The sequence below is a fragment of the Fusicatenibacter faecihominis genome, assembly GCF_020686945.1.
Lineage (GTDB): Bacteria > Bacillota > Clostridia > Lachnospirales > Lachnospiraceae > Limivivens > Limivivens faecihominis.
In genome coordinates this window covers 1-57671 of record NZ_JAJEPR010000012.1, presented here as the reverse complement: position 1 = coordinate 57671, position 57671 = coordinate 1, and the positions used below count along the sequence as shown (strand labels likewise).

Sequence of the window (57671 nt, the reverse complement as noted above, 5' to 3'; positions counted from 1 at the left end):
TTTCCGCCGTCCTGATGTTTCTCTACGATCTTGTTCTTATATTTGCGAAGCTGACGCTCAATGACTTCCTCCACCAGGTCGATGGATACATACATATCGTTGCTGACCTGTTCGGAACGGATGATGTTGCCTTTCACCGGGATCGTCACCTCGATCTTCTGCCTTTCCTTCTCTACACTCATGGTTACAATGATCTCAGTCTCAGGAGTGAAGTATCTTTCCAATTTTCCAAGCTTGTCTGTCACGGCACTGCGAAGGCCGTCTGTTACCTCGATGTTCTTACCACTGATTGTAAAACGCATAAGCTCAACTCCTTTGTCAATAAATTCACATCCGGGAATTCTGAAAGAATTATTTTCTGCTTCCCGGTTGTATAAGTCCATTATACCATACAGAGGTGCACATTACAAGAAACTATACAAAAATTTTCTATTTTTTATAAAGTTTTTGCATCTTTGTAACAACAATTCACTTGCAGTAAGCCAGCACTTCCTCAAACTTCATCTGGCCCCCGAAGAGATCCAGGGCACTGCCGATAGTCACATCCAGATGGTTTTGGCCAAGCTTTTTCAAGTCTCTGAGGTCGTCAAAGCTTCCCACACCGCCGGCGTAAGTGACGGGGATTTTCCCCCAGCTGCCCAGTATTTCTGCCAGCTCTTTTTCAATGCCGGAGGCTTTTCCCTCTACATCCACGGCATGGATCAGAAACTCCGCGCAGCTTCCGGAGAGTTCGTCCAGAATCGCCGGGGTCAGACGCACGTCCGTAAATTTCTGCCAGCGGTCAGTGACGATATAGTAGGCGTCGTCTTTTTTCCGGCAGCTTAAGTCCAGCACCAGCTGTTCTTTTCCCACGGCATGAACCAGCCGGTTCAGGTTCTCCTCTTTGAACTGACCGTCCTTGAAGACAAAGCTCGTGACAATGACTTGGGAAGCCCCTGCTCTTAAAAACTCTTCCGCGTTTTCATCGTGGATACCGCCGCCGATCTGAAAACCGCCGGGCCAGGCAGCAAGGGCTTTCATGGCCTGGGCCTTGGTTGTCTCGTAATAAGGAGAGGAGGCCGGATTTAAAAGAATCACATGGCCGCCGGAGAGTTTCTTTTCCTTATAAAGAGACGCATACCAGGCCGCATCCTGCTCCGCCACAAAATTCTCCGCCGCCTGGTCTCCCTGATCCTTCAGGGAGCCGCCCACGATCTGTTTTACTTTTCCGTTATGTATGTCAATGCATGGCCGAAATCTCATTTGTGTTCACTCCTGTGCTTTTTTCGACAGTATAGCGCGATTTTCTGAGATTGAAAAGAGCTTTCGTCTCTTTCCCGAAAGCTCTTTTCCCGCGCTGATCAGTCTCCTGCCATTCCGGTACCCGTCGTTCCCGCGCCGTTTCCTGCGGTTCTGCCGCCAGTTCCGGCTCCGTTGCCCGGCTCCATAAGATCATTTCCCAGATCCTCGGCTCCGTCTATGATACCATCTCCGACATCTTCCGCTCCGTTCAGGATGTCATCTCCCAGCTCATCCACAACGCCGGTCTCCGTGGTGGTGCCAGTTTTGCCTTTTTCGGTGGTTCTGGTGTCTTCCGTGTCACTCATGGCCTTCGTGGTCTTTTCGGTGGCGGCGGTCTCTTTCTCTGTGGTCTTCTTCGTCTCAGTCTCGGTGGTGCGGGTGGTGCTTTTCTCGGTGGCTGTGGTGTTGTTATTGCCGCAGCCCACAAGGGCGGCCGCCGATACCACCAGAAGTGCCGTCAGAATTCTTTTTTTCAGTTGTTTCATATACTGTCTCCTTCTTTCTCTTATTTTTTCGTCCACTGAAAGTATTGGCCGGGGAACTCATTTTTATGCGCTCAGTCGTAAAAGTGTGTGAGCCTCTTTCGGAAAAACCGCCTGGTGAACTGTTTCCCATTGAAGGGAAGCAGCGGCGCAAGGTAGCTCCCGCCGGAAATCGTCCGGTTTGTCGCAAGGAAAACGCAGACCAGAACGAAGCCTAAGAGCAGGCCCCACTGATTCAGGATGGCCGTCAGTACGAGAAGGAGCAGTCGCATAAATTTCAGGGCATAGCCCAGTTCATAGTCCGCCTGCATATAGTTTGCCATCGCCACAAAAGCCATATAGAGCATCGTTTCCGAGTTGAACCAGCCGGATTTCACGGCAAATTCTCCCACCACGATGGCGGCGATAACACTCAAAGGTGTCGTGAGATTCGAGGGCGTGTTGATGGCCGCCAGCTTGAGGCCATCGATGGCCAGTTCCAGAATCAGCAGTTGGAAAAAGATCGGAATGTTGATCTCCTCAGACACACGGATAAACTGAAAGTCTTTTGGAATCCACTCCGGATTTTGCATGAGAAGCAGCCAGACCGGCGTCAGGAAAATCGTCATCAGCCCGATGAAAAACCGCGTGAGCCTTAAGTAAGTTCCCGTCACCGGCGGAAAATAGAAATCATCCGCCTCCTCCATAATGTCAAAAACCGAGGCCGGAAGGATCATAGCCGAAGGGGAATTATCCACAAGAATCACGAGTTTTCCTTCCAGAATCCCCGCTGCCGCCGCGTCAGGCCGCTCCGTATACTTAAATTTCGGAAAAGGATTGAACCAGCGCCCCCGGAAAAGGCACTCCGCCAGGCTCTCCTGATTCATCGTGAGGGCCTCCACCTTCAGCTGCTGAATCCGGTTTTTCACCAGGCTTAAGAGCTCCCGGTCCACCCGGTCGTCGAGGTAACAGAGGACAATGTCGGTCTTCGAGAGCTTTCCGGTAGTCAGAATCTCCATTGAGAGCTTCGGCGTACGGATTCTCCGGCGGATCAGGGCCGTATTAAAGACCAGCGTCTCCACAAAACCATCCCTGGACCCCCGGAGAACCTTGTCTTTTTCCGGCTCCTCCACGCTCCGCATGGGATAGGTCCGGCAGTCCACCGCCACGCAGCACGGAATCCCGTCGATGAGAAGACAGGCCACGCCGGAGAGCAGCTGAGTCGTCAGCTCCTCAAAGGAGTTTAAAATGTCCACCTCCACATAGGGGACAAAAATCCCGCTGAAAGCCTTGCCATTTTCCAGCAGAAGTTCCGGCTTTAAGCTCTGAAAAAACTCCATGAGCTTTTCCAGCACCTCATCCTTCACAAAGCCGTCCACAAAATAGAGGCAGGCATCCCGGTCTCCCACCTTCAGTTTCCGCTCCACCAGGTCAAAATTTTTCGTCAGCTGGAGCCGTTCTTCCATCTCATGCCTGTTTTTCTCCAGGCTTTCTGCAATTTCCCGTCTCATGGTCTCCTCTTTTCTCTTCCCTTTTCCCGGGAAGTCTGTTCTGAGAGGCAGTATTTCCTTTTTTGAAAAAATTTATGCTGGTCTAAAAGCGTGTCTGGAAAAATACAATGCACTGAGGAAAAAATTTCTTTCAAATAAGGAGGTTTCACCTTGCAGTCCAAGCCGAAAATCCTGGTACTGAAAATGCGGGAACTGGTCTATACGGGAATTTTTCTGTTTCTGGCGGTGGTCCTGATCGTCCTTCTGGTGCTGATGTTCCGCACAGAAAAGGCGCCGGAGAAGCGGACGTCCATCTCCACCGAGCGCTACACGGCCGGCGTCTACTCCTCTCCTGTGACCCTCGGTGACACGGTGGTGGATGTGACCGTGACCGTCGATCCGGACCGGATCAAAGCCATCGATCTTAACAATCTCAGCGAAACCACCTCCACCATGTACCCGCTGATCCGCCCGGCTGTGGAAGAGCTGGAAGCCCAGATTCTGGAAAAACAGTCCACGAAGGATATCACCTGGGAGGCCACGGGAAAATACACCGCCGGCATCCTCTTAAACGCCATCGAAAAGGCCCTGGACCAGGCGGAAGGCAGCGTGTTTTCCGAATAGTTTTCCGCCGGAAAGAGAAAAAGCGTCCCGGTTTTTCACCGAAACGCTTTTTTCTTTTTCTTATTCTTCGTCGTCTTTGGGATTCTCACGGTAGAGCTTGTAGAGCTTTTCCACAGCTGCATCCAGGTGCGTATCTTTCTGCCCGGAGAATTTTCCGCCGTCTGCCAGGGAAGCAAGAGACGGGTCGATGGGCATTTTTCCGAGAACCTCGGTCTCAAGGGAAGCGGCAATCTCGTCGATATGGCTCTCGCCGAAGACAGAGATCTTCTTGCCGCAATCCGGACAGACAAGGTAGCTGTAGTTCTCCACGATGCCGAGTACCGGAATTTTCATGGCTTTTGCCATGTTGAAGGCCTTGGTCACGATCATGCGTACCAGATCCTGGGGTGAAGAAACGATAACGATGCCTTCCACCGGAAGGGACTGGAAGACCGTCAGTGGTACATCACCGGTTCCTGGCGGCATATCCACGAACAGGAAGTCCAGTTCGCCCCAGATCACATCGCTCCAGAACTGTTTTACCATGTTGGCGATGACCGGTCCTCTCCAGATCACCGGATCCTCCTCGTTGGGAACGAGAAGATTTAAGGACATGACCTTGATGCCGTTCTCGGTGACAACGGGAATGATGCCGTTATCGTCAGCCACGGCCGGTCCGTGAAGGCCGTACATTTTCGGGATGGACGGGCCTGTGATATCCGCATCCAGGATACCTACCCGGAAGCCTTTCTCTGTCATGCGGTTTGCCAGGGTGGCGGTCACCATGGATTTACCGACGCCGCCTTTTCCGCTGACCACGCCGATGACGTGTCTTACATTGGAATAAATATTCTGGTCTACCAGAAAGCTGGTCTTCTTGGAGGGGCATCCCTCGCAGCTCTCCTTTGTGCAGCCCTGATTGCTGCAGCTTTTTTCTGCCATTTTTATATCCTCCTGTGGCAATTTAATAATCTAATCTTCTGCATAAGCATCTGCTTCTATGGATCTGTGGAAAAATCCCAGCACTTTATGCTCGTATTCCTCCCTGTGGAGATAGTAACTCTCCGCGTGGCCTGCGCCTTTGGCGATCCAGATCTCCTTCTCACCGGCTGCGGCCTGATAAATCTTTTTGCCCATGCCCGTGGGCACGAAATCATCCTTCTCCCCGTGAATCACCAGCACCGGAAGCCGGCTCTCGGCGATACAGTCGTTGGAAGAAAAGTCGGAAAAACCATAGCCTGCCAAAGCCTTGCAGAAGAGGTTCGTCAGCCAGATCAGCGGCCTGCTTAAATAGCCTTTTCCGCTCTGCTTCAGCACATGCTGAAACTCCTCCTCGGGAGAAGTGAAGCCACAGTCCTCCACGATGCCCCGTACGGACATGGGAAGGCAGAGGTTGGATGCCATGAGCACTGTAGCTGCTCCCATGGAGATTCCATGGAGGAAAATGTTCTGTTTTCCGTCGAAACGGTCATCCAGAAAGCGCACCCATCGGTAGCAGTCTTCCCGGTCCAGGATGCCGAAGCCGATGTAACGGCCGTCGCTTTCCCCGTGGGCCCGGTTGTCCACCAGAAGCACGTTGTAACCGGCTTCCAGATAGAAACGCGCAATGGCTGCATATTCTCTCCGGCGGTTGCAGCGGTAGCCGTGGACCAGAAGCACCGTGGAATCCGGCTCGCCCTCGCCTTCGAAAAACTCACCTCTCAGGATCAGGCCATCAAAGGACTGAATCGAAACTTTCTCGCTTCCCCGCTCATTTAACCAGCAGTTGCTCTCCGTCCAGAGCTGTTTTCTCTCCGCTCCGTTCACCGCATCCGGGGCCACAATGATATCCGTCGGCTCCTGCTTTTTCCGCACGATGATGTTGTGGAAAACGGCTCCCGCACCGGTGAAAGCTGCCGCCGTCCCCGCTACCAGAACGCCCAGTATGATGTTCTTTTTCTTCATATTCTATCACCTCATATCTCGGTAAAAGTATAACGCTGATGAATCCCGCTGACCATCAGGTCGAAGATCACCGAACCATCCTTTGCCACGGTTTTGTCATAGGTAATTTCCTGTCCGGCGAATTTTTTCTTCACAAACTCGTCCAGATCGTCGGTCTTGATCTCCTCAAAAAAGGTATCTCTGTCCCTGTTGAGCGGACACTGGTTGATGATCTCCAGGATTGCTTCGTATTCTTTCATGCTCTCACCCCCGAAGTTTTAAGATCTCGTCCAGAATCTTTCCAGCGGCTTCTTCCTTGGACATGAGGTCCAGAGAAATCTCCTCCTCCGGCGTGATCATTGTGATCACATTGGTGTCCGTACCGAAACCAGCACCGGCCTGTTTGAGGTTGTTGGCCACGATCATGTCAAGATTTTTCTTTTTGAGCTTCGCCCTGGAATTCTCCAGCATATGTTCGGTCTCCATGGAAAAGCCACAGAGGAACTGACCCTCTTTTTTGTGCTCGCCTAAGTATTTCAGGATATCGTCGGTCTTTTCCAGCTCCAGCGTCATGTGGTCGCCGCTTTTTTTCACCTTCTCGACGCTGACGGTCTGGGGACGGTAATCGGCCACGGCAGCTGCCTTGATGATAATATCCTGCTCAGGCGCGCGGCCCGTCACTTCCTCGAACATCTCTCTCGCACTCTCAATCGGCACGATGTTGACAAAGCGGGGCTTCTCAATGCTGGTCTGTCCGGTCACAAGCGTCACGTCCGCACCGCGGAGCATACAGTTTCTGGCTATGGCGTAGCCCATTTTTCCAGTGGAATGATTCGTGATGTAGCGAACCGGGTCCATGGCCTCCATCGTCGGCCCGGCCGTCACCAGAACCCTGAGGCCTTTCATGTCTTTTTCACAGGCGATCTCTTTTAAAATGTACTCCAGAAGCTCTTCCTCTTTCGGAAGCTTTCCGGCTCCCTCGTCGCGGCAGGCCAGGAAGCCCACGGCGGGCTGGATCACCTGATAATCGTTGAGGGTGAGTTTTTTCAGGTTGTCCTGAACGATGGAATTTTCAAACATCCGGGTGTTCATGGCCGGAGCAATGAGCTTGGGGCAGGTGCAGGCGAGAGCCGTCGTAGTCAGCATGTCGTCGGCGATGCCGCCGGCCAGCTTTCCGATGACGTTGGCTGTCGCCGGAGCGATCATCATGACGTCGGCCTTTTTCGCCAGAGCTACATGCTCCACGCTGTACTGAAAATTCCGGTCAAAGGTATCCACCAGACATTTATGGTTGGTCAGGGTCTCGAAAGTGATGGGATGAATGAAATTCGTGGCGTTTTTCGTCATGATCACATGAACGTCGGCGTGAAGCTTCACCAGCATACTGGCCAGGTTTGCCGCCTTATAGGCCGCGATGCTTCCCGTCACTCCCAGGACAACGGTTTTTCCTTTCAGCATATTTTTCTGTTCTCCTTCTATAATAAAAAAGTCGCTTTGCTTTTAGTATAACATAATACGGGAAATATGACATGTTTTTTTGAAAGTGCGTTCTAATTTCCTTCTTGCGAAGGCAGTTTTCCTGTGCTATACTTTCCCGGTAATTGTATTGTATCCCTTAAGGGAATAATAACAAGGAGAAAATTGAATATGAAAACACAGACAAAAACAACGCAACTGACAATCCTCGGTCTTATGACTGCAGTGCTGCTTCTGATGGCGTACACGCCTCTGGGATATCTGAACATCGGTCCCCTGGCGATCACCTTCAATGTCATCCCGGTAGCGATCTGTGCCATCACGCTCGGTCCTGCAGGCGGAGCTGCGGCGGGCGCCGTTTTCGGCCTCACCAGTTTTCTGCAATGTATCGGTGTGGGCGGAACCAGTGCCATGGGGGCGGTCCTTTTTGAGATCAATCCGTTTTTCGCCTTCATCCAGCGCTTCGTTCCCCGTTTTCTGGACGGTCTGCTTCTGGGATACATTTTCCGTGCAGTGAGAAAAAGTGGCAATGTCTATGCAGCCTGCCTCGTCACCGGTTTTTGTTCCGCGTTTCTGAACACCGTATTCTTTATGACTGCTCTGGTTGTACTTTTTGGCAACACAGATTATGTTCAGGGACTGATGGGCGGAAAAAATGTGATTGTCTTCATCTGCACCTTTGTTGGAATCAATGCCGTATGTGAAATGATCTCCTCCACGATCCTCACCGGAGCCATCGGAGCCGCTCTTTCCAAGGCAAGACTGATTCCCGCGCCGCAGAACAAAAAAGCGTTAGAATAAAGATAGAGGAGCCCTATGATTTTAGCGATTGATATCGGAAACACAAACATCGTCATCGGCTGTATCAAGGATGACAAGATTCTTTTTACCGAGAGAATGTCCACGGATTCCAACGAAACCGTTCTGGAATACGCCATCGGCTTCAAGACTGTTCTGGAGCTTTATCACATCCACACCAAAGATCTGACAGGCTCCATTATTTCTTCCGTTGTGCCTCCTGTAACCAACACCATCAAGGAAGCACTGTTCAAGATCACGCACCATCAGGCCATGGTGGTGGGCCCGGGCATCCGCACCGGCTTAAACATCCTGACGGACAATCCGGCAGTTACCGGTTCCGACCTCATCGTCGGCGCTGTAGCAGCCATCCATGAATATCCTGTTCCGCTGATCATCTTCGATTTCGGCACCGCCACGACGGCATCCGTTGTGGATCGTAAGAAAAATTACATCGGCGGTATGATCATCCCCGGTATCCGTGTTTCTCTGGACGGCCTGGCAAGCCATGCCTCCCAGTTAAGCCGCATCAGTCTGGATGCACCGAAGAAGATCATCGGTACAAACACGGCCGACTGCATGAAGAGCGGTCTCCTTTACGGAAACGCCGCCATGCTCGACGGTATCGTGGACCGCATGGAAGAAGAACTTGGTGAACCGGCCACAGTCCTCGCCACCGGCGGTCTCGCGAGCCTCATCGTTCCCCTCTGCAAGAAGACCATCATCCTTGATGATAATCTCCTGCTCCGGGGACTGAATCTGATTTATAAGAAGAATCAGGAAAATAATCATTGAATGAAATAGAAAGCGGGGCTGTCGGTTAATACCACATTTCGGCATCTCCAGTAGTAATTGAAAGGATTCCTGTAAGAACGAGGTTTATTAGCCTTTTGCCTTGCGAGGAATCCTTTTTTATGAAAAATAAAATTTATTTTTGTAGCCATACTTTTGAGCAGGCTGTTTTTTCCGTTGTTTTGCGCTTTTCATGAGCCTGCAGCTTTATATCGCCCTCTATCCTTTTTTTCACAAAAAGTATGGGCAGAAGCTATCAATCATCCTTTTCGCCTTCTTCTTTTACTTGTTTTATATACCAAAAACACAATATTACATATTTATTGCAGTTTTTTATTTTACATTATACCATTTTCTCTCGTCAGGAGCACTTTTTCATCTCTGCCTCCAACATAAAAAACGCCGCAGAATGGATTTTCGTGTCCGTTCTGCGGCGCTTTTGGTATTGGAAAATGAAACTGGTGGGGTGACATTCCCGCATCTCCTAACAATGGGCGACGGCTGCCCGTTCCGTCCTCAGATTTCATTTTTCAAAATTAGCGATATTTATTTACAATCTCTTTCATCTTCGGCAGTTTCTCTTCCATATCCTTCACCAGCTTGAACTGGGTGCGGGCACGTTCGAGGTTGTGGTTTTCGCGGGCGGTCTTGAAGTAGTGGTCGCCTTCCAGATAGTCAGTGAGGAAACGCATGCCGCACTCGAAGGTCATCATCATGGCTCCGGTGGGCAGGTTGTCCAGCTCGATATCGGTAAGTGCTCCGCCACAGCCCTCGATAAAGCCTTTTACATACAGCTCGTAGAGCTCCAGGTCACACCAGATCCTGGAGAGGTCCGGCTCGTCCTCGGCTCCTGTGCTGGCGCCGAAACGGATGGAATCACCGAAATCGTTCACAGCCAGGCCCGGCATAACGGTATCCAGGTCGATGACGCAGATGCCTTTTCCGGTGGCGTTGTCGATGAGAATATTGTTGAGCTTGGTGTCATTGTGGGTGACTCTGGTCGGAATCTTTCCTGCTGCTTCCAGATCACAGAGGGTGTGGGCGAAAGCCTCATGATCCAGAACAAACTGGATCTCCTCTTTTACAGAAGCGGCTCTTCCACAGACGTCGGCTGCCACAGCCTTCTGAAAGGTCTCAAAACGCTTTGCAGTATTGTGGAAATCCGGAATCGTCTCATGAAGCGATTTTGCCGGGAAATCTGCCAGCTGGCGCTGGAAGTGACCGAAGGAAACGGCACTCTCATAGAAGTCGGAGGGCTTCTCCACCTTATCGTAGCTTGTGGTTCCCTCTACGAAAAGGTACACTCTCCAGTACTGGCCCTCGCCGTCCACATGGTAGGGCTTTCCGTCCTTTGCAGATACGACAGTCAGAGTCTCTCTCTCCGGATCGCCGCCGTTCTCGATTGCTTTCTTTTTGATCCACTCGGTTACATGGACGATATTTTCCATAAGCTCTACCGGTTTCTCAAAAATACTCTTGTTCATTCTCTGAAGAATATAACGGCGCTGTCCCTTCTCTGTCTCGTAGGTCACACGGAAGGTGTCATTGATATGACCGCTTCCGTACGGAGCCAGTTCCTTCAGTCCTGCTTCCGGCAGCTGAAAGGCTGTCAGAACTTCTGCTGTGATCTGTTCCTTCTTCACTTTATTACTCCTCCCAAAGTTTCTGAGGATATCTTCCCTCGTCTTTTAATTTCTGAATGGCTGCTACAACCACCGGTTTGTCCTCTTTATAGGTAACGCCGTACCATTTATCCTCAGATTTCAGCACCTCTACGGTAGCCTTATCCTCTGCCAGAAGCTCTCCTACCACGCTCGGAAGAAAGAACTCACATTTCATCGGATTCTTCGGAAGGTTCTCCTCCAGGAATTTCGGGAAACGACTGCCGATCTCTTTCAGAATGCTGCTGGTGAAACCCCACATATTCATGGAAACAATACTGCCTGCCGGGATTGTGGTCCAGGTAGCGCCGTCGTCCTCGGTATATGCGGTCACATCGCCTCTCTTCTCGATATGGGTGCGCTCGCAGATGCCTACCAGCTGATGATTCTCATCGGTCGTGCAGACGCCTCTTGCCACATGGCCATTCTCAGTCAGGGTGTTCTCCAGGATATAACCTACCATCGTGTAACGGTATTTATCGTCGTCCTCATGGGTGGAGAGATAATTATAAATCTCCTTGAAGGCATGAGGTCCGTAATAATCGTCGGCGTTGATCACGGCGAAGGGTCCGTCGATCTTGTCTCTGCAGCTTAAGATTGCATGAGCAGTTCCGAAGGGTTTCACACGGCCTTCGGGAACAGAAAAGCCCTCGGGCAGATCAGTGAGCTCCTGGAACGCATAGTCCACGTCCATGATCTTTGCCATACGGTCGCCGATAGACTCTTTGAAATCTTTCTCGTTTGCTTTTTTGATGATAAAGATTACTTTCTCAAATCCGGCCTGTTTTGCGTCATAAATGGAAAAGTCCATGATGATATGACCTTCTTTGTCTACCGGATCGATCTGTTTAAGGCCGCCGTAACGGCTTCCCATTCCAGCTGCCATGATTACCAGTACAGGTTTCTTACTCATCTTTATACTCTTCTTTCTGTCTTTTTTTTCGACTCCGAGCGGGCCATGATGGAGGCCGTATACTCAGAGGGTGTCATTCCCGTGATCTTCTTGAACTGACGGGAAAAATAATGGATGGAGGAATAACCGAGATACTCTGAGATCTGGGTGAAGTTCTGATTTTTCTCCCGAATCAGCTCCTTGGCATATTCCACTTTCATCTTGGTAAAAAAGTCGATTACTCCGCAGTTATGCTGCTCCCGGAAGATCTTCTGCAGCTGGGAACGGCCGATGAGGTTTTCCCGGCAGATATCCTCGATGGTCACATAACCGCAGATATGTGCTTTCAGATAGTCCATGATCTGAATATAAGCAGCGGAGCCGCCTCCGCCCGGAGCCCAGATCTCCTCCGCCGGTTTCACCGGGTTGGGAAGATTTCTCCGGATCATACTGAGAAGCAGAAGTTCCAGATCAAGCCGGATCAGCTGCTCTGAGCCAAAGGGTGCATCCTTCTTTTTCTCCATTTTCTTGAGATAGGGATCATCCAGCGGGGACTCGATGCAGCGTCTCGCCTCGGAGATCATCTGTCCTAAGAGGCCTCGCTCGTACTCGCTGACTTCCAGAATACGGCCCTCGAAAAACTTCATGGCCGGGGAAGTGCAGGCAAAGGAAACCACCACCACGTTGGGGGCGCTGACTCCCGTTGCCGCCAGATTGTGGAACTCATTGGGCTTGTGGAAAATCACCTGGCCCGCCTTCAGGATATGGTCCAGAACCTTGATTTCGCCCTTGTCCACGCACTGGAGCTCCCAGAAATCATGGGTTTCTCCCGAAAACTCAAAGTTTTTCATGTATTCAAAATAGTGGATCGTATAAATTTTTCTGACTGTGATCTCGTCTTTCAGTATGATGCTTTCGTATTCCATGTATTTGCGCCTGCCTTTATCTTTTCAATCGGTTAACTACTGTCTTCTCCACTTATCATACCTGTTTCTTTTTCTACCTGTCAAGTGGGGATTCAAGCCATAAAGTCAGGCGATTTTTTTATCAAACGGTACCGGTACCCATGTTTCCAGCGGTAACGATGTTGCACCAGTTGTTCATATTGAAGGGCTGCTGCAGTCCTTCCGGTGCGCTGGGCTTGTAGGGAAGGCGCTCTTCCAGAAGCTCGGGGATCTCTGTGATCTCATCGGCAAGATATGCCAGAATCCGCTTCTGAGCGCTTACCAGTCTCGCATGGAGGCCGCCCAGACGGATGTCGATGGTCTCATAACCATTGGGTTTGCACTCATGGAACCAGATCTTCTCACGGAAATCGTGGTACTGTTCCAGATCCTCCAGGCATACAGGAATCTGCTCCTCAGCGATGCTGGTGAGCCAGTCTCTGTCTCCCTCGAGATAAGCTCTGCGGATGTCCAGACCGATACCAGCCTTCACTGCCAGAAACTCTGCCAGAGAACGGTAGCAGGCAAAGAGGTTTTTGGAAACGGTCACGCGCTCTTCCACAGCCCGGAGCTCTTTTGCCAGTTTGCCGTAATGGCCATAGAGGTCATATCCCTGATACTGACGGTCGAAGAGACCCAGCAGCGGATCCTGATAGAACAGGTGCTTGGACGGGTTAACTGCCGCAATATTCAGCGGATCGCAGCCCGGCAGGCAGTCCAGTTTGGTGAGGAGCATCCACTCTTCCATGGAAGCTTCTTGGAACAGGTGAAGTTTCTCGTCGATAGCAGCGTCCTCCGGCTCCTCGGTGAAACCTTCCTCAGCGAAAAGGATCAGCGGAAGCAGACCTGCTGCGAAAGGAGTCTCGGTACCGTCATCCATCCAGAGAGTCATAAACGCATTGCGGACCTTCTGCTGTTTCATGACGCGCATACCTATCCTGGTGCTGTCGAAAGCTTTTCCGTAATCGGGAACCAGGCCGTTCCAGGTCCAGCCGCCGCCTGCGAAATATACTTTATTGGAGAGCTTTTTATGAAGGCTCAGCATTCTCTCATAGGTCTTCGGATCATGGTTGTAGTAATCCCAGTAAACCATGGTCAGGTTATCGCCGGGTTTATCCTTTTCTTCCCATTCGTAATCTTCCGGAACGCTGTAGTAGGAGCCGTCCTTGGATGCCAGGTTGAAGAACATATCGCTCCACATCATGGGCTCCAGACCGTATTTTCTGCAAAGCTCCTCTACTTTTTCCAGGTGACGTTTCATGATGGAAAGACGGTTGGTAAAGCCGTGTTTTTTCAGATACTCGCCGAGACCCAGGCCGTGAGCCTCGTCCATGCCAAGATGTACTTTCTTTGTGCGGACACACTCGGAGAAGTTTTTCAGCATGCTCTCGATGAGGGCATAGGTCTTCGCTTCCTCGGGAAGCAGGTTGTCTCTGTTGTCCTGCAGACCGTTGCTGGTCGGCCAGCGAAGGAAGGTGCTCAGATGTGCCAGAGTCTGGATGCAGGGAACCAGGCAAATGCCGAAGAGCTCGCCGTAAGCATCGCACTCTTTCAGCTCCTCTTTGGAAAATTTTCCGCGGAAAGCGCCGAAATACGGATATTCCGGAAGCTCGTAGGTATCCTCGGTGTAAAGGAAGATCTCGTTCATACCCAGGAGAGCCATGGTGCGGATCATGCGTTTCAGCATATCCGGTGTCGGAACACCGTTTCTGGAGCAGTCCGGCATAGCGCCCAGGCAGTCCACATAAACGGTCTCCTCTTTCACGAAATCGGCATCCTCAAGATGACTGAAGAGATGGCCGATGCCGCGGAAGAAATGAGCCTTCTCTTTGCAGGAGATGGTCACATCCTGTCCTTTTTTCTCAACTTTTAATTTATTCTCGTCTGTAAATACCGGTGTGATGGAAATTTCGCCCTCACCGTATGCATGTCCGTGCTCTTCCAGCAGGATCGTAAGACCTTTTTCCAGTGTCTCCTGCTCTTTTGTCAGTACAAAGTTCATAAATTTCCTCCTTACATCAATTCTGTATTTTGTAACTTTAGTATAAACGTATTCTTTTAGAAAAGCTATAGGACAATCAGCTCTTCTTTTTGCTTTTTTTGCACAAATTCAATGCTTTACGGCGCAATGTTTTCCATATATAATAGTTCGAGAACTACCAGAAAAAGGAGAACTTATGAGTATTTTAAATGTGGAACATCTGACCCATGGCTTCGGCGACCGGGCCATTTTTAATGACGTATCCTTCCGCCTCCTGAAAGGCGAGCACATCGGCCTTGTGGGCGCTAACGGCGAAGGAAAGTCTACCTTTATGAACATTGTCACCGGCAAGCTCATGCCCGACGAGGGAAAAGTCGAGTGGGCAAAAAACGTCCGCGCCGGCTATCTCGACCAGCATGCGGTCCTGGAAAAAGGCATGACCATTCAGGATGTCCTCAAATCCGCCTTCGATCCCCTTTTAAAAAAGGAAGAGCGGATGAATGAGATCTGCGACCACCTGGGCGAGGCCGACGAGAACGAGATGGAAGTCCTTATGGAAGAACTGGGAACGATCCAGGATGAGCTGACGCTCCACGATTTCTACACCATCGACGCGAAAGTGGAGGAAGTGGCCCGGGCCTTAGGCCTTCTGGATCTTGGTCTTGACCGGGATGTGACCGATTTAAGCGGCGGCCAGCGTACCAAAGTCCTGCTCGCCAAGCTTCTGCTGGAAAAACCGGATATACTCCTGCTCGATGAGCCCACCAACTACCTCGACGAGGAGCACATCGCCTGGCTGAAACGCTATCTTCTGGACTACGAAAACGCTTTTATCCTGATTTCCCACGATATTCCTTTCTTAAATGAAGTGGTCAACATCATCTATCACATGGAAAATCAGGAGCTGAACCGCTATGTCGGCGATTACGACCACTTCCAGGAGGTCTACGCCGTAAAAAAATCCCAGCTGGAGGCTGCCTACCGCCGTCAGCAACAGGAAATCAGCGAGCTCAAGGATTTCGTGGCCCGCAATAAGGCCCGGGTCTCCACCCGAAACATGGCCATGTCCCGCCAGAAAAAGCTTGACAAAATGGACGTCATCGAGCTGGCCGCTGAGAAGCCAAAGCCCGAGTTTCATTTCCGCTACGGCCGTACGCCAGGCAGGATGCTTTTCGAAACCCACGATCTTGTCACCGGTTATGACGAGCCTCTCTCCAAACCGTTAAACCTTTCCATGGAGCGCGGCCAGAAGATCGCCATCACCGGAACCAACGGTATCGGAAAAACCACTCTCTTAAAGAGTATTCTGGGCCTGATTCCTTCCCTCTCCGGCAGCTGCGAACTGGGCGAAAATCTCCAGATCGGCTATTTCGAGCAGGAGGTCAGGGGCGACAACCGCACGACCTGTATTGAAGAACTCTGGCAGGATTTCCCCTCCTACACCCAGTATGAGATCCGCTCCGCCCTGGCAAAATGCGGTCTCACCACGAAACATATCGAAAGCCAGGTTCGCGTCTTAAGCGGAGGCGAGCAGGCCAAAGTCCGTCTCTGCAAACTCATCAACCGGGACACCAACGTACTGCTCCTGGACGAGCCCACCAACCACCTCGACGTGGATGCCAAGGATGCCCTCAAGAGCGCCCTCAAGGAATACAAGGGCAGCATCCTGCTGATCTGCCACGAGCCGGAATTTTATCAGGACGTGGTAAACGAAGTCTGGGATATGAGCCGCTGGACCACGAAGATTTTCTAAAAAGGAGGTCACCTTTATGAAAAAAACATGGAAAAAACTGATTTTCACCGCCCTTTTCTCCGCTCTCCTTCTAGAAAACCCGGCCCTTCCTTTGAAAGAAGCGGTGAGCCTTACCGCAGAAGCCGCCACCCCGGCCCTCTCCCGTTCCGCTTTCCGCCTGACCAGAGGCAAAACGCGGATCCTGCGGCTAAAGAACGCCTCCGGCACCGTCAGGTGGACCTCCTCCAATAAGGCGGTGGCCACCGTCACCTCCAAAGGCGTAGTAAAAGGCATCAAAGCAGGAAGCGCCTTCATCAAGGCCTGTTACAAGGGAAAAACCTATAAATGTGCGGTCGTTGTGGAAGCCCCGAAACTATCCGCCTCCACGCTGACTCTGGAGACCGGAACCTACAGCCAGCTGACACTGAAAAACACCAAACAGAGCATCGTCTGGAAAAGCAGCAATTCCAGTGTCGCTTCCGTTTCCTCCAGCGGCTATGTCGCTGCCAGAAAAGCCGGTACCGCAAAAATCTCGGCCGTTTCCGGCGGTGTCACCTATACCTGCACCATCACGGTCAAAAAGGCCTCCTACACGCCTTCCCAGACTGTTGTCAAGATAAATTACCAGAAGGTCGTAAACTACATCAAAACCAACGGCGCCACAAACGCCGACGGCGATCCCTATATCCAGCTGAAAGACAGCAAAGAACAGAACATTTACTCCATCGTCTATGACCGTTCGAAAAAACAGCTCCGTTTCATCACGGTTTTCTCCGATGACGGCGCCCTGGCGACCCTGGATATGTATGTCAACACGCCGAAAAGCAGCCGGATTTCGGCGGAATTTAACATGATCTACGAGGAAAGCAGCACGACTCCCATCGCCGTCCAGGCCCGCGCAAGCTTCCTCGCCTCCTCCGTCACCCGGAACGGAACCATCTCTTTCACCGTGACCGAGAGGGCCAACATCGACAGGGCAGATGCCGTTTCCATCGCCCAGGATGCCACAAGAACCGGTTTTACAGGCTGGAATCTGCTTCTCCACAAGCGTCTCGGCCTGAGCCTGAAGTATCTGGGCTTCACTTCATGGAAGTAAAGTTTTTCACAGAATTTTCAAATTTTCGCCACAAAGCGGACACAGGGAGACGATAGAATAAGAATCAAGAAAAGCAAACAAAAGCTTTTCCATATAGATTCTCTTTTTCATATTTCGAGCCGAAGGTTCCAGCAGACCTTCGGCCCTCCTTTTTTTACAGGCAGGTTGACTGACCATCTGATTTGAGATATAATTTTCCCAGAACATCCGGAACTTTTCCGGCACTTTGACAAGAAGAGAGGAACAGCTTTATGAAAAAAGTAATCTTAACCGGAGACCGCCCCACCGGACGCCTTCATGTGGGCCATTATGTGGGCTCTCTTTCCGAGCGTGTGAAGCTTCAGAACTCCGGCCAGTACGATGAGATCTACATTATGATCGCAGATGCCCAGGCGCTCACCGACAATGCGGAGCACCCCGAGAAAGTCCGCCAGAATATTATCCAGGTGGCTCTCGATTACCTGGCCTGCGGTATTGATCCCGATAAATCCACGATCTTTATCCAGTCCATGGTTCCCGAGCTTACCGAGCTCACCTTCTATTACATGAACCTCGTGACCGTTTCACGCGTACAGAGAAACCCCACGGTAAAGGCGGAGATCGTACAGCGTAATTTCGAAGCCAGCATTCCCGTCGGCTTCTTCTGCTACCCCATCAGCCAGGCTGCTGATATCACCGCTTTCGGCGCTACCCATGTACCCGTAGGCGAGGACCAGATGCCCATGCTGGAGCAGTGTAAAGAGATCGTTCACAAGTTCAACACCGTATACGGCGAGACCCTGACCGATCCCCAGATCGTCCTTCCCTCCAACAAGGCGTGCCTGCGTCTCCCTGGTATCGACGGTAAGGCAAAGATGAGCAAATCCCTGGGAAACTGCATCTACCTCTCCGATGAAGCCGATGTGGTGAAAAAGAAAATCATGTCCATGTTCACCGACCCGAACCATCTTCGCGTCGAGGATCCCGGAAAAGTGGACGGCAACCCGGTATTCATTTATCTGGAAGCCTTCTCCCGTCCGGAGCACTTCGAGGAGTTCCTGCCGGATTACAAGAACCTGGAAGAGCTGGAAGACCACTACCGCCGCGGCGGCCTGGGCGATGTGAAGGTAAAGAAATTCCTTAACAACGTCATGCAGGCAGAACTGACTCCGATCCGCGAGCGCAGAAAAGAGTGGGAAGCAAGGATTCCGGATGTCTACGATATCCTGAAAGCCGGAAGCGCCGTTGCCGAAAAGAGAGCCGCCGAGACCATGACGGCTGTGAAAAAAGCCATGCAGATCGATTACTTTGGCTGATCTTTCAGATGAAACAATTACACCCGGTCATTATGACCGGGTGCTTTTTTATTCTGTGATTTCTGTATTTTCTGTTGTACCGACGCCGTCGGGCTTCTTTTTGGACCACTCCACATATTCTTCCACATTATCAAGCGTGACCCGATAATAAGGCATGCGGACGTATTTTTCATCCTGAAGCGGAATGTCCTCCAGAGTGAGGCCGCTGTCGGGGTCTTTTTCTGAGAGAACGAAGGCCAGCTTCAGCATGGCTTCCGCCTGCCCCTCCTTGTCGTTATAGGCCGTTCCTGCCATCTCGCCGTTTTTGATGGCTCCGAGGCCCACGTCGGTTCCGTCGATCCCTACGATGATGGGCCACTCGTCTTTTGGCAGTTCCGAAACTTTCAGGGCATCGATGGCCCCCAGCGCCATATCGTCATTGTTGGCCAGAATGAGTTCGATGCGCTCCCCGTACTCTTCCAGGAGGGTGGTCATTTTTGTTTGGGCCTGAGCCCGCTTCCAGTTGGCGATCGCGTAGCCCAGTTTTTCGGCCTTCACGCCCTTTTCCACCAGGGTGTTGACGGAATATTCTGTACGCACAATCGCGTCCTGATGGCCGGCCTCCCCTTCCAACACCACATACTGACAGATGCCGTCGCCGTTCTTGTCATATTTCGGATCGCTCTGAAAGGTCTCCGCCGCCAGCTCCCCCTCAATGATGCCGGAACCGAAGGCATCGGCGCCCACATAGTAGAGCTTTTCCCAGCGCTCAAGATCCTCCGCCACCAGCTCCCGGTTGAAAAAGATGATGGGCACATCGTTTTTCTCCGCCATATCGGTGATCGTGGTCGGCTCCGTGCGGTCCACCAGGTTCACACAGATTACATCGCAGCCCTTCTCAATCAGGGATTTCACCTGCTCATTCTGGGTGGTCTGGCTTCCCGCCGCATCCACCACCTCCACATTGATGGCCGTTCCCGTCTCCTCCTCCAGAGCCGAGGCGCTGGCGTTGAACCAGCTCACGAGCTCTGAGATGAAAGTATCATACTGATCGTAAAGGGTCAGCCCGATCTTCACGGTCTGCACCGTATCCTTTTTCTTCCCGGCGCAGCCTCCTAAGGAGCAGGCCGTCACACTCGCCAGAAGCACCGCTAACATTCGTTTTTTCATTTTTTTCTCCTCAGCTGATATTCGGAAACAGGATATTCTCCGTATCCCGGTCATAGAGATTTTCACGGGTCACGGAGAGAAAATCCACGGTATCTTCCGTTACCCCGTTATCCTGGTGATAATTGATCTTTTCCGCCAGCTCCTTCACACACTGATAACCCATGAAAAATTCATTGGGAACCACCAGGGAGGCGATCACGCCCTTGTCCAGGTAATAGACGGTCTTCTCGGAACAGCCTTCCCCGTAAAGCTTCGGTTTTTCCCCGGAAAGCCCCAGGATAAAGTCTCCGGCCAGCTCCGTCTCATCGTTGTCAAGCGCCACCAGCACGGAGGCAGGTTTTTCCTTCCAGTAGCGTTCCAGGGCGCTCTGGTCTCCAACTTCCTCATCGGAGAGGGTCCAGAGGATCTCTGCCCCTGAGCGTTCCACTGCCTTCTGAAAGCCTTCCAGTCGAAGACGCTGGGACTTCATCTTCTGGTTTCCCGAAAGAATGCCCACCGTGAAACCGGAAAGAGAATCTCCCGCTCCCGCCAGAAGATTTTCACCGATGGTTCTGCCGATCTCATAGGGATCTGCCATGACTGTGGTAAAAAGCGATTCAGATTCTCCCTCATTCTCAGCGAGTACCGTGGGAACCCCGGAGACAATCCCGGAAAAAAGACCGTCCGCATCGTCCCCGCAGAGCTGAACGATGACACCGTCCGCCCCGTTTTCGAGCTCTCTGGAAATGATGGAGCATTCCTCATGAAGGTTCACAAAGGAGCTGGTGGACACCACGTTGATATGGAAATTTTCCTCGTCCGCCCCCTGCTCCAGCCCTTCCTTGAAAGCCGTCCAGCGGTCGCTGCTACTGTCGTCCACGATGACAGCCACCGAATGGTAGGTTTCCTTTTTTCCCGCGTTGACCATTCCGTAGGAGGCGTAGACGAGCACCGCCAGAATGGCAGTCACCAGAAGTCCGACATAAAAACGGTTTTTATTCATGACTTCTCCTCCTTCGCTTTGTATTTTCCCTCTTCCAGAAGCTGCTGATTTTCTTCCGTGTAGGGGATGGCCGGGATGTGGATCGTCACCTTCATGCCCTCGTCGGGATGGCTCTCGATCAGAAGCCCGTACTCCTTGCCGAAACGCAGACGGATCCGGCTGTCCACGTTGATGAGGCCCACGCCGGAACCTCTCTTTCGTTCCCGTGAACTTTCCGTCAGAAGCTTCGCCGCCTCTTCCTCGGGCATGCCAAGACCGTTGTCCTGGACTTCCAGGTAGATATCTCTGTCTTTTTCATAGCCTTTTACGAGGATCTCGCCCTCTCCGTCCATGTATTCCATGCCGTAATAGATGGCATTTTCCAGGAGGGGCTGAAGCACCAGCTTCACCGTACAGCACTGCTGCACCTCGGGCTCCACCTGAAATTCCACCTGAAAGGCGTTTTTATAGCGGATCTTCTGGATGCTCATGTAGTTCTGGGCGTGACGGATCTCATCCTCAATGCTTATGATCGTCTTTCCGCGGCTTAGGCTCACCCGGAAAAGGCTGCCCAGCTGGGTGATCATGAAAACTGCTTCCTTATAGCGTTCCCCGGTGATCATCCAGACGATGGAATCCAGCGTATTATAGAGGAAATGTGGATTGATCTGGGACTGGAGGGCATCCAGTTCGCTCTTCCGCTTTTCCTCCTGCTCCGTAACAATATCCTTCATAAGCTGCCGGATCTGGGCTACGGTGGACTGAAGGGTCTTACCCAGATGGGCCACCTCCAGGGAACCGCCCACATAGATATCGGGTTCCAGATTGCCTGCCTCCCACTCTTTCACGGAATCGTTGAGTTTCTTTAAGGGCTTCGCGATCCGGGCGGAAACCAGCTGATTCAGGATCATCGTCGCCAGAAGGGCCAGGGCCACCAGCAGGATCACAAGATACCGCGTCTCCTCAAGGCCCATAGAAAACGTCTCCATCGGAACCACACCCACCAGCTTCCAGCCCGTATAGCTGATCGTTTTCACAGTCACCATCCGCTTCTCCTTCTCGAAATGTTCCCGGGTGGTACCGTCCTCATAGCCGGAAACGTCCTGGTTGTCTTCCCCCAGAAGACCAGTGCGGATGAGGTTCTGCTTAGGATGGTAAATGATCTCCCCGTTGCGGTCCATGAGGTAGACATACTCCTTGGAAACGTCCTGGTTGACCTTTTCCAGCAGCTGCTTGATACTGCTGTAGTTCATATCTACCAGAAGGACGCCCTGCATCGTGCCGCCGTTGTTGGTGAGTTCCACGGTACGACTCAGGGAAACGACCCAGTGATAACGGTAGGAGGGGTCGTCAAAAAGGTTCTGCACATGGGGTGTGGAAAAGTGAAAGTTTTCCAGCTGATCCACTGCGTCCTGAAACCACTCCTGGTCCGTGACGGAAATTCCTGCTTTCACGTTAGCGATGGGAGCCGCCGCCACGAGGCCGCCGTCCCTCGCATAGCAGGCAATGCTCACCAGATTGTCCTTGTTGGCCTCGTAGAGAAGATCCATCTCCTCATCCAGCCCCTCGGTGGCCAGGTCCTTGTCCTTGATGACACTGTAGTACATGGCATCGGAGATCCGGCGCATGCTCCTCAGGTAATCCTCCAGGCTGATGGCCGTCTGGTTTAAAAGCTGCTCGGTGTTTTCCGCATAGAGCAGCTCCGTCTTTCTTGCAAACTGCTGATAGAGCAGAACGCCCAGGAAACACATGATGCAGACCGCCGTGATCGTAAAAGATACGGAGATCGTCACCTGAATGCTCTTGGGGTCCGCATGCTTCACAAAGCGCTTTCCAAGCTTTTCCAAAAATTTCTTCGTCTCATCCACTGACTTTCATTTTCTCCACTCGATACTTGGACGGCGACACCCCGTATTTTTTCTTGAAAGCATAGCTGAAATAGTTGGGATCGCCGTAGCCGACTTTTTCCGCAATCATGTAGGTTTTGTCGTCCGTCGTCAGAAGCAGTTCCTCCGCCGCCTCCATGCGGTAATCCGTGAGATAGCCGATGAAGGTCTTTCCCGTCTCCTTTTTGAAGACCGTGGAAAAATAAGCGGCGCTGACGCCCAGGGTCCGGCAGACTGTCTCGATGGAAATGCTCTGGTCCGCATAATTTTCCCGGACATACTCGACAGCCCTGGTCACAAAGGATTTCGTATTGTTCTGGCGCTCGCTGCTCAGCATCTCCTGAACCTTCTCACCCACGCCGATGAGCCATTCGCAGAGCTCCTCGAAGGATTCCGGCTGGAAAACCATCTGATATATATCGCTTTCCTTCCGGAAAAGCTCTTCCATATCCAGCTGGTTTTTGTTTCCGAAGCGCATGATCTCCGCGATGAGTTCCATAACAAAGAGGCGATACTTCTGCAGAGAGCTGCCATTCTCCGTAAATTTCTTCAGGCAGTCCTTGACCTCGCCCTCCAGCGCACTCTTGTCCCCCAGGCGGATCTGCTTCATGATCCGGTGAAGGGCTTCCTCCTCCCAGGTCTCCTCGGACTTTTCCTTTGGCTCGATCTCCGCGATGTTGATGGCCCGGTTGTTTCCGTAGAGAGCCCGGTAAGAAACGGCGTTCCTGGCTCCCTGATAGGAAAGCTTCAGCTCCTCCACCGAGGAACAGAGCTGGCCCACGCCAGCCGTCACCCGGATGCCGCAGACACGTTTGGCCTGACGGCAGAACTCATCCATCATATCCGTATAGCCAGCCACCTGGTCCGCCGTCTCCAGCTGAGAAATCACGATGATATCCCCGAGATAAATTAACGTCCTGGAACCGTATTTCGGCACCAGCTGCTCTTCCGCCAGCTTTTTCACCGAGACCGTCATCAGAAACGGATTGCTGTAGGCCTTCACATCCGAGGAACTTAAGTGGAGAATCGTCACCAGATAGAGGGGTCCACAAAGATGGATCTGATAGTTCACCAGATATTTGTCGATCTCCTCTGCAGGCACCCGGCCCTCAAAAAGCGAGGTAAAAAAGTTCTCCTGGAGAAGTGGCAGGCTTTCCATATAGTATTCCTGGAGCTTGTCAATGTTCCGCTTCTCGTCGATTTCCTTATCAAGGGATTTTTTGATCCTGCCAAAAAGCTCCTGAAGCTCTCCGGCGTCAATGGGTTTTAAGATGTACTCCTCCACCTCAATGCGAATTGCCTCTTTTGCATATTCAAATTCGTCAAATCCGGAAAAGATGATGATCCGGATCGAAGGATAGCGCTCCTTCAGCCTCCGGCTCAGCTCCAGTCCGTCCATATAGGGCATTTTGATATCGGTCATCACCACATCGGGCTGGCACTCTTCCGCCAGCTCCAGGGCCTCGGCCCCGTTGTGGGCATAACCCACGATCTGGAAGCCCATACTTGCCCAGTCCAGTTTTTTCATAATGATCTGGATGACTTCCTCCTCGTCATCCACCAGCATCACTGAATAGAGACTCATACTGCAATCTCCCCTTTATTCACCGTATTTTTCATTCATTTTTTTCCAGAGGACCCCGAAGATTACAAAACACACGCCTATCTCGATGAGGGCAAAATCCACGCTCCAGTACATGATCACAGCCATGCCAAGGGACGCGATCGTCAGAAAGACCATAAGCTTTCCGGCTGCCTTCGCAAAGCCTTCTTTGTCCTTCGGTTTCTTTTTATTTTTTCCATAGATGGAATCCACATCCTGCAGAACCAGGAGACGGAAGCTGTAGTAAGCCAGCACCACCGTCATCAAAAGCGGGATCAGGGCTGTTGATAAATAGCTTTCACCTGTCATAAATTCATTTCCTCCCAAATGTTTTCTTATGAAAAAAGGCCGCCGCTTCAGGTCTTGCGACGGCCTTTTCATTATAGTATAAGTTTTATTTTCTTGCTACATATTTTCTGATATCCAGAGAAATTGCAACGAAGATAATGATACCAAGAGCGATCCACTGTGCATTGGAGTTTACTCCCAGGAACTGCAGAGCCGCTTTCAGGATCTCGAATACCGCTACACCGATGATAGCAGAAGAAACTTTACCACGGCCTCCGGAAACGGATACACCGCCGATGGTACAAGCCGCGATGGCCTCCATCTCATAACCATAACCAAGCTGTACGGAAGCACCGCCTGCTTTTGCGCCCAGCATGAAACCTGCCAGACCATACATAGCAGCTGCTTTTGCGTAGATGATGATCAGAGTTTTCTTTACCGGTACACCGGCAACCTCTGCTGCCTGTGGGTTACCACCGATTGCATACATATATTTGCCGTGACGGGTCATGTTAAAGATAAACCAGGTGATCACTGCCACAAGGAGTGCGATCCAGATCAGGTAGCTGATTCCAAGGAATCTGCCGGAAGCAATACCGGTATAAGAGGATACATAACCTCCCAGCGGAGTTGCATTGGTGTAGATCATGTTGATACCGTAAACGATCTCCATCATTGCCATGGTGGAAATGAAGGGCGGTACATTCAGGTAAGCGATGAAGAAACCGGTTACAGCACCAAACAGTGCACATACCAGCATAACGATCAGAAGAGCCAGGAAAATATTCATGGGCTTCATGTTCGGGAAAAACTTCTGGGAATAATCCATCTTCTGAAGCAGGGTACCTGCGATACAGCCGCCAAGACCGATCATACGTCCGGCTGACAGGTCACAGCCTGCGGTGATGATACAGCCCGCAATACCAAGGGCAATGACCAGACGGGAACTCATATTCATGAGGATGTTTGTCAGGTTGTTGACACTCAGGAAATTCTTTGAAGTAATACCGGTATAGATTACCAGCAGCACTACGATGATGATTACACCGTAGTTGATCATAATGTCTTTAAAACTCAGTTTTTTCTTATCCATTATTGGCTCCTCCCATCATCAGAACTGTGTCGCATAGCTCATTACCTTGGCCTGCGTCATGTCCTTCTTGTCTTTGATCTCTCCCCGCATCTTGCCGTCGCACATAACATAGACACGGTCGGACATTCCTAAAAGCTCAGCCATCTCAGAGGAAACCATGATAATGGATTTTCCCTGAGCAGCCAGATCGTTCATGATCTCGTAGATCTCATGCTTGGCTCCTACGTCGATACCACGAGTCGGCTCATCCATGATCAGAATATCCGGATCGTTCGCCAGCCATCTGGCGATGATAACCTTCTGCTGGTTTCCTCCTGACAGGTTGGCGATGTGCTCCTTCATGTTCGGAGTCTTGATCCGAAGCTTCTTGATACTGCTGTCCACGATCTCGCCGATCTTCTTGTGATCCAGAACAATGCCTGCTTTCAAATATTTATTATAGGTAGAAACACCTACGTTGTCTTTGATGGAAAGACAGCCGAAGATACCATTTCCACGACGGTCCTCTGTGATCAGGCCGATACCGGCTTTCATGGCATCTGCCGGGTGTTTGATCGTTACTTTCTTTCCTTTGACGTAAACTTCACCGCTCTTTAAAGCACGGATACCGAAGACACCTTCCAGTACCTCTGTTCTCTGGGCGCCGACCAGACCGCCGAAACCAAGGATCTCACCTTTTCTCAGGTTAAAGGAAACATCCTGGAAGGATTTGTCGGAAATGGAGGTCATATGTTTGACTTCCATGATGACTTCTCCCGGTGTATTCTTTCTCTCGGGGTAAACGTTTGTCAGGGTACGGCCTACCATCTTGGCGATGATATCGTCAGTGGAAAGCTCGTCCGCAGACCAGGTACCTACATAAGTACCGTCACGCATGATCGTAATGTCATCTGCGATTCGTTTGATCTCGTCCATCTTGTGGGATATGTATACCATGGCAACGCCCTTGTCACGAAGGTCGTTCATGATACGGAAAAGAGCTTCTACCTCATTATCGGAAAGAGATGAGGTCGGCTCATCGAAAATCACGACTTTTGCCTGATGGGAAACTGCCTTTGCAATTTCTACAGACTGCATCTGACCAATGGAAAGATCTCCCAGCATTGCCTTGGGATCAAAGTCCATTTTTACTTCTTTCAGCCAGTAAGCGGTGTCCTCATACATTTTTTTATGGTCTACCACTTTGATCGGACCGAAGCTTTTCAACGGGAAACGGCCTTCATAAAGGTTCTCAGCCACGCTTCTTGCCGGAATCGGCTGAAGCTCCTGATGTACCATCGCGATACCATATTTCATGGCCTCGTCCGGGTTATTGATGGAAACCTTCTGTCCATCGAGATAAATTTCACCGGCATCCATCTTGTAGATACCGAAGAGGCATTTCATCAAAGTGGATTTTCCTGCGCCGTTCTCGCCCATCAGTGCATGCACGGTTCCCGGGCGGAGCGACAGCTGTACGTTGTCCAACGCCTTTACGCCTGGGAAGGATTTACAGATTCCCTTCATCTCCAGCTTAAATTCTGCCATATTCTCCCTCCTTCTTTTTTTAACAGGGAGCACTGCAAAATACAAAGCCTTCGCTTATTGTATTTTGCAGCGTTCCCTGCACGCATCTTTTTCATAGAAAGAGGTGTGGGTGCTTTTTCCATCACCCGCACCTCTTCGGCTTTTATGCTGTTTTCTGATTATTTCAGTTTTTCCTGAATGTCAGCTACGTTGTCAGCGGTAACTTTTACATAGTCACAGCCGATGTAGTGCTCATTCTCGGTTCCGGTCAGATAGTTAGCTGCTGCGATAGCTGCTGCATGAGACTGAGAGAAATGATCGTTGAATACGGTACCGGTCATTTTTCCGGATGCTACATTGTCCAGAGCCTCGGTCAGAGCGTCAACGCCTACCAGGTAGATATCCTCGCCAACGGTACGGCCAGCTGCCTCGATGGACTGCAGAGCGCCAAGTGCCATTGCGTCGTTGTTGCAGAATACAACTTCTACATCATCACCATACTGGCTTAAGGAGTTAGCAACCAGCTGCTGAGCGGTAGCCTGATCCCAGTTACCTACCTGATCATCCAGGCACTCAACTTCAAGACCAGCATCCTCAAGTGCTTTGATGGAGAACTCGGTACGATATTTAGCATCTACGTTCTCCGGGTCACCCTCGATCATAACGTAGTCGATCTTGCCGTTGCCGTTTTTGTCGATAGCGTCCAGACCCAGATCAGAGATGATCTCACCCTGGAAGGTACCGGACTGTCTAGCGTCACAGCCTACATAGGTAACGTCCCAGCCGTTCTCGTCCCATCTTGCTTCCTCGTCTTCGCCCGGCTCACGGTTGATGTATACCAGCGGGATTCCAGCATCTACAACTTTATCGGTAATGGTCTCTGCGGAAGAGGTGTTTACCGGGTTAATGATCAGAACATCTACGCCGTCAGCGATGAAAGCATCGATCTGGTTGGACTGGGTAGCCTGGTCATTCTGGCCATCCTGAATGGTGATATTCTCTTTGCTGAATCCAAGTTTTACCAGGTAATCCTCAAGCTCTGTACGGAACAGGGTCATGAAGTTATCGGAGAACTGATAGATACAAACGCCAACTTTTTTATCAGCCAGATCCGGATTTGCTACCGGCTCAGCATTCTCTTCTGCTGCAGCTTCTGTAGCAGCTTCTGTAGCAGCTTCTGTAGCAGCTTCTGTGGTAACCTCGGTAGCTGCCTCAGTCTCTTCATCTGCCATTACCGGTACTACAACCATGGATGCTACCATTGCTGTTGCAAGCAGTGCACTGATTAATTTTCTTTTCATCTTATAAACCCTCCTGTTTTTTGTTTTGGTTTTCGTTTCTGGGGTTATTATAGCAGTTCCATCCCTGGAAAAACCATACAAAATCCTTCTGTTTTTCTGGAATATCCTTCTTTTCTTTGGAGATATTGATTATTTTCAAGAAGTTTTTTCGTTATTTTATTGTCAGGTTGTATATAAAATGACGAAATATAAGGGATTTTGTCCGTCATTTTCTTTATTCAAACATCTCCACTGTGACTTTATTCGTAATAAACTGATACCGGAACCGGACTACCGTATTATCCTTCCAGGTGGTAAAATGCGCCTTATTTGAGGAACCGCTTCTCGGGTATCCGTCGGCCTGGTAGGTCGCGGATAAGGTTCCATAGGTTGATATGGAATAATCGTAGGTTCCCGCAAAGGGAATGACCACAGAAAGGGTATAGGTGTTGTCACCGATGTAGTACATTCTGGTCAGTTCGCTGTTGGAATCATTTTTTACGGCTCCGACGTGAGACTGGAAGCTTCCATAGACCACGATCTTTTCCGGGAGCTTCATGCCGGTTTCTTCGTCGTAAACGTTTTCTGCACCATAGCGGATCAGCATCTCCGGATTTGCCGCCTGCTCCCGCAGAGTGTGACCTGTCGCCCAGAGGCGTTTCGCGGTCTCCTCCTGGTCAAAGCCCATCGGGCAGGCTGGGCTTTTTGTGTTGATCTGGTAAAAATCCTGTGCATCCGTCTCTCCGTTGTCTCCGCGTTTCATGGGAACTTCCGCATTATGGATCATCCGGCGGAAAGGCAGTTCAAAGTAGGCATTTGGATTGTTGATATCTGTCCATTTGTAGGTGTACTCCAGGAAATGGTTCCGGCTCTCTTCCGGCTGGTTGGCAAACCAGGCGATCTGATCATACCCCCACCAGTCTCTCCAGGCCAGTTCCTCTCTCGGAATCTTTTTCCGGTCGTCAACGACCAGCCCGCCCCAGTTGTCGTATTCCATGAGATAGGGCATGGCTTTCGCAGACCAGCCGTTTGGATTTTCTCCGCCCTCGCTGTAACCCTCGCGAACCAGTACGAGTTCTTCTCCCGGCACTTCCAGAAGCGGCATCCGGGTAAAGGGCATCGCATGATAGTCAAACAGCAGTTTTCCACGGATATTTACTCCATGGGTGTGGGCATCCAGAAGGATTTTATGGCGTCTTCCATGAAGCCTTGCGTACTCGCGGATCATACCGAACAGCTCTGCGGTCTTTGCCATTCCCCTGTCGTTTGCGGTATAGAGATGCACCTGTCCCATATGCAGGGCCTCATATCCGCAGTCAATATACCGGGTGGCACGGTAATAAAACCACAGTCTTGCCTCCTGGCGGGAGAGATCCGGAATGCCGCCGTCCTTTGCCGGATCGTCTCTTCTGCTGGTAAAGCCGCTGGATTCATCCGTAAACAGAGCATCTTCCAGACGGAAACACCTCTGTTCCGGCTTCAGGCCAAAGGCTTCAAATACATAAGCCGGAATCTCCACTGTCTCCATCCGCCGTGTGATCCACTCGAAGACGCAGGACTGCAGGATCACTTCCGGGTCCTGGGCGTGTACCTTGTCTGCCAGTTCCTTCGACAGGCGAAAATGCTCCTCGTCATCCATCGTCATGTACCAGATGCCCGATGCTCTTCCAAGAAATTTTACGCCCATCTCCCGGATTGCCCGCAGATCATCTTCCAGTGTTTTACTCTCATATAAACCTGCTGCCGTCACGCTCCGGGACAGGTAATTTTCCAGAACTTCTCTGGAGATATTGCCGTCAAATGTAAAATTCATCTCTTCTCTCCTGTCTCTTTATCTTGTGAGATAAGCCGCCAGGGTGCTCATGCAGGCTCCGCTGGCCCCCTCTGCCATCTCATCGGTCTCTTTTCGTACCACCGACGGTCCCACCATATCGAGGTGAATCCACCGGGTTCCTTCTTCCACAAAGTTTTCCAGGAAGCAGGCCGCCACGCTGGCTCCAGCCCCTCTTCCCGGCGCATAATTGGCAAAGTCCGCGCAGATCGACCACTCGATCATTTTGTGATAGATCGGTCCCATCGGCAGCTGCCAGAAATGTTCTCCGGTCACTTCCGCCGTCTCTTTCCAGGTGCGAAGCGCCTCCCGGTCATTTCCGAAGAGGGCTACCACCTGATCTCCCAGAGCACTCTGGGCCGAATAGGTCAGTGTGGCAAGGTCGATGACGGTCCGAGCCCCCATCCGCTGTGCAAAGGTGATGCCGTCACATAAAACCAGCCGTCCTTCCGCATCGGTGTTGTAGACTTCCACGGTCTTTCCTGCCAGGGTCGTGATCACATCCCCCATCTTTACCGCATCCGAATTGATCACATTTTCTGCGAGCATCAGTACGGCCATCACATTTTTCCTGACCTTCCGGGTGACAAGATATTCCATCATCTCCAGCATTTCTGCTGCCCCGCACATATCATATTTCATTCCCTTCATACCGTCAATCGACTTCAGATGATAGCCGCCTGCATCAAACATCAGTCCCTTGCCGACCAGTGCCGTCCAGTCAGTTCCCGGTGCGCCTTCATAGCGAAGAACCACCATGGCAGCCTCTCGCCTGCTTCCCTGATTGACTGCCAGAAGACCGCCGCAGCCAAGCTCTTCCAGCTTCTGGTCTCCATAGGTTTCACAGCTGATTTTAAGCTCTTTCGCCAGCGTCCCGGCATAAGAGGCCATATCTTCGGTATGTAAGTAGTTATTCGGCAGATTTCCAAGGGTCCGGGCATAGCCCTTGCAGCGTCCCAGTGCTTCCCCGCGCTCCAGCGCTGCTATTTCCTGCTCTGTACCTTCCAGTACAAACGTATAGCAGTTGTCCCCGTAATCGCTCAGGGAATCCCTGTTTTCGTATACGCTCTGTTTTCCCAGGCTCTTTAATCCGCTTTTGGAAAACTGATAGGCCCCGTCATACAGGCTGCACACCCCATTGCACAGCATCTTAGTCCATTCCTCTTCGGAAAAGCCTTCTTTTTTTACTGAAATCCGGCAGTCGCCGCCCCGTTTTTTTCCAAGTTTCTGGAAAGTTTCCGGCATCGCCGTTCCTTTCTCCAGGAAAACTTCTGTTTCTTCTCCTTCTGCCTGCTTCGTCCATCTGATTTTCATCTTATCCACATCCTATATTTCAAACATTAATGTCTTGATTTCATACGGTTTCAGTGTCACACGAATCTCACCGGTTTTGAATGCTTCCGGCTCTTCCATCAGGTTACACTCACACCACTGTTTCACAGCCAGACGGGTATGAAGGGTAACTTCCCCGCGTCTGCCCTGGAACTCGTGAAAACGCAGGATCACACGGCTGCCATTTTCCTCCCTCTTCCATGCATCCACAACCAGGTTGTCCTGATCGAAGGAGAGCCAGCTTTCCTGTCCCAGTGCGGCTTTGCCTTTCACTGCAGTCAGCGGATTGTTTAACGCGAAAGCGCTCTGCTCGATGCCTGCCTCGTACCATTCACAGCTGTGGGGCAGGATCGCATAGGTAAAGCTATGGGTTCCGAGATCTGCAGTATAATCCGGTTCCACCGCGGATTTTAACAGAGTCAGGCGGATCGTGTCTTCTTTGATGTCATGACCGTATTTGCAGTCATTCAGCACAGCCATACCGTATCCGGTCTCCCACAGATCCACCCACTTATGAGCAGCCACTTCAAATTTGGCAGCCTCCCAGCTGGTATTTCTCGTGATCGGACGGCGGATATTTCCATCCTGAATATCAAATCTGGCATCCACCGCGCGCACATCCACCGGGAAACTGGTCTTTAAGAGCTTCTGGCGCTCCTGCCAGTCCACCTCGGTCTTAAAGTCAATCCGCGGATTTTCTTCATAGAGGCACATGGTCTGGCGGATCTCTGATTTGTGATACTTCCAGGTAAAGTCTACCTGCCAGCCGATGGCATCCTGACGGACTTTCACACCGGTGCAGTCCTCTACAATCTCTTTTTTGAGATCAATGGTCGGCTCCAGCTCCCAGGCATCAAAGCACCGCGGTTTGTCCTCAAATACCTGCAATTCATTCGCACATTTTCCTTCCGGAAGGACTTCTCTTCCGGCCTTTTTATCAAAGATCCGTGTCAGCTGGCCGGCTTCATTCCAGGCAATCTGATAATAGGGGGTCTCGATGGAAGAGGTCTCGATGGTCTCTTTCTCTGTTTCCCGCGCTCCGGCTTCCACACGGAAGGAGGCAAAAGCAAAGGAGGGGATCTCTTTGGTCCAGATTCGGACACCGTCTTTTTCCCATACCGACTTGACTTCTTCTCCCTCTGCGTCCAGAACGCGTCCGCCTGCGTAAGTCCTTACTTCGTCCTCGCTCATCGGAATCCAGGCTTCCCCGCTTCTCGCCCAGTTGGAATTATTAAATACAGTATAGACGCCTTCTTTGGGCTCGTACAGGGCAGCTTCCACCGCTTCGCAGACTTCCTCCAGCAGTGCGATAGCGCGGCCGTACTCCACATGGCTGTCCTCATAGACTTCCTTAATCGAAGAACCCGGCAGAATATCGTGGAACTGATGGCAGAGAACGATCTTCCATGCTTTCAGGATGCGCTCATAATCGTAGGGAACGCCCTTGATTACCTGGGCCAGCATGGCTTCCATCTCCACGTTGCGCAGCCGGTATTCCATCCGGCGGTTCATTTTCTTATTATATCCCTGGGAGGTATAGGTTCCGCGGTGAAATTCCAGGTATAACTCTCCGTCCCATACCGGAATATAGCCGTCCATCGGATTTTCCTTCATCGTCTCGTTCAGACGCCGGAAATAGTCCGTCGGTTTCTCCATCTTCACATGGGGAAGTCCCGGGATCCTGTCTGCCATCTGGGCCTGTTTGATCTGTGTTCTGGTCGGGCCACCGCCTCCGTCACCGAAGCCGAAGGAAACCAGCAGATCTTTGTTGGTATCTTTGTTCTTATACTGCTCCCATACGCCGCGAATCGCCTGGGGACTGGTATTGCCGTTATAGGTGTAATAATCCTCTCCCGGATCGGTCGTGGTCACAAAATGAGCCGTCACTTCCGTTCCGTCCATGCCTCTCCAGCGGAAAGTGTCGTAGGGCAGACGGTTCGTGTCGTTCCAGCTGATCTTGGTGGTCATGAAGGTATCGACACCTGATTTTTTCAGGATCTGGGGCAGAGCCCAGGAATAGCCGAAGACGTCCGGCAGCCACAGATATTCGCTCTCATAGTTAAATTCTTTCCGGAAGAAATTTTTTCCCACCAGAATCTGGCGGATGATGGATTCGCCGGAAGCGATGTTGCAGTCGCACTCTAACCACATCGCACCTGCGGGTTCCCATTTGCCTTCCTTTACACGCTCTTTGATATGCTCGTACACATCGGGGTAATCCTCTTTGAGAAAATCATAAAGCTGGGGCTGGGTCTGCAAAAACAGGTATTCCGGATATTTCTCCATCAGACGGTTTACTGTGGAGAAGGAGCGGGCTACTTTTTCTCTGGTATGGCGTAGTCTCCAGAGCCAGGCCACGTCGATGTGGGTATGACCGATCAGGCTGACGTTGATATCCGGTTTTCCCTGACCCTGCATCTGCCCATCCAGATAGTTCCATGCCTCTTTCACGCTCTCATAGAAGGCTTCACTGCCCGGTTCGGTAAAATCAACCTTCGTAAAGCATCTCACCAGACAGTTCAGAAGCCATTCTTTGTACTCATGATTCGCCGGAAGCAGATCGTAGGTCTCAAGGGCTGCTTTTGCCAGATAGTAGAGATCGTCGCAGGGATGGTCCAGAATGGCAAGCTGGGCCTGCTGAAGCTCCATCACGTTCTCCACCGGCACTCCGCCGCCGCTCAAACCGGACCAGAGACGGAACTTCATCTCCTGGGTATAGCCTTCTTTTTCCACATCCAGAAATACTTCATGGTGGTTGCCGTCCACAGCCTGATAGGTCTTTCCGTTGATATATAAGAGGCTTTCCGGGTCGCCGTTATTGCCGCTGCCCACTCTGGCTCCGAAATCAAAGAGCGCCAGAATATCCTGTCCCTTCCATGCATCCGGAATCTCTGCGGTCACGGTCAGCCAGTTGTAGCGGTCCCAGCCTTTCCAGCGAAAGCCCAGTTCCACCGGCAGGCCTTCCCCCTGTGGCTCCCGGTTGCCGATGGTTCCGTCGTCCTCCCAGAAGCAGAAGCCGGACAGATCCCTCCTGTCTTTGTAGCGCAGCTCTTCGATCTCTTCCAGGAGATGATCGATTCTGTCACGGTTATGAAAATCAAATGGCATTTCTTTGTCCTCCCTGTCCTTTATCTCACGGTTTTAGTGAAAGATTCCACCGTATACTTCGTCGTATTTATTTACCAGCTGTTTGGCCAGAGAATAGGAATTTACCAGTGGATGCAGCATCAGCGCCTGCACAGCGGTTCCTTTGGAATGATTCTTCACGGCCTCTACGGTCAGTTTCTCGTACATCTTGATGAGACGGATCAGGAGATAGCAGTGTTCCGGTACTTCTTTTACTTTCACCGGCTGGATGCCATCCTTCGATACCAGGCAGGTGGTCTCAATCACGTCTTCATCTGCCAGTCCCGGAATGCTTCCGTTGTTTTCCACGGACAGAACCAGGTATTTTCCTTTTTCACTCTGCATGCCCTCGATGCAGTCCAGCATAACGCCTGCATATCCCATGCCATCCGGTACCTCCAGCTGACCTTTCTCCAGCAGCGGCCGTTTCGCCAGCCCGGACTCGATGCTCATGTAGGAGTTCTCACGAACCTGCATATAATATAGGAAGATCTGCAGTGCGCCCTCCGGATCCGCATCGATGTCCATAGTTTTTAGCTCCTCCATCATATGGATATTGACGTCCTCAATGGTCTTTCCTCTGGTTGCACCTGATTTTTGGATGTTTTCCAGGGCTTTTTCCCGGTGATAATAGTAGTAGAGATATTCGTTCGGCAGGAAGCCGATGGAACGAAGCAGTTCCGGATCAAACATGGAAAATTCCTGTACCCCCTGCAGGAAAGCATCATCTGCCAGCAGCTCCGGTAAGATTTCCTCGCCTTTTTTCTTCACGCTGCGAATCCAGGAGAGATGATTTAAGCCGAAAAATTCCACATACAGATCGTCTTCTTCCACACCCAGATCACGGGCCATACGGAACTTGGTGCTGCTCGGTGCATCACAGATTCCGATAATCTTATCGTATCCGGCGCTCCGCAATGCCTGAGTGACCAGACCGGAGGGGTTGGTGAAGTTGAAGATCCATGCGTCCGGCGCATATTTTTTGATCAGTTCACAGTATTCGATCAGAACCGGAATCGTACGGACTGCCATGGAAAATCCGCCGACGCCGGTCGTCTCCTGTCCGATCACACCCAGATCCAGAGCGATCGTCTCATCTACCACCCGGGAATGATCTCCGCCCACACGCAGCGTGGTTACAATGTAATCTGCACCCGTGATGGCTTCCACCGGATCAGATACCGCCCATACTTTCAGTTCTTCGTGGTTTCTCTCCACGACATGCTTGCATAACTTTTCGATGATTCTCTGTTTTTCTTCCTGGATATCGTACAGTACCACCTCGTCGATGTGAAGTTTTTTGTATCTCTTTAAAAGTCCGTTGATAAAGATGACGGTGCGTACCCCTGCTCCTCCGATAACTGCGATTTTCATGGTTTTTTCCTCCTTATTCTCTCTCTTTTTATGCCTCGTAGCTTCTGATAAAGGCTTCCAGTTTTTCTTCTGTCGGGAATCCGGTATTGCCGCCCAGGGCGGTTACGGAGAGGGCTCCGCATCCGTTTCCGCATTTCAGACATTCTTCCATGGTTTTGCCCCGCAGGAAACCATAGACGAAACCGGCATTAAAGGAATCTCCAGCTCCTGTCGTGTCTACTGCCTCCACGGTGTAGGGTGCTGCCTGATAGAGCGTTCCGTCCTTCACTGCGATGGAGCCTTTCTTTCCCATTTTGATAACGGCCATGCCTGCTGTCCGGGCAAATTCCCGGGCGGCTTCCTCCGCGCTTTCTTTTCTTCCGTAATGTTCTGCCTCTGTCTCATTCATAAACAGGACGTCAATGTAGGGGAAGAGATCCCGGATCTCCGGTTTCCACTCTCCGGTGGAGTCCCAGCCGACATCAAAGGATACGCTGGCCTGGGTCTCTGTCCTGATCTTCTTCAAGAGTTCCAGATATTCGTTGTGATTGATGGAGCCCATATAGCCGGTCACATGGATATGGGCGGCCTCCTTTACTTTTTCTAAATCTACGTTGGAAATGCTGATCTTTTCATTGGTTCCCCGGTAGGTTAAAAACGAACGGTCTTTCTCGTTCGTAAAACTCAGGGAAATTCCCGTCTTTAACTCTTTGCTCACCGCCAGCAGGGAATCGTCCACATGACTTTCCCGGAACTTGCTCCGGATCAGTTCACCGTAGCAGTCATCTCCGACTTCTCCCTGAAAGACCGGACGAAGTCCCAGCTTACCAACGCCCAGGGTAAATAAGGCGGCTCCGCCGCCAACAAAAGTCTCCATCACGGAAACTTCGTCCTCCTGCCCCGGTTCTGGAAATTTCTCCACACCCGGGATCACAATATCAATATTGACATCGCCGTATACATAAACATCCCACTTTTTTGTACTCATACTTTCTCCTTCCCATTTTTTATCTATCACAGCTGTTCTCTATAAGAACCGGTAATTTTCAATCTCATTTTTTATAATAGAAAAAGGTTCTCCGCATCGCCCATAGATTCATCTCTATACAAATGCTGAACGAAGCAAAGAACCTTTTTATATTTTACTTAACCTTTTACTGCGCCGATCATTGCGCCCTGTGCGAAGTATTTCTGTACGAAGGGGTACACACAGAGAATCGGAACGGTTGTAACAACGACTGCTGCCATCTTCAGAGAATCAGAGGTTACGGACACCGTGTTGTGTGCCAGTGCCTGTGCAATAGAAGTTACTTCCTGCTGTGAACTCATTGCTTTTGTCAACATCTGCTGCAGAACGGTCTGTACCGGCCACAGATTGGTATCGTTGACATAGAATGCGCCTGCGAACCAGTCGTTCCAGTGATTTACTGCGGTATACAGTCCAACGACTGCGATTACCGGTTTACTGAGCGGAAGCATGATCTTGAGATAGATCTGAAAAAATCCGCAGCCATCCAGTTTGGCTGACTCTTCCAGGCTGTCCGGGATTCCTTCAAAGAAGGTCCGTACCATCAGAAGATAAGTAACGCTTACCAGACTCGGCACCACATAAACCCAGAAAGAGTTCAGAAGATGCAGGTTTTTGTACTGAATATAGGTAGGAATCATACCGCCGCCGAACAACATGGTAAAGGTGATCAGCATGGTGATGATTTTTCTTCCCGGCAGGTCTTCCTGTTTCAGTGCGAAGCCTGCCATTGTTGTTACCATCAGACTTAAAAATGTTCCAATTACTGTTCTTGCGATCGTGACCACATAAGCGCTTGTGATACTGCCATCCTTGAATACTTCCTTGAAGTTATCCAGTGTGAACTCTCTCGGCCAGAACCATACGCCACCTCTTGCTGCATCAGCGCCATCGTTAAATGCCAACGCCACCACGTTCAGACAGGGGAGCAGAATGATCAGACAGAGTGCAATAATGATCAGATAAATCAGAACCTGAAGTACCTGGTCTACCGGATTGACTTTTATCTTCTTTTTATGCATTGCGTACCCAATCCTTTCTGTAAGTGTAACTTATCCGCTTTTCTTTCCCCTGCCTGCCACCGGAGGCAGGCAGGATCTTTATCTTAGTCGTAGAAATTTACTGCATTCGGATCTTCCTCATAAACGCTCTTCACATATGCTTCAAAGCGGTCAATACCTGCTGCTGCCAGCTGATTACGGAAAGATTCTACAATAGATTTTACTTCATCATCAGATTTTGCGAAGCAAGCCTGTACAAAGGTCTCATCCCAGTCAAGCAGATCCATCTGCATCTTCACATCTGCAAGTTCATCCACAGACATATATGCGGTTGCATTCAGACCGGAAACCAGTTTTTTCTCTACCGGATAATCTTTTGCGATCTGTACGCTTCTTGCGAAAGCAGAGTTTCCGGAAGATGCGCCCGGACGGGACTCGCCAAAGTTATCTTTGTTGTTTTTGTTGGTCAGAACAAACTCGAAGAAGTAGTTTCCAGATCCACCGAAGCCAGCGCCGATGGTGTTGATCAGATAATCGGTATCGCCTGCGTTCAGTTTCTCAGCAACTTCGTCTGTCAGTCTCGGATATCCGTCTTCCATGGTGTAGGATACGCCTTCTGCACCGTACTGTGCGATAATCTGTCCTTCTTTGGTGGACAGCCAGTCAAAGAACTGGAAGATCTCTTCCGGATTCTCTGCGTCTGCGGAAATTGCCATACAGCCACGGCCGCTCTTTCCACGAACAACTTCCTTGTTGTCACCGGAGATATCATTCAGGGGTCCTAACGGAATCCAGTCTTCACTGGAGTAAACGATCTCTTCGTAGTTGTGTACATCAGCGATAATGGCTGAGTTATGGTTTTTGGAAACCTCTTCTGCACGGGTAGAGTCCATAGTGAAGAACTCCGGGTTCATCAGATCTTCATCCAGAAGTTTTCTGACAAAGTTGATCTCATCATATACATGATCGGTCTCTGCGATATGTTTTACATCGCCGTTTTCATCCAGGTTGTAGTCATCGCTTACGCCCCAGGCATAACCGGCTGCGATGTATTTTACGGCGTCTACAGAGCCGCCCCAGTATTTGGGTCCTAACGGATATACGTCATTTCCGTTATCGTCTTTGTAACCGCCTTCTTTGATCTTAACCAGCAGATCATAGAAGTCATCCTGTGTGTTGATTGCTGTGGGGTCGATACCCAGATCATCTGCGATGGATTTCTGGATGTACATACCGCCTACATACTCTTCATCCGGATCATATTCCAGAGAACGGTCAATTTCATCAATATTCAGCTGCCACAGATATACGCCGTCGAGGTCATCACGGAATACGATGTTTTTCTTGGTATCATCCGGCAGATAGCCATCTTCATAATATTTGGAATATACTTTACCATTCTTCATGTACTCGGATACATCAGCGAACATTCCGTCTTTTGCAGCTTTGTACAGCAGCGGGAACTCCGGTCTTGTGGAGTTGTCCAGATAAGAAATGATCACATCCGGGATCGTTCCGGAAGCCAACTGAGAAGCCAGAACTTTGGAATCACTGTCACCAGGGGTATATCTTACATCCAGTTTGATACCGGTCAGCTCTGTGATCTTTTTCATGGTTTCCGTGTTATTGAAATCTGACGGAAGCGTATTTCCGATATCATCTACATAGGCCTGTACGGTGATCGTACGATCGGCAATCCAGGTATCCGGTTTGTCAGAAGCCTCATCCGCTGAGCTGGTGAATCCTGCAAGCATAGTCATGGCCATCGTTCCTGCCATGGAAGCTGCCATCAGGCGTTTTGCTGTTTTCTTTTTCATGTGTTTCCTCCTTTTACATTACGTTTGGTTTTCGGGTTACTTTTTTACCACAATCCGACTTCCGTGACCTTTTTACAGATCCGGTTGCAGACTACAACGAGCACCAGTCCTACCACACCCTGGATCAGACCGATCGCCGTTGCATATCCAAACTGCCCGCCCTGGATACCCATACGCAGGACGTATACGTCAAGGGTATCAGCCAGAGACATGTTACCAGGTGTACGCAGCAGCCATACCTGTTCTACACCGGAAGAAAGCAGTCCGCCTACTCCCATGATAAACAGAAGACCGATCGTTCCCCGGATTCCCGGCAGTGTGATATGCCACATTTTTTTCAGTTTTCCGCAGCCATCCATCTCTGCTGCCTCGTATAAGGTCAGGTCTACGGAACTGATTGCTGCCAGATACATGATGGAATCCCATCCGATATTTCTCCATAAATCCATGGAAAACAGGATTCTGTAGAAATATTTTGCATCCATCAGGAAGAATGTACTTCCATCTCCTCCCAGTGCTGCAATTGCCTGATTCAGTACACCGGTGTTCGGCGCCAGGATTCTCTGCAGCATGGTTACAATAATAACAGAAGAGAGAAAATGCGGCAGATAGCTGATTGTCTGCGAGATCTTCTTAAACTTCATGCTGCGAAGTTCATTCAGCAAAAGGGCAAGTATGATAGCAAACGGAAATTCCAGAATACACTTGATAATACCAATCGTCAGTGTATTGCGGATCAGTCTCGGCGCATCGTAACTGGAAAAGAACGTTTCAAAATACTTGAATCCGATCCACGGGCTTCCCCAGATTCCCTTCTTAAAGGAATAATCCTTAAAGGCGAGAACAGAACCTGCCATCGGCACATAACAGATCAGTGCATAGTAGATGATACAGGGAAGCAGCATCACATACAGCGGCCAGTAACGAACCAGTCTTTTGCCCAGCGGCTGTTTCTTTGGCTTGTATTTTTTAGCCTTCTCAACACTTGCTGCTTTCATAGCTTTCCTCCTTCTTTTTTTGATAAAGCCATTATAGAAAACAGCCTCTTCTTTCACAATGGACATTTCTTTTTGCACAGTGGACAAATCTACGCTGTAAAAAATGTCCATTATTTTTTATAGATTTGTCCACTCCAGTTCCCCGCAGATCGGATAATGATCGGAAAGCCAGACTTCTCCGTCCCGGTCGGTCCATTTCTTTACGCTGGTACAGGTAAGCCCCGGGTATCCTTCTTTTGCTTCTCTGATATAGATGTAATCGATTCGCTCCTGCTCGTCTTCCGGTTCGAAGCCATGGTAGGTGACACCTATGCCCTCGGTATAGTTCACATAATCCTTCCGCTCTCTCATGACGGCAAATTCTTCCCCGTCCGGCTCTGCATTGAAATCACCGGCAAGGATCACCGGTGCTCCGGCAAACAAAACTGCGTCATCCATTTTCTTTAAGATCTGGGAGAGGCCCAGGGTTCTGGCCTGTACGCCGAGATGATCCAGATGGATATCACACAGACGGAAAACTTTCTTTTCCTGAAGATCTTCCAGCACGACTTCTGTACACACCCGGGGGCAGATGGACTGTTCTTCATATCTGCTCGCCGGCACATAGGGGGTTGGGGACAGCCAGAAGGTTTCCATATTGATCAGGTTCAGACGGTCGGTACGAAAAGCGACGGTCATCTGCTCGTCTTCCAGGATCTCGTTTCTTCCGCAACCGACTACAGTATACTCCGTCAGGTTCTCTTTCAGCCATGCTGCCACATGGGGAAGCACTTCCTGAAAACAGATCACATCCGGTTTTTCCTCGGCAAGTTTCTTCAAAATCACAGGTTTCCGGAAGCGAAAACTGTTGGCTCCATCCTGGTCATAATCACACCGTATATTAAAGGTCACTAATTTTATCATCCTTTTTCCTCCTCTTCTTCCTTCAGAACAGCCACAGCCAGATCGGCTGGGTCCAGGCCTTCTGTCCTCTGCTGTTTTTGATCGTCACTCTCACATACTCTTCATCCCCGTTTAATGCAAAGCTTCCTTCTGTCAGCCGGTCTCCCTCATCGCTGAACAGGTGATCTCCCCTGTGAGGCGTCTGGAAATAAATATCCTGGCAGGGCTCGCAGGTCACATGAGCCACTCCCTCCTCCACATAGAAATCATGGAACAGCGGTCCGGAGGATGCATAGAAGCTTCCGTCTTTGATCGCTTCCAGAATACCTCTGTGGGTAAATTCTTTCGTCTTTACCATGATAAAGCCGCCCAGATCATGTTTCCCGATATCGTGGGCATCGTCGGTGGCAAAGCAGAAAATCTTATTTTTCACAAACAGAAAGTGGTCAAAATACGTCTCGGAATTGCCATTGTTTCCGAAAAATTCAGAACCGTGGTTGTAGATTTCCATGCCGATCATGCCCTGCAGATATTTGATATCCGTGGAATCGATCTTGGACCAGTAGGGATGGCCGTACAGGGTGACATTTCCTCTCTGCCCAAAATATTCGATGATACGCTCTGCCGTTGTCAGCACTCCGTTTTTGCGCTCTTCCTCAAAGGTATAATGTTCCGGAATCCGGTTCGTCTCCGGCAGACCAAAACCCACAAGATGGTGATCTTTTCTTCCCGGCAACTCGATATCCAACTCCGTTCCCGGAAACAGCAGGAAATCATCCCTGTTCAGTTCCGGATGAATCCCGTAAACCCAGTGATCCGTCAGTGCCAGAAAATCATAGCCCTGGCTGCGGTAATGCTCCGCCGTCTCTTTGGGCGTATGCATCCCGTCTGACCAGGTTGTGTGGGTGTGAAGATTTCCTTTTTTGTATGTTCCTTCTCTATAAAGGGTTCTTTTTTCCATATGACTCTCCTTTATTTTCGTGTGTTTTTTACTGTATTTGCCCCCATTATAGCAAATCTGTTTTTTCTCTATAATGTACATAACTTTTAAAATAACTGGACTTTTCTACGATTTTCTTCAGACTATTGACATTGCCAGTTCGTCTGCGTATTCTGAAAAAGAATTATGCATTTACTATAGAATACGGAAATGGAGAAGACTATGGCTGAACTGAAAACAATTTACCATGTAGAGGGAAAATTATGCAAAGACTTTATCGGGCAGATTTCCTATACGGTCTGCCTGGATCAGAAGTATGACGAGCTGGATATTGAATTTTCTTTTGCACCGCAGCACTTCCGCTCTGAGGATGTGACACCGGAGCTGAAACAGTACCTGCTCGACTATTGCAAAAAAGAATATGGAATCGAAGACTGCACCCCGGAAGAATGGGAAGACGCGGTCTATCATGGCATGAAAACCGAGATTCACACCATGGCAACCCTGAACGATACCTTCATCGGCAATATCCACCGGCAGCTGACAACCAGGCATATGCATTTTACTGCAACGGAAGCCACCGAAGGCTGCATTCCGCAGCCGGACATCGAGGGTGTGTTAAAAGTAACCATCCTGGTATTTTCCGTACTGCTGAACAACACCGAATATCAGCTGACGGTACGCGCACGTTAAGGGGGATTTTTTATGTATAAGAGACTGGAATTACACAATCATACCAACGAATCAGATGCGGTATTTACCTGCAAAGAACTGACAGACTTTATGGTGGCTGACCATGTGGACGCCTTCTCCCTGACGGATCACAACACCATCTCCGGCCATTACAAGATTGAGAACTATCTGAAAGAGCATCCGCAGCCCATCGCCTTTATCCCGGGCATGGAATACACGACTTACTACGGACATATTCTCTGCCTGAACCTGACCGAGTATGTGCCCTGGGAAAACATCAACAAGCATAAACCGGAACTTCTCTTCCAGGCCGCCCGTGAAAAAGGAGCGCTGGTGGGTGTCGCTCACCCCTATTCCTTCGGCTGGCCCTTCGCCCAGGGCTGCCGTTTCGAGATGACGATCACCGATTATTCCTGCTGTGATTTCATCGAGATCTTCAACAACCCGGAACCGCTCCACGAGGTCAATGAAAAAGGTGTCAAACTGTGGGAAGACCTGGTACGTTCCGGCGAAAACATCGCTGCTACCTGCGGCATGGACCTGCACGGCAACAGCAGCCTGCACGGCCATTATTCCACCTACATTGAGGGAGAACCGGAGGGCGACGTCTGCCAGGAGCTCTCCGATGCGATTCATCACCAGCGCACCTGGGTATGCAAAGGCCCTCTGCTGGAAGTCCATAACGACGGAGAAGCCCTCTCTTTCACCATCCATCAGACCGGAAAACCGGGTTATGAGCCGCTTCCCGAGGAGGATTACAAGATCACCCTCCGCACCAGAGATCAGCTCATCACCTGTGGCGTATCCGACCGGATCCCGCTGACTTCTTTCAAGGAAGACCGGATCATCATTCCGATGCTTTTTGAAAAAGAAACCATCATCGAAAACCTGGTATGCACAAGCCCGGTGATTCATCTGTAACAGAAATCAGAAAACCCTGACCAGTTTTTTCCAGTCAGGGTTTTCTTTTTGTCTTTTGTTATGAAAATTTCTTTCTTCCAAGCATACACACCACCAGCGCCAGGAAAGTCATCACTACCCAGCTTCCGATCGTCACATTCCAGCCTTTCTGTTCTACCAGCACACCGATCGTAAAGGTAGAGACTGCCGTTCCCACATAGGCCATACAGTTCATAAAACCAGATACCGTAGACACTTTTCCCATCGCCTCATAGCGAAGCGGAAACAGGTTGACAAACAGTGTGTTGACTCCCATCATGGAAGCCGTTGTCAGGGCAAAGAGTACCACAGTCAGAATCATGGAAACATCCTTTCCAATCCAGATACCAGTCAGTGCCAGCACGGCAACCAGGAACAGACAGACAGCTGCCATCGCCTCCTGATTTTTACATTTTTTATAGAGATACTGGGCTACATAGGCCCCGCTCAGATTGACAATCGGAAGTACCGTCGTCACAAGAATCGAAAAGGCCGGAGAAGTAAAAAAGGTCTCTGTGATATAGGTCGGAACCCAGGTTGTTACCCCGTCCTTCAGCATCCCGTGAATAATCACAGGAAAAAGTACCATCAGGATGCCGGAACCAAACCAGGCCGTTTTTCCCGCAGCCGTCGTTTTTACAGAGCTGTCTTTCCCACGTTTATCCACCTCTGCCGCATCTCTTTCCGGGTCTTTTCCACAGTTTTCAATTTTTCCAAACCCGATAATCCATACAACTGACATCGCGCCCAGACAGATGGCTGCCGCACCAAAGACCGCTCTCCAGCCGATCAGCCACATCACGCCGGCGGCCAGCAGATAAGAAGCCAGGGTTCCAAGTACCTGGGAAGACACGATGTCCACACAGAACTTCATCTTCTGCTCCCTGCTCACCATCTCCGCAAAGATACGGATGATCGGCGGCCAGATCATCGCCTGTGCATATCCGTTAATTCCCCAGATAACTGCCATCACCTGAAAGCCTCCGGCAAATCCCATACAGAGATTCGCTCCGGCTGCAATGGCCAGCCCGGTAAAAATCATCTTTCCCGGGTGAAACTTATCCCCCAGAATCCCGTTGCAAAGCTGTCCGATTCCATAGGCAAAAAAGTACACCATGCTGATAAAGCCCGCCTGGCTCTTCGTCAGAATCGTCCCCTGAATCATCTCCGTCATCGCCGATGAATAATTCAGCCGTCCGATATAGGAGGTAAAATAAGCAAACCAGCACAGCAAAAACAGCAGCCGTGCGACCTTCGGACTTTCAATTCTTCTCATTCGTTTCATCATTTTTCCCTCTTTCTATTTTCTGCTCTCTTCCCGGTACTGCAGAGGCGTCATTCCCAGATACTTTTTAAATACCCGGAAGAAATACTGGCTGTCCTCATATCCCACTTTTTTTGAAATATCCACCACGCTCAGCTCTGAATGGTACAAAAGCTCTCTCGCCTGATTGATCCGAAGTTCCGTAATATAATTCACGGCAGACCGGCTCATCTCTTTCTTAAACATCGAGGAAAAATAATTCGGACTCATTCCATAATGCTCCGCCAAAACATTGACCGTCAGGTTTTCCGCAAAATGCTCCTGAATATAACCAATCGCCATCTGAATCTTGCTTCTGGCGTTGGCATCGGCAACGCTTTCCGTGGATACACACTCCATCACCATCTCTATGATCTTCTGCCGGATCTCCTGAAGCGACTGAATCCGATCCAGAAGGTTATAATTCTGCAGCATTTTTTCGATCTCTGCCGCGTTTCTTCCTCTCCGCTCATAGTGATGCAGCAAAAGATTTAAGATCCGAATCCACATGATCCGCAGATAGGCGCTGCCATACTTTTTCACCAGTTCTTCCGAAAAAATCTCCTGCACCAGATTTTTCACCTTGAAGATCTCATTATGCTCAATATACTGTTCCAGCAGATGCAGCTGAGACACTGGGAATTCCTGTTCGCCCAGAATCCGGATATCCTCATAAAAATAAATATTGGCTTTTCCATAGATGATTCGCTGTTTTAAAGCCTGTCTCGCCTCTGAAGTTTCCTTTCCCTCCAACTGGCTGCGGCACCGGCTGACGCCGATCGTCAGGTAAATTCCCATTTTCTTTTCCAGCACCGAGCGCATCCTCAGATAGATCCGTTCCACTTCCATCCGCAGTTTTTTCTTATCATCTCCTATGAAAATACCATACATCTGTCTCGTATCTGACAAACTGTTTACCAGAAGCTTCTCACATGGTGCCTGGATCTCTTCAAAAATATTCCGAATCATAAAACGTACCAGTTCATGATCCACCGGCCGAAATCTCTGATGTTCAAAGCTTTCCTTGTTGATGTGCAGAATCGCCAGATAAAGTACCGATTCTGCACCCCCTGCCCACATTTTTTCATCATATCCACAGAGCTTGCAGAGCTGCTCCCTTGTAACTGCACCGGCTTCCTGGCTGGAAAAGAGTGCATTCAGCGCCTTCTCCTGCTGATAAACCTGTTTTTCCCGATCCATTCGCTTTTTCATCTGTACTTCCTGGCGAACGCTTGCCGTCTGTTCCATCTCTTTGTAGGCCTTATCAAAGGCCGCCTTCAAATCATCGTTGGAGACCGGTTTCAACAGATACGCCTTTACGCCCAGCCGGATTGCCGTCTCCGCATAGCTGAACTCCGCATAGCCGCTGAGTACGACAAATTTTATCTGATTGTTTTTCTTCTGCATCTCCTGAATCAGTTCCAGACCGTCCATATCCGGCATACGGATATCTGTGATCACCACATCAATCGGATGCTCCTCCTGGAGCCTCAATGCCATCAGACCATTTTCCGCCTCAAAAATCTCATCCACATCAATTCCCAGATACTCGATTCGCGCCCGTAAGCCCTGGCGAATCAGCTGTTCGTCATCCACAATCAGTATATTATGTCTCATCTTCTTCTCCTTTCCTCATGATTGGCAATTGGATCGTAAAGCGGCTTCCCTGATATGGAGCGCTCCTGATGGTAATTCCATATGCTTCTCCATAAGCCAGTTTGATTCTCTGGTTGACGTTACGGATCCCTATATTTTTCTTTCCCTCCACCGGTTTTGCGGTATTGATAAAACGTGTGATTTCGGCCACTTTTTCCCGAACCATGCCTTCCCCGTCGTCCTCAATCTCAATATACAGCCGGTCTTTTTTTTCAAAGGCAGAGACTTCCAGCGTTCCGACACTGGTCAGGTTGCTCAGTCCATGGGAAATCGCATTTTCCACAATCGGCTGCAGGATAAACCTTGGAATATAGACATGGGCCGCATCCACATCGATGTTGTAAAATACCTGCAGGCGGTCCCCGTAACGAATCTTCTGAATAAACATATAGTTTTTAATATGGGTCATTTCCTGTTCCAGCGGAACCAGCTCTCCGTAATCTTTTCCCAGACTGTACCGGAAGATCTCCCCCAGTTTTCCACAGATATCACACACGACAAACACCTGCTTCACCGCCGCAATGGAACTGATGGTTTCCAGCGTGTTATACAGAAAATGGGGATTGATCTGGAGCTGCAGATTTTTCAGCTGTGCCTCTTTATTTTCCAGTTTCTGAACATAGCTGGTCTTGATCAGCTGATCGAGTTTGCCAAGCATCCGGTTAAACTGCTGATCCAGCACTGCAATCTCATCGGTTCCACTGATTTTTTCGCTCACTGACAGATCGCCGGTCTCCGCACGGCGGAATTTTTTCACCAGAAGTTCCACCCGGGAGGAGAAATCTTTGCTGTACCAGTAAATCACCCCGGTGACGGCTATCATCAGAAGAAGCAGCAACGGAAGAATCGTCTCTATGATCTCCGCCCGTTTCTCCAGTGAATCCTGATTATCAAATAAAAACAGCAGATTCAGTCCATAATCCTCCAGGGTCTGACCAGCCACCGTATAGGTATCAATCAGTCCCTCGGAATTTGCACCAGTTTCTTCCTTTGCTGTATCAGACCAGTATTTTTTTAAGATCTCGCTTCCATTCTCTTTCAGGGTCTGATAGAGGATTTTTGCATCTTCTCCCTCATTTTTATAGACGATGACATCGTAAGTGGCATTTTCTTCACTGTCGGTCGCCGCCGGTACAAACAGGCGTTTCATCGCTACATCCAGTTTAATGATTCCCAGCTGTGAGCGGCTCAGATGTTCGGTATCCAGCTCTTCGATATCTTTCACCAGAGACAGAATCGGTTCCGAATCTTTTAAGGCAAAGTAGGAAAAGCAGTCGTCTTTCATTGCCCTTTCCTGCAGATACCACACTTCTCTGCTCGCCTGCTGCATCATGGATGCACGCCTGCCATATATTTTACAATCCTGCACGCTGGAATAGATCATGCAGTTTCTCACTTCGCTTTGTTTCTCCAGCAAAAGAGAGTTATTCACTTCTTTGCTGACCAGTTCTCCTTTGTCGTAGGGGTTTAGCGTTTCATCTGTCAGTGTACTTAAAATCACCGTATTATTCGCGATCACTTCCAGGCTGTTTCGGTACTGCTGCAATTTTTCTTCTATGTTTTTCATATACTGAGAAGTAATCTGATCATGGTAATCCTGTACCTCCGCCTGTGCGGTGCGATCCAGCTTATAAAACAAAAATATACTGATGAGCAGGGTCGGAACCAGACTGGCAAGCAGTGAAAATACCAGTAGTTGTACGAAGATTGATCTTGAATGTATGCCTTTTCCTTTCATCCTGTGCTCCTGTTTTCTTTCCCTTTTTTTAGTTCTGAATTGTCATATACATCTTAACGTAGAAAAATCCACTGTTGCAATAGGAAAAACTATTGCTCACAGTGGATTTTTCTACGATTGGGGAAGTTTTTGGGGGAGTAAAATGTGCGGGTGAAAGATTGATAAAGCGGGACGCCCATTAAAGGTTTAAAAGATGTGGTGGACAGGACGCCCCCGCCGGAAAGTCCGCTCCGGCTGCAGTTGCGTCGGCGGGAAATACTAATGCTGCGGTTCGCTGCTAAAAACATGAGAGAAAATCCATAACTCGCTTCGCTCAAACAATGGATTTTCTCTCATAACGCAGCTCATCGCAGCATAAGAATTTCTCCGCCTCCTCCACATGTCAGCGCGGATCGGACTTTCTGGTGGGGGCTGGGTGTGGCAGCCTGCAAGCCTAACTGCTCCTCACATTGCTCGCGGGAATAAAACACAGAAAATCTGCAAACTACCATATATCAAGGAAGCGCCCGACGAAAAAGCAGGCCAGGCTGACATGTGGAGGCAGCTGTAGAAATACTTATGCCCCGGGAATCTGCGTTATGAGCAAAAATCCATTGTCTGAGCGAAGCGAGTTCTGGATTTTTGCTCATGCTTTTAGCAGATTTTCGGAGCATTAGTATTTCCAGCTGCCGCAACTGCAGCCGGGACTGTCTTTTCGTCAGGCGCTGGAGTGGTGAGAGGTCACATTATTACTCTATCACTGCTCTGCTGTCATCTCTGCCTGAATCGTATCCTCCGTAGCGGCCATCGCCTGGAGCGTCATGGTAAGAAGCTTCTCCAGGTCCCAGCCAAGCTGCTCAGCTCCGCGCTCGATCACCTCACGGGAACAGCCGGCAGCAAAGCCTTTACTCTTATATTTTTTCTTCAGGGATTTAAGCTCCATATCCTTCGTGCTCTTAGACGGACGCATCAGAGCTGCGGCCCAGATAAGACCGGTCAGTTCATCCGCTGCAAAAAGCACCTTCTCCATCTCATGCTCCGGAGCCACATCCAGCGTAACGCCGCCTACGGTAATTCCATATCCATGAGACACCACAGCATGAATGATATCCTCTCCCACACCACCTTCTCTCAGAAGCTCCGGCGCTTTCAAGCAGTGCTCCTCCGGATAAAGCTCAAAATCAATATCATGAAGCAGACCAACGATGCCCCAGTATTCCTCCGCATCGCCGTACCCCAACTCCTTCGCATACCATCTCATAACAGCCTCCACCGTCAGAGCATGCTGAATATGAAACGGGTCTTTATTGTACTTCTTCAATAACGTCAGTGCGTCTTCTCTTGCTATGTAAGTCATTTTTTCATTCTCCTTTTGCCCTTCCGGGCCGTTATTTTCCTTCTATCTTAGTCCTTCCAGGAAGCGATGACAAGGGCTGGGGACTTATCTTTTTTCTATTGTTGGTTATAAGAAAAAGCTTTGTCTTTTATCTAACACACTCCCTCGTAATCTCTTTCAAGCTGGACACGCCGCACATTTTCATCGTGTCCTCCAGCTCGGTACCGATTTTTTCAATGTAGGAGCGGACGCCTTCCTGTGCTCCGCCGTAGACAGCTGTGACGAAGGGCCTAGCGATGACAACGCCATCGGCTCCAAGGGCCAGGGCTTTAAAGACATCAGCTCCGGAGCGGATTCCGCCATCCACCAGGATCTTCATGGAACCATTTACAGCCGTTGCAATCTCTTCCAGTACCTCCGCCGTCGCTGGGCACTGATCCAGCACTCTCCCGCCGTGGTTGGAAACGATGATGGCTGCCGCCCCTGCCTCTTTCGCCTTCAAAGCGCCCTTCACCGTCATAATTCCCTTCACGATAAAGGGCGTTCCGGCCATCTCGATGATCTCCCGGAGTTCCTCCACAGTCTTGCTTCCTGCAGGCGGCTCCATATTTTTCAGAAATGGAAGACCTGCGGCATCGATATCCATAGCCACCGCAAAGGCCCCAGATTCATGAACCAGCTCCATCTTCTCCCGGATCGTCTCCAGATTCCAGGGCTTCACCGTGGGAATCCCGACGCCCCCTGCTTTTTTGATAGCCGCCGTGGCCGCCACCATCACATTGCTGTTCACACCGTCCCCGGTAAACGCGGCAATACCGTTTTCCGCGCAGGCGGACACCAGAATATCATTATAGGCCACATCATCCAGGCAATCCCCATAATGAAGCGAAACGGCTCCCACCGGTCCTGCAAAAACAGGATAACAGAACGTTTTTCCAAAGAGCTCCAGAGAAGTGTCCACAGGCTTGTTTTCTACGATGGTATCCATTTGTACACGGATCTCTTTCCATTTGTCGTAGTTTCGTACGGCAGTATCCCCGATCCCTTTGGAACCGGGCCCCGGCATCTGATTTTTACAGGCTCTTCCATTACACTCCGGACAGGCCTTACAAAATTTGCCGATCCGATCTTTTGCTTTTATGATACATTCGGAATAATTCATTTTCTTCGTTCCTTTCTCGTGAGTTTCTTTCTATTATACCGATTTTCTCCAAACAAGTCAAAAAACGGCACCACTCAATCATTTTTCGTTGAGTGATGCCGCTTCCATTCTGTTTTTTATGAGATTCTTCCATTTTCCATCTCGTACACTTCGTCCGCCACCTGCATCGTGGACTGGCGGTGAGAAACCAGAACTACCGTTTTCTTATCGCAGGACTCACGGAGAGATTTCAGTATAATGCCCTCATTCAGGGAATCCAGATTGCTAGTGGGCTCATCGAGGAGCAGGAAGGGCGCATCATGAAGAAAAACCCGGGCGATGCCGATCCTCTGCTTTTCTCCGCCTGACAGGGTATCTCCCAGTTCGCCGACCTTTGTATCATAACCATCCGGCAGGGTTTGAATAAAGTCGTGAATCGACGCCTTCTTTGCCGCTTCGATGATCTCCTCCCGGGAGGCTCCCGGCTTTCCGATCGCGATATTGTTGGCTATGGAATCATGAAAAAGGTGTGTTTCCTGGGTCACATAGCTTTCCATATCCCTTAGCTTTCCGGTTGGAATCCTCTTGATTGGCTGACCATCCACCTGGATTTCTCCCCGGTTTACATCCCAGAACCGCATCAGAAGCTTTAAGAGCGTGGATTTTCCACTGCCGCTGGCTCCGTGTATTCCAATCACCTTTCCCGGTTTCAGATCGATCGAATAATCCTTTAAAATCACTTCATTCTCATAGGCGAAAGTCACATGGCTGACTTTTGCACCACGAAAAGCTTCCGCTCTCTCTTTCCCTGTCACCCCGTCTCCCGGCACTTCCTCTACCATCGGAGTCTCCTCCAATATAGAAAGAACCCGTTCCCCGCTGGCCAGCGTCTGATTCAAGTTGTTGGAGAGGCTCGACAAAGCCACCACCGGCCCAAAAGAGCCCATCTGGGCAACCGTACAGATCACCACTGCCTCAAAGCTCACCGCCCCCCTCTCATACAGGCTCAGCATCAGAAACAACATCCCAAAGGAAAAAAGCAGAATTACCAGATTGGTCACGGCCCGCTGACTGCCTTCCATACGGCTCAGTTCTTTCTGCATCCGGCCAAGAGATACCGAACGTTCTTCCATCTGCTGATTTCGCTTTTCTCCATACCCGTACTGAATGGTCTCATCCAGACCGCGCACAGACTCCAGCACAAAGCTGTTCAGTTCTCCGAACGCATTGCGGTACTCCATTCCTTTGTCACCGCTCCGCTTTCCATTCCACAGCGGAATCACGACTCCTACGAAAAAATAAGCGATCAGCGCAAACACCCCCGCACACCAGTGATACCGTCCCATAAAGCAGACCATGAAAACAGAGGTCAGAACCGCAATCGCGATCGGCGAAATGGTATGGGCATAAAAAACCTCCAGAAGTTCGATATCAGTCGTAATAATAGAAATCAGATTTCCCTTGTCACGCCCTTCCAGCTTTGCCGGACAGAGCCGCCTCAGGGCCGCAAAAACTTTGTGGCGGATCACTGCCAGCAATTTGAACGCAATAAAATGATTGCAGTACTGCTCCGCATAATGGAAAATGCCCCGCATCACTGCAAGCATAATCAGCCCGAAAAACAGCCTCCCGGAAAGTGCTCCGCCTCCTGCCACCTTCATAACGGCCTTCGACGCTGTAATGGTCAGGAAAATCGCACACAGATAGCCAACGGTTCCGAGAAGAATGGCCGCCAGCATAATGTGGAGCATGGATTTTACCAGACCAATGAGCTGACCCATGATCTGAATACCGCTTCGTCTTTTCTTTGTACTGCTCATAAGTCCGCCTCCTTTGTGTACGCTTCGAGTTTTCTCTGGCTCTCATACAGTTCATAATAGCTGCCCTTAAGCCTCATCAGTTCCCCGTGGGTCCCTGCTTCCGCAATCCTGCCTTTTTCCAGCATGAAAATACAGTCCGAATCCACGACGTTCGCGAGGCGGTGGGAGATCAGCAGCACCGTTTTGGTCTTTGCCAGTTCCCGTATGACTTCCATGATCATCTCTTCGCTTTCCATATCGATATTGGAAGTCGCCTCGTCAAAAATATAAACCGGGGTATCGTGTAGAAGCGCCCTTGCCAGCGCCAGTCTCTGTTTCTGTCCGCCGGACAGATTGCCAGCCTTTTCCGTAAGCGGTGTCTCAAGACCCTGCTGCGTATCCAGAAAGGCCAGCAGATTCACTTTTTTCAGTGCCGCTCTCATCTCTTCCGCGGTTGCCTCCGGTTTTGCCATCCGAAGATTTTCCTCCACCGTCCCTTTCCAGAGATAACTGTTGTGCGTCACCACCGTGATATACGCCATCAACTCTCTTTCCGGAATCCTGGAAAGCTCTGTTCCGCCAAATTGAATACTGCCCTGATACCCTTTATTTTTCCCGCTCAAAAGCCCCGCGATGGTACTTTTACCACAGCCGGAGGTTCCCACCAGCGACACACAGCTTCCCGCTTTCAGTGTGAGAGCGATTCCTTTCAGAATCTCCCTGTCTTCTTCATAAGAAAAATGTACCCCTGCAAAACGAATATCCACCGCGCACTTCGGAGCCTCTGCTGTTCCCTGCTCCGGTTCCGGCATATCCAGAAGAGAAAAAATCTTGTCGCTGGCCGCCATTCCGTTCATCGCGATGTGAAAAAAAGAGCCCAGAAGACGCAGCGGGATAAAAAACTCAGCCGCCAGAAGAAGAAGCGTCAGGACACCGGCCAGCCCGATCTCCCCATGCGCAAATTCTCGGATCGCCTCGATCATGCCCACAGCTGCACCTCCGTAGGCCATGATATCCATCACGCTGGTAGAATTGAGCTGCATAGTCAGCACCTTCATCGTAATGCTCCGGAACTGCTGCGCTTCCTCGTCCATTTCCTGCGCTTTCTGTTCATCTGCCTGATAGATTTTCAGCGTCGTCAGTCCCTGCAGATTCTCCAGGAAGCTGTCTCCCAGTCCTGTATACACGCTCCAGTATTTGTCAAGAAGCCGTTTGGCGATCTTCTGCACCACAACAATGGAGAGTGGGATCAGCGGCACACAGAGGAGAAGCACTGCACTTGCTTTCACACTCACTCTAGAAAGTACCGCAAATAACGTCACAGGAGCCAGCAGACTGTAAAACAGCTGAGGAAGATATTTTCCAAAATAAATCTCCAGTTGCTCCACGCCCTCCGAACTCATCTGCACGATCTCAGAAGTCGCTGTCTGTTCCCGGTAAGAGGCACCCAGGCGAAGCAGTTTTTCATAGATCTTTTTTCTCAGAATGCGCTTTACATCCACACTGGCTGCATAAGAAGCCCTCGCCGCCATCCGGTCACAGACAAAGCGGATACAGACGGAAAGGACCAGGATCAGCACGGTCCGTCTCAATACTGATCCCTCTGTCTTTCCGGAAAAGGCGCCCTCCAGAAGACCCGCCGCGGAAAAAACGGCTGCGATCTGCGCCAGCAGTGCCGCCCACTGCCAGAATACATTCTGGATGATATACTTTTTTGCCTGGGAGAGAAGAGCCACCAGTCTTGTCTTAATCATTTTCTTCTCCCTCCCCGGTCTTTACCATTCCAAAGAAATAAACCACATGGCAGACCCACACGACTACCAGGCAGATCCTGCCGACAGGCACCTGTTTCATCATGAGAAAGCCGACTGTCATCAGAGCCGTCACCATTCCCACAATGGAACACTTGGTCTTTAAAGTCATTGTCTTCTTTTCCACAAAGCTCTCCAGATGCTTCTTGTATAACTGCGTTCCCAGAAACCAGCGATGAAGCCGCTCGGAGCTTTTTGCAAAGCAGAACACCGTCGCCATGTAAAAAGGAACCGTGGGCAGGATCGGCAGGACAATCCCCACCGTTCCAAGCCCCAGGCAAAGAAATCCAAGTATCATCCAAAAAAAGCGGACCGGATTTTTATTCACGTTTTTTCCTCCATTTTCTCTGTATGTTTTGTTTTATCTGGTAAAGCTGGCTTTTTTCAAAGCCAGAATATCAGCAATGCGGTACTCTCCGGCATGTGGACGCAGCCAACGCTGCATGTGACTGTGATGGCCACTCTGCCTTTGATAATTCCTCTGCTGTTCTGTATAAACCGGCAGGCCTCCAGCGGGATATTGACTTTGTTGCCCCGTATCTCCGCTTTGTGAAGCCTTCCGTTACATTCGTATTTCAGGGAAGACAATTTTCCTTTCATCTCGGCATGATCCACTCTGGATATTGCATTCATTTTCTGGATGCTCAGTTCCAGCCAGCTTCCACGCTTGTTATGCCGGAGCATGGCCTGTCTCTCAACCCCCCTGTCTGCCATGGAACGTTTCCGAAGCTGTTCGATCTGGCTGCCCGCCTGATAAATGGCGATACACACTGGCCAGCTTCCCCATGCCAGCATATCATCCAGAAAACTTTCTTCCTTCCAGATCACCGGTTTGGGCACATGCTGTACCGATGAGCGGTCGCTTCGCACGATTTTTCCAAGGGTTGCACAGTCAAGATTTTCAATCAGTTTTCTGAGGGTCTCTCCCTGCGCCTCCTCATCGATTCCAATCCTGGCCAGATAATTTTCTGTCTCATCGATCAGCTTCCGGTAACGGTCCAGCATCATCTTTCCCACTGTGGTAAATTCATATTTTTCATTCAGAATTCCTTTTTCACAGCAGCTTTTCAGGTAACGGCTGACTGCGGGATGGCTGACGCCGCATTTTCCTGCGATCTCCATGACCGTTCCACGCTTCCATCCGACTTTTTCCAGTTCCATCAGATACCTGATCTGAAGCAAAGATGGAAGGCCTGTCTGTTGTACTTCTTCTGTTGTTTTCATCTTTCACCTTCCGTTCAGGAGATATGGACATTCAGCTCTCTGCATGCTTTTTCCACAGGAAGATCTCCTTCTTTTACAAAAGCAATCAAAAGCTCTCCTTCTATAATGGGATCTGACGGACAAATGATAAATTCAAACTCCTGTGCAGGTATGCATATGGTACACTCCTTTTCTTCTGCCTGGAGCCATCCGGCATCCCGGTCCATATACCACAGCTTTTCCGACTGGCTTTCTTCTTTCCGGATCAGCTTACAGGTGCTTTTTTCCTTGCTGATCTCCAGCGTGATCCATTCCTTATACCAGAAATATTCCTGCGCCAGTTTTCTCGGACACAGCCGCTCCATCTCATAGATCCCCATTCCCATTTCATAGGTCCCCGGCTCATAGCGAAACCGAAGATCTGAGTGATGCAGGATCCTCTCGCTGGGTACGCCGCTGTTTATAAACTGACAGATGCTTTCTACCGTCTTCTCCCCTGCCACATGTTCTATCCGGCAGGCGTCTTCTTCTGCATCCTCCGGCTTTACACCGGCCAGCTGAAGAAACTGCTTGAAGGTCTCATGACGGTATCCCAGCTCCTCCCCTCTGGCGATCCCAAAAGAAGTCAGCTGAATCTCATCTGCATTTGCAAGCGGAAAGATGTAACCGTATTCCAGCATTTTTTTCAGATAGTAGGTACACTCTCTTCTGGACAACTGAAATTTTTCACACAGCCGGGATGATGAGAGCGGGCAGCTGTTTTTCCTCCAGTGGCAAAGCTGTTCCAGCATATTTTCCACCGTCTCGCGTTTCGAGCAGGGCATTCCGCTCGCCAGATCTTCCGTTAATTCTTGTCCTTTTTTCTCGTTCATATCAGCTCCTCGTAAGTCACGACTAATCAAAAGTTTTATATCATAAGTAGGTATTAGTGTCAACAAACTTTTGTTGATTCGTACTCATCGGTTACGGTTTTGGATGGTAAAAAATGGCTTATTTCCGGGATTTTTCAAAAAAGAAGAATAAAAAAAACGCTCAAGTTGTCTTAATCTGCATGAGCGTTTTTTCATCCTGATAGAAGTTTCAGAATAGTTTTTCCGGGTCTGTGGTCTGTTCGTCGATACACACGGCATGGACGGTCATACGGGAATCATAGCCGTTTCCGGTGCAGGTGGAGAGGGTCAGGATATGGTCGCTGCTCTCTGGATGAATCCCGGTCTCGATCAGGGAATTTTGCAACAGCTCATCAAAAGCCACTCTCACATCCGTGAACCACCAGTCTTTTTTCTCTTCGCGGGTGTCCTCGGTGGTCGTTTCTGTGGTATTCCTGGTGGTGATGGTACTTTCACTTTTTTCTGCATCAGTTTTGTCAGTTTTGGCCGTTTCTCCGACAGTTTCTATTGTATCCGCTGCTACTTCGTCCGGATCGGCCTCCTGAATCTTCAGAAATTTCTCTTCCAGGGTCTGGTAGGTGTCGGCTGATTTCCTGTTGTCTAGTACCGTGAAAATTAAGTATCTGCTATATTGACGCAGGATGATTTCTTCATATGCAAGGCGGAGGAATGAGGCGTAGCGGTG

General features: G+C 50.1%; 48 protein-coding genes and 1 pseudogene (1 of these 49 running past the window's edge). 8 read left to right on the top strand and 41 right to left on the bottom strand.

Annotation, left to right across the window (positions count from 1 at the left end; translation table 11 throughout):
• The 4 genes from hpf to LKD71_RS08830 form a co-directional block, all read right to left on the bottom strand.
• Window positions 1-302, bottom strand: the 5' portion of a protein-coding gene (gene hpf / locus LKD71_RS08845; RefSeq protein WP_227615128.1) for a ribosome hibernation-promoting factor, HPF/YfiA family. It extends 226 nt beyond the left edge of the window; 302 of the gene's 528 nt are visible here — the first part of the coding sequence; its start codon is at window positions 300-302; its stop codon lies beyond the left edge, outside the window.
• 166 nt (window positions 303-468) lie between these two features.
• The gene (gene hisA, locus LKD71_RS08840) at window positions 469-1242 is read right to left on the bottom strand and encodes a phosphoribosylformimino-5-aminoimidazole carboxamide ribotide isomerase (protein ID WP_227615127.1); all 774 of its coding nucleotides are present in this window, start codon (window positions 1240-1242) and stop codon (window positions 469-471) included.
• Window positions 1243-1340: 98 nt separating this feature from the next.
• Window positions 1341-1766 (bottom strand): hypothetical protein, encoded by a 426-nt coding sequence (locus LKD71_RS08835; RefSeq protein ID WP_227615126.1) that lies wholly within the window; start codon window positions 1764-1766, stop codon window positions 1341-1343.
• A 71-nt stretch (window positions 1767-1837) separates the two neighbouring features.
• Complete coding sequence (locus LKD71_RS08830; protein ID WP_227615125.1) at window positions 1838-3253, bottom strand: spore germination protein; 1416 nt, start codon at window positions 3251-3253, stop codon at window positions 1838-1840.
• 150 nt (window positions 3254-3403) lie between these two features.
• Here LKD71_RS08830 and LKD71_RS08825 point away from each other — a divergent pair, with 150 nt between their 5' ends.
• Window positions 3404-3856, top strand: a complete 453-nt coding sequence (locus LKD71_RS08825) for a hypothetical protein (RefSeq protein ID WP_173740623.1) — start codon at window positions 3404-3406, stop codon at window positions 3854-3856.
• Window positions 3857-3916: 60 nt separating this feature from the next.
• Here LKD71_RS08825 and LKD71_RS08820 read toward each other — a convergent pair whose 3' ends face one another.
• From LKD71_RS08820 to coaBC, 4 genes are read right to left on the bottom strand one after another with little or no spacing between them, the layout of a single operon-like run.
• Window positions 3917-4777, bottom strand: coding sequence for an Mrp/NBP35 family ATP-binding protein (locus LKD71_RS08820; protein WP_227615124.1), 861 nt, complete (start codon window positions 4775-4777; stop codon window positions 3917-3919).
• 30 nt (window positions 4778-4807) lie between these two features.
• Window positions 4808-5779 (bottom strand): alpha/beta hydrolase, encoded by a 972-nt coding sequence (locus tag LKD71_RS08815; RefSeq protein ID WP_227615123.1) that lies wholly within the window; start codon window positions 5777-5779, stop codon window positions 4808-4810.
• A gap of 11 nt (window positions 5780-5790) precedes the next feature.
• Entirely contained in the window at window positions 5791-6018 is a 228-nt protein-coding gene (locus LKD71_RS08810; protein ID WP_227615122.1) for a hypothetical protein, read from the bottom strand.
• 4 nt (window positions 6019-6022) lie between these two features.
• Entirely contained in the window at window positions 6023-7216 is a 1194-nt protein-coding gene (gene coaBC / locus LKD71_RS08805; protein WP_227615121.1) for a bifunctional phosphopantothenoylcysteine decarboxylase/phosphopantothenate--cysteine ligase CoaBC, read from the bottom strand.
• Window positions 7217-7405: 189 nt separating this feature from the next.
• On the opposite strand from coaBC, the gene LKD71_RS08800 reads away from it, so the two are divergent.
• Complete coding sequence (locus LKD71_RS08800) at window positions 7406-8035, top strand: ECF transporter S component (RefSeq protein WP_178045590.1); 630 nt, start codon at window positions 7406-7408, stop codon at window positions 8033-8035.
• Window positions 8036-8050: 15 nt separating this feature from the next.
• Complete coding sequence (locus LKD71_RS08795; protein ID WP_227615120.1) at window positions 8051-8827, top strand: type III pantothenate kinase; 777 nt, start codon at window positions 8051-8053, stop codon at window positions 8825-8827.
• 533 nt (window positions 8828-9360) lie between these two features.
• Here LKD71_RS08795 and LKD71_RS08790 read toward each other — a convergent pair.
• From LKD71_RS08790 to LKD71_RS08775, 4 genes are all read right to left on the bottom strand, one after another.
• Complete coding sequence (locus LKD71_RS08790) at window positions 9361-10467, bottom strand: phosphotransferase enzyme family protein (RefSeq protein ID WP_331466421.1); 1107 nt, start codon at window positions 10465-10467, stop codon at window positions 9361-9363.
• 4 nt (window positions 10468-10471) lie between these two features.
• Window positions 10472-11398 carry a nucleotidyltransferase family protein gene (locus LKD71_RS08785; protein WP_178045593.1) on the bottom strand — a complete coding sequence of 309 codons (927 nt, stop codon included), beginning with the start codon at window positions 11396-11398 and terminating at the stop codon, window positions 10472-10474.
• Window positions 11399-11400: 2 nt separating this feature from the next.
• Window positions 11401-12303 carry a helix-turn-helix domain-containing protein gene (locus LKD71_RS08780; RefSeq protein WP_178045594.1) on the bottom strand — a complete coding sequence of 301 codons (903 nt, stop codon included), beginning with the start codon at window positions 12301-12303 and terminating at the stop codon, window positions 11401-11403.
• Between the two features lie 121 nt (window positions 12304-12424).
• Window positions 12425-14323: a beta-N-acetylhexosaminidase gene (locus tag LKD71_RS08775; protein WP_227615119.1), complete on the bottom strand. Its 1899-nt coding sequence runs from the start codon at window positions 14321-14323 to the stop codon at window positions 12425-12427.
• 175 nt (window positions 14324-14498) lie between these two features.
• Here LKD71_RS08775 and LKD71_RS08770 point away from each other — a divergent pair, with 175 nt between their 5' ends.
• The 3 genes from LKD71_RS08770 to trpS all read left to right on the top strand — a co-directional run bounded on the left by LKD71_RS08770 (window position 14499) and on the right by trpS (window position 18425).
• Complete coding sequence (locus LKD71_RS08770; RefSeq protein WP_227615118.1) at window positions 14499-16055, top strand: ABC-F family ATP-binding cassette domain-containing protein; 1557 nt, start codon at window positions 14499-14501, stop codon at window positions 16053-16055.
• Window positions 16056-16071: 16 nt separating this feature from the next.
• Window positions 16072-17130, top strand: a complete 1059-nt coding sequence (locus LKD71_RS08765; protein ID WP_227615117.1) for an Ig-like domain-containing protein — start codon at window positions 16072-16074, stop codon at window positions 17128-17130.
• A gap of 251 nt (window positions 17131-17381) precedes the next feature.
• Window positions 17382-18425, top strand: a complete 1044-nt coding sequence (gene trpS, locus LKD71_RS08760; RefSeq protein ID WP_227615116.1) for a tryptophan--tRNA ligase — start codon at window positions 17382-17384, stop codon at window positions 18423-18425.
• A 48-nt stretch (window positions 18426-18473) separates the two neighbouring features.
• Here the strand turns inward: trpS and LKD71_RS08755 are convergent, their stop codons facing one another.
• From LKD71_RS08755 to LKD71_RS08670, 18 genes are all read right to left on the bottom strand, one after another.
• Entirely contained in the window at window positions 18474-19574 is a 1101-nt protein-coding gene (locus LKD71_RS08755; RefSeq protein ID WP_227615115.1) for a galactose ABC transporter substrate-binding protein, read from the bottom strand.
• 10 nt (window positions 19575-19584) lie between these two features.
• Window positions 19585-20556, bottom strand: coding sequence for a substrate-binding domain-containing protein (locus LKD71_RS08750; RefSeq protein WP_227615114.1), 972 nt, complete (start codon window positions 20554-20556; stop codon window positions 19585-19587).
• Window positions 20553-22403, bottom strand: coding sequence for a cache domain-containing sensor histidine kinase (locus LKD71_RS08745; RefSeq protein ID WP_227615113.1), 1851 nt, complete (start codon window positions 22401-22403; stop codon window positions 20553-20555). The genes LKD71_RS08750 and LKD71_RS08745 overlap by 4 nt, the downstream gene beginning before the upstream one ends.
• Entirely contained in the window at window positions 22396-24006 is a 1611-nt protein-coding gene (locus LKD71_RS08740; RefSeq protein WP_178047320.1) for a response regulator, read from the bottom strand. Before LKD71_RS08740 ends, LKD71_RS08745 begins: the two co-directional genes overlap by 8 nt.
• 15 nt (window positions 24007-24021) lie before the next feature.
• Complete coding sequence (locus tag LKD71_RS08735; RefSeq protein WP_178047319.1) at window positions 24022-24333, bottom strand: hypothetical protein; 312 nt, start codon at window positions 24331-24333, stop codon at window positions 24022-24024.
• Window positions 24334-24418: 85 nt separating this feature from the next.
• Window positions 24419-25405: a galactose/methyl galactoside ABC transporter permease MglC gene (locus LKD71_RS08730; protein WP_117767687.1), complete on the bottom strand. Its 987-nt coding sequence runs from the start codon at window positions 25403-25405 to the stop codon at window positions 24419-24421.
• Between the two features lie 18 nt (window positions 25406-25423).
• The gene (locus LKD71_RS08725; RefSeq protein WP_178047318.1) at window positions 25424-26932 is read right to left on the bottom strand and encodes a sugar ABC transporter ATP-binding protein; all 1509 of its coding nucleotides are present in this window, start codon (window positions 26930-26932) and stop codon (window positions 25424-25426) included.
• 158 nt (window positions 26933-27090) lie between these two features.
• Complete coding sequence (locus LKD71_RS08720) at window positions 27091-28212, bottom strand: galactose ABC transporter substrate-binding protein (RefSeq protein WP_227615112.1); 1122 nt, start codon at window positions 28210-28212, stop codon at window positions 27091-27093.
• A 214-nt stretch (window positions 28213-28426) separates the two neighbouring features.
• Window positions 28427-30004 carry a hypothetical protein gene (locus LKD71_RS08715; RefSeq protein WP_177292066.1) on the bottom strand — a complete coding sequence of 526 codons (1578 nt, stop codon included), beginning with the start codon at window positions 30002-30004 and terminating at the stop codon, window positions 28427-28429.
• Between the two features lie 18 nt (window positions 30005-30022).
• Window positions 30023-31336: a M17 family metallopeptidase gene (locus tag LKD71_RS08710; RefSeq protein ID WP_178047316.1), complete on the bottom strand. Its 1314-nt coding sequence runs from the start codon at window positions 31334-31336 to the stop codon at window positions 30023-30025.
• A gap of 12 nt (window positions 31337-31348) precedes the next feature.
• A complete protein-coding gene (locus LKD71_RS08705; protein WP_227615111.1) occupies window positions 31349-34462 on the bottom strand; it encodes an alpha-mannosidase in 3114 nt (1037 codons plus the stop codon).
• Between the two features lie 33 nt (window positions 34463-34495).
• On the bottom strand, window positions 34496-35854 hold the full coding sequence (locus LKD71_RS08700) for a family 4 glycosyl hydrolase (protein ID WP_178047314.1): 1359 nt from the start codon (window positions 35852-35854) through the stop codon (window positions 34496-34498).
• A gap of 28 nt (window positions 35855-35882) precedes the next feature.
• The gene (locus LKD71_RS08695) at window positions 35883-36821 is read right to left on the bottom strand and encodes a carbohydrate kinase family protein (protein WP_178047313.1); all 939 of its coding nucleotides are present in this window, start codon (window positions 36819-36821) and stop codon (window positions 35883-35885) included.
• 158 nt (window positions 36822-36979) lie between these two features.
• Window positions 36980-37882 (bottom strand): carbohydrate ABC transporter permease, encoded by a 903-nt coding sequence (locus LKD71_RS08690; RefSeq protein ID WP_178047312.1) that lies wholly within the window; start codon window positions 37880-37882, stop codon window positions 36980-36982.
• 83 nt (window positions 37883-37965) lie between these two features.
• On the bottom strand, window positions 37966-39678 hold the full coding sequence (locus tag LKD71_RS08685; RefSeq protein WP_227615110.1) for an extracellular solute-binding protein: 1713 nt from the start codon (window positions 39676-39678) through the stop codon (window positions 37966-37968).
• Between the two features lie 44 nt (window positions 39679-39722).
• Window positions 39723-40676, bottom strand: coding sequence for an ABC transporter permease (locus LKD71_RS08680; protein ID WP_178047310.1), 954 nt, complete (start codon window positions 40674-40676; stop codon window positions 39723-39725).
• A 117-nt stretch (window positions 40677-40793) separates the two neighbouring features.
• Complete coding sequence (locus LKD71_RS08675) at window positions 40794-41579, bottom strand: endonuclease/exonuclease/phosphatase family protein (RefSeq protein WP_227615109.1); 786 nt, start codon at window positions 41577-41579, stop codon at window positions 40794-40796.
• A gap of 22 nt (window positions 41580-41601) precedes the next feature.
• Window positions 41602-42519 (bottom strand): PHP domain-containing protein, encoded by a 918-nt coding sequence (locus LKD71_RS08670; RefSeq protein ID WP_227615108.1) that lies wholly within the window; start codon window positions 42517-42519, stop codon window positions 41602-41604.
• A gap of 201 nt (window positions 42520-42720) precedes the next feature.
• Here LKD71_RS08670 and LKD71_RS08665 point away from each other — a divergent pair, with 201 nt between their 5' ends.
• Both LKD71_RS08665 and LKD71_RS08660 read left to right on the top strand, forming a co-directional pair.
• Window positions 42721-43191, top strand: coding sequence for a DUF6669 family protein (locus LKD71_RS08665; RefSeq protein ID WP_227615107.1), 471 nt, complete (start codon window positions 42721-42723; stop codon window positions 43189-43191).
• Window positions 43192-43203: 12 nt separating this feature from the next.
• Window positions 43204-44112: a CehA/McbA family metallohydrolase gene (locus LKD71_RS08660; RefSeq protein ID WP_227615106.1), complete on the top strand. Its 909-nt coding sequence runs from the start codon at window positions 43204-43206 to the stop codon at window positions 44110-44112.
• Window positions 44113-44170: 58 nt separating this feature from the next.
• Here the strand turns inward: LKD71_RS08660 and LKD71_RS08655 are convergent, their stop codons facing one another.
• The 11 genes and pseudogenes from LKD71_RS08655 to LKD71_RS08605 all read right to left on the bottom strand — a co-directional run.
• Entirely contained in the window at window positions 44171-45418 is a 1248-nt protein-coding gene (locus tag LKD71_RS08655) for an MFS transporter (protein ID WP_227615105.1), read from the bottom strand.
• A gap of 12 nt (window positions 45419-45430) precedes the next feature.
• Window positions 45431-47050, bottom strand: coding sequence for a response regulator (locus tag LKD71_RS08650; RefSeq protein ID WP_178047305.1), 1620 nt, complete (start codon window positions 47048-47050; stop codon window positions 45431-45433).
• A complete protein-coding gene (locus LKD71_RS08645) occupies window positions 47040-48827 on the bottom strand; it encodes a sensor histidine kinase (protein ID WP_227615104.1) in 1788 nt (595 codons plus the stop codon). Before LKD71_RS08645 ends, LKD71_RS08650 begins: the two co-directional genes overlap by 11 nt.
• 736 nt (window positions 48828-49563) lie before the next feature.
• Window positions 49564-50163 (bottom strand): hydrolase, encoded by a 600-nt coding sequence (locus LKD71_RS08640; protein ID WP_227615103.1) that lies wholly within the window; start codon window positions 50161-50163, stop codon window positions 49564-49566.
• Window positions 50164-50290: 127 nt separating this feature from the next.
• Complete coding sequence (locus tag LKD71_RS08635) at window positions 50291-51304, bottom strand: alpha-hydroxy-acid oxidizing protein (protein ID WP_227615102.1); 1014 nt, start codon at window positions 51302-51304, stop codon at window positions 50291-50293.
• A gap of 116 nt (window positions 51305-51420) precedes the next feature.
• The gene (locus LKD71_RS08630; RefSeq protein WP_227615101.1) at window positions 51421-53103 is read right to left on the bottom strand and encodes an amino acid ABC transporter ATP-binding/permease protein; all 1683 of its coding nucleotides are present in this window, start codon (window positions 53101-53103) and stop codon (window positions 51421-51423) included.
• The gene (locus LKD71_RS08625; RefSeq protein ID WP_227615100.1) at window positions 53100-54836 is read right to left on the bottom strand and encodes an ABC transporter ATP-binding protein/permease; all 1737 of its coding nucleotides are present in this window, start codon (window positions 54834-54836) and stop codon (window positions 53100-53102) included. The genes LKD71_RS08630 and LKD71_RS08625 overlap by 4 nt, the downstream gene beginning before the upstream one ends.
• Complete coding sequence (locus LKD71_RS08620) at window positions 54829-55221, bottom strand: YbaN family protein (protein WP_331466420.1); 393 nt, start codon at window positions 55219-55221, stop codon at window positions 54829-54831. Before LKD71_RS08620 ends, LKD71_RS08625 begins: the two co-directional genes overlap by 8 nt.
• 56 nt (window positions 55222-55277) lie before the next feature.
• Window positions 55278-56117 carry a MarR family winged helix-turn-helix transcriptional regulator gene (locus LKD71_RS08615; protein WP_227615099.1) on the bottom strand — a complete coding sequence of 280 codons (840 nt, stop codon included), beginning with the start codon at window positions 56115-56117 and terminating at the stop codon, window positions 55278-55280.
• A 14-nt stretch (window positions 56118-56131) separates the two neighbouring features.
• Window positions 56132-56968: a metal-dependent transcriptional regulator gene (locus LKD71_RS08610; RefSeq protein WP_227615098.1), complete on the bottom strand. Its 837-nt coding sequence runs from the start codon at window positions 56966-56968 to the stop codon at window positions 56132-56134.
• Window positions 56969-57176: 208 nt separating this feature from the next.
• Window positions 57177-57671, bottom strand: a pseudogene (locus tag LKD71_RS08605) (hypothetical protein); the annotation flags it as partial.

What these genes read in the sequence shown, in the direction of transcription:
- hisA (WP_227615127.1), bottom strand. Translation starts at nt 1,242, where the DNA reads ATGAGATTTCGGCCATGCATTGACATACATAACGGAAAAGTAAAACAG.
- LKD71_RS08835 (WP_227615126.1), bottom strand. Translation starts at nt 1,766, where the DNA reads ATGAAACAACTGAAAAAAAGAATTCTGACGGCACTTCTGGTGGTATCG.
- LKD71_RS08830 (WP_227615125.1), bottom strand. Translation starts at nt 3,253, where the DNA reads ATGAGACGGGAAATTGCAGAAAGCCTGGAGAAAAACAGGCATGAGATG.
- LKD71_RS08820 (WP_227615124.1), bottom strand. Translation starts at nt 4,777, where the DNA reads ATGGCAGAAAAAAGCTGCAGCAATCAGGGCTGCACAAAGGAGAGCTGC.
- LKD71_RS08815 (WP_227615123.1), bottom strand. Translation starts at nt 5,779, where the DNA reads ATGAAGAAAAAGAACATCATACTGGGCGTTCTGGTAGCGGGGACGGCG.
- LKD71_RS08810 (WP_227615122.1), bottom strand. Translation starts at nt 6,018, where the DNA reads ATGAAAGAATACGAAGCAATCCTGGAGATCATCAACCAGTGTCCGCTC.
- coaBC (WP_227615121.1), bottom strand. Translation starts at nt 7,216, where the DNA reads ATGCTGAAAGGAAAAACCGTTGTCCTGGGAGTGACGGGAAGCATCGCG.
- LKD71_RS08800 (WP_178045590.1), top strand. Translation starts at nt 7,406, where the DNA reads ATGAAAACACAGACAAAAACAACGCAACTGACAATCCTCGGTCTTATG.
- LKD71_RS08795 (WP_227615120.1), top strand. Translation starts at nt 8,051, where the DNA reads ATGATTTTAGCGATTGATATCGGAAACACAAACATCGTCATCGGCTGT.
- LKD71_RS08785 (WP_178045593.1), bottom strand. Translation starts at nt 11,398, where the DNA reads ATGAGTAAGAAACCTGTACTGGTAATCATGGCAGCTGGAATGGGAAGC.
- LKD71_RS08780 (WP_178045594.1), bottom strand. Translation starts at nt 12,303, where the DNA reads ATGGAATACGAAAGCATCATACTGAAAGACGAGATCACAGTCAGAAAA.
- LKD71_RS08775 (WP_227615119.1), bottom strand. Translation starts at nt 14,323, where the DNA reads ATGAACTTTGTACTGACAAAAGAGCAGGAGACACTGGAAAAAGGTCTT.
- LKD71_RS08770 (WP_227615118.1), top strand. Translation starts at nt 14,499, where the DNA reads ATGAGTATTTTAAATGTGGAACATCTGACCCATGGCTTCGGCGACCGG.
- LKD71_RS08765 (WP_227615117.1), top strand. Translation starts at nt 16,072, where the DNA reads ATGAAAAAAACATGGAAAAAACTGATTTTCACCGCCCTTTTCTCCGCT.
- trpS (WP_227615116.1), top strand. Translation starts at nt 17,382, where the DNA reads ATGAAAAAAGTAATCTTAACCGGAGACCGCCCCACCGGACGCCTTCAT.
- LKD71_RS08755 (WP_227615115.1), bottom strand. Translation starts at nt 19,574, where the DNA reads ATGAAAAAACGAATGTTAGCGGTGCTTCTGGCGAGTGTGACGGCCTGC.
- LKD71_RS08750 (WP_227615114.1), bottom strand. Translation starts at nt 20,556, where the DNA reads ATGAATAAAAACCGTTTTTATGTCGGACTTCTGGTGACTGCCATTCTG.
- LKD71_RS08740 (WP_178047320.1), bottom strand. Translation starts at nt 24,006, where the DNA reads ATGAGTCTCTATTCAGTGATGCTGGTGGATGACGAGGAGGAAGTCATC.
- LKD71_RS08735 (WP_178047319.1), bottom strand. Translation starts at nt 24,333, where the DNA reads ATGACAGGTGAAAGCTATTTATCAACAGCCCTGATCCCGCTTTTGATG.
- LKD71_RS08730 (WP_117767687.1), bottom strand. Translation starts at nt 25,405, where the DNA reads ATGGATAAGAAAAAACTGAGTTTTAAAGACATTATGATCAACTACGGT.
- LKD71_RS08725 (WP_178047318.1), bottom strand. Translation starts at nt 26,932, where the DNA reads ATGGCAGAATTTAAGCTGGAGATGAAGGGAATCTGTAAATCCTTCCCA.
- LKD71_RS08720 (WP_227615112.1), bottom strand. Translation starts at nt 28,212, where the DNA reads ATGAAAAGAAAATTAATCAGTGCACTGCTTGCAACAGCAATGGTAGCA.
- LKD71_RS08715 (WP_177292066.1), bottom strand. Translation starts at nt 30,004, where the DNA reads ATGAATTTTACATTTGACGGCAATATCTCCAGAGAAGTTCTGGAAAAT.
- LKD71_RS08710 (WP_178047316.1), bottom strand. Translation starts at nt 31,336, where the DNA reads ATGAAAATCAGATGGACGAAGCAGGCAGAAGGAGAAGAAACAGAAGTT.
- LKD71_RS08705 (WP_227615111.1), bottom strand. Translation starts at nt 34,462, where the DNA reads ATGCCATTTGATTTTCATAACCGTGACAGAATCGATCATCTCCTGGAA.
- LKD71_RS08700 (WP_178047314.1), bottom strand. Translation starts at nt 35,854, where the DNA reads ATGAAAATCGCAGTTATCGGAGGAGCAGGGGTACGCACCGTCATCTTT.
- LKD71_RS08695 (WP_178047313.1), bottom strand. Translation starts at nt 36,821, where the DNA reads ATGAGTACAAAAAAGTGGGATGTTTATGTATACGGCGATGTCAATATT.
- LKD71_RS08690 (WP_178047312.1), bottom strand. Translation starts at nt 37,882, where the DNA reads ATGCATAAAAAGAAGATAAAAGTCAATCCGGTAGACCAGGTACTTCAG.
- LKD71_RS08685 (WP_227615110.1), bottom strand. Translation starts at nt 39,678, where the DNA reads ATGAAAAAGAAAACAGCAAAACGCCTGATGGCAGCTTCCATGGCAGGA.
- LKD71_RS08680 (WP_178047310.1), bottom strand. Translation starts at nt 40,676, where the DNA reads ATGAAAGCAGCAAGTGTTGAGAAGGCTAAAAAATACAAGCCAAAGAAA.
- LKD71_RS08675 (WP_227615109.1), bottom strand. Translation starts at nt 41,579, where the DNA reads ATGATAAAATTAGTGACCTTTAATATACGGTGTGATTATGACCAGGAT.
- LKD71_RS08670 (WP_227615108.1), bottom strand. Translation starts at nt 42,519, where the DNA reads ATGGAAAAAAGAACCCTTTATAGAGAAGGAACATACAAAAAAGGAAAT.
- LKD71_RS08665 (WP_227615107.1), top strand. Translation starts at nt 42,721, where the DNA reads ATGGCTGAACTGAAAACAATTTACCATGTAGAGGGAAAATTATGCAAA.
- LKD71_RS08660 (WP_227615106.1), top strand. Translation starts at nt 43,204, where the DNA reads ATGTATAAGAGACTGGAATTACACAATCATACCAACGAATCAGATGCG.
- LKD71_RS08655 (WP_227615105.1), bottom strand. Translation starts at nt 45,418, where the DNA reads ATGATGAAACGAATGAGAAGAATTGAAAGTCCGAAGGTCGCACGGCTG.
- LKD71_RS08650 (WP_178047305.1), bottom strand. Translation starts at nt 47,050, where the DNA reads ATGAGACATAATATACTGATTGTGGATGACGAACAGCTGATTCGCCAG.
- LKD71_RS08645 (WP_227615104.1), bottom strand. Translation starts at nt 48,827, where the DNA reads ATGAAAGGAAAAGGCATACATTCAAGATCAATCTTCGTACAACTACTG.
- LKD71_RS08640 (WP_227615103.1), bottom strand. Translation starts at nt 50,163, where the DNA reads ATGACTTACATAGCAAGAGAAGACGCACTGACGTTATTGAAGAAGTAC.
- LKD71_RS08635 (WP_227615102.1), bottom strand. Translation starts at nt 51,304, where the DNA reads ATGAATTATTCCGAATGTATCATAAAAGCAAAAGATCGGATCGGCAAA.
- LKD71_RS08630 (WP_227615101.1), bottom strand. Translation starts at nt 53,103, where the DNA reads ATGAGCAGTACAAAGAAAAGACGAAGCGGTATTCAGATCATGGGTCAG.
- LKD71_RS08625 (WP_227615100.1), bottom strand. Translation starts at nt 54,836, where the DNA reads ATGATTAAGACAAGACTGGTGGCTCTTCTCTCCCAGGCAAAAAAGTAT.
- LKD71_RS08615 (WP_227615099.1), bottom strand. Translation starts at nt 56,117, where the DNA reads ATGAAAACAACAGAAGAAGTACAACAGACAGGCCTTCCATCTTTGCTT.
- LKD71_RS08610 (WP_227615098.1), bottom strand. Translation starts at nt 56,968, where the DNA reads ATGAACGAGAAAAAAGGACAAGAATTAACGGAAGATCTGGCGAGCGGA.